Source organism: Nocardiopsis alkaliphila YIM 80379 (assembly GCF_000341005.1).
In the GTDB taxonomy this organism is placed as follows: Bacteria; Actinomycetota; Actinomycetes; order Streptosporangiales; family Streptosporangiaceae; genus Nocardiopsis; species Nocardiopsis alkaliphila.
The window spans coordinates 1-57671 of record NZ_ANBD01000162.1 but is presented as its reverse complement, the minus strand read 5'-3'; the positions used below and the strand labels follow the sequence as shown (position 1 = coordinate 57671).

The 57671-nt window shown below is 68.9% G+C and carries 48 protein-coding genes and 3 tRNA genes (1 of these 51 running past the window's edge); 33 read left to right on the top strand and 18 right to left on the bottom strand.

Annotation, left to right across the window (positions count from 1 at the left end; genetic code table 11):
• From D472_RS0122160 to D472_RS0122140, 5 genes are all read right to left on the bottom strand, one after another.
• Positions 1-508: the 5' portion of a cytochrome P450 gene (locus D472_RS0122160; protein ID WP_017606640.1), read on the bottom strand. Its footprint begins 773 nt before the window's first position; only the first 508 of its 1281 coding nucleotides appear in the window; the start codon lies at positions 506-508; the stop codon falls past the left edge of the window.
• Positions 505-1155 carry a GTP-binding protein gene (locus D472_RS0122155; protein WP_017606639.1) on the bottom strand — a complete coding sequence of 217 codons (651 nt, stop codon included), beginning with the start codon at positions 1153-1155 and terminating at the stop codon, positions 505-507. Before D472_RS0122155 ends, D472_RS0122160 begins: the two co-directional genes overlap by 4 nt.
• Complete coding sequence (locus D472_RS0122150) at positions 1136-1498, bottom strand: DUF742 domain-containing protein (protein WP_017606638.1); 363 nt, start codon at positions 1496-1498, stop codon at positions 1136-1138. The genes D472_RS0122155 and D472_RS0122150 overlap by 20 nt, the downstream gene beginning before the upstream one ends.
• Positions 1498-1914: a roadblock/LC7 domain-containing protein gene (locus tag D472_RS0122145; RefSeq protein ID WP_017606637.1), complete on the bottom strand. Its 417-nt coding sequence runs from the start codon at positions 1912-1914 to the stop codon at positions 1498-1500. The genes D472_RS0122150 and D472_RS0122145 overlap by 1 nt, the downstream gene beginning before the upstream one ends.
• A 97-nt stretch (positions 1915-2011) precedes the next feature.
• Positions 2012-3754 (bottom strand): sensor histidine kinase, encoded by a 1743-nt coding sequence (locus D472_RS0122140; protein ID WP_017606636.1) that lies wholly within the window; start codon positions 3752-3754, stop codon positions 2012-2014.
• 754 nt (positions 3755-4508) lie between these two features.
• Between D472_RS0122140 and D472_RS0122130 the strand changes: the two genes are divergently transcribed.
• Together D472_RS0122130 and D472_RS0122125 are read left to right on the top strand one after the other, a co-directional pair.
• A complete protein-coding gene (locus D472_RS0122130) occupies positions 4509-5018 on the top strand; it encodes a DUF7144 family membrane protein (RefSeq protein WP_017606634.1) in 510 nt (169 codons plus the stop codon).
• 156 nt (positions 5019-5174) lie between these two features.
• A complete protein-coding gene (locus tag D472_RS0122125) occupies positions 5175-6332 on the top strand; it encodes a hypothetical protein (RefSeq protein WP_017606633.1) in 1158 nt (385 codons plus the stop codon).
• A gap of 129 nt (positions 6333-6461) precedes the next feature.
• Here D472_RS0122125 and D472_RS0122120 read toward each other — a convergent pair whose 3' ends face one another.
• On the bottom strand, positions 6462-6908 hold the full coding sequence (locus D472_RS0122120) for a carboxymuconolactone decarboxylase family protein (protein WP_017606632.1): 447 nt from the start codon (positions 6906-6908) through the stop codon (positions 6462-6464).
• 94 nt (positions 6909-7002) lie between these two features.
• Here D472_RS0122120 and D472_RS0122115 point away from each other — a divergent pair, with 94 nt between their 5' ends.
• Positions 7003-8397, top strand: coding sequence for an MATE family efflux transporter (locus D472_RS0122115; protein WP_017606631.1), 1395 nt, complete (start codon positions 7003-7005; stop codon positions 8395-8397).
• Positions 8398-8521: 124 nt separating this feature from the next.
• Here D472_RS0122115 and D472_RS0122110 read toward each other — a convergent pair whose 3' ends face one another.
• A complete protein-coding gene (locus D472_RS0122110) occupies positions 8522-9181 on the bottom strand; it encodes a TetR/AcrR family transcriptional regulator (protein WP_017606630.1) in 660 nt (219 codons plus the stop codon).
• Positions 9182-9300: 119 nt separating this feature from the next.
• Here D472_RS0122110 and D472_RS0122105 point away from each other — a divergent pair, with 119 nt between their 5' ends.
• On the top strand, positions 9301-12534 hold the full coding sequence (locus tag D472_RS0122105) for a carboxyl transferase domain-containing protein (RefSeq protein WP_017606629.1): 3234 nt from the start codon (positions 9301-9303) through the stop codon (positions 12532-12534).
• Positions 12535-12596: 62 nt separating this feature from the next.
• Here D472_RS0122105 and D472_RS0122100 read toward each other — a convergent pair whose 3' ends face one another.
• Positions 12597-13256, bottom strand: coding sequence for a TetR/AcrR family transcriptional regulator (locus D472_RS0122100; protein ID WP_017606628.1), 660 nt, complete (start codon positions 13254-13256; stop codon positions 12597-12599).
• Positions 13257-13460: 204 nt separating this feature from the next.
• Here D472_RS0122100 and D472_RS0122095 point away from each other — a divergent pair, with 204 nt between their 5' ends.
• Positions 13461-14636 carry an acyl-CoA dehydrogenase family protein gene (locus tag D472_RS0122095; protein WP_017606627.1) on the top strand — a complete coding sequence of 392 codons (1176 nt, stop codon included), beginning with the start codon at positions 13461-13463 and terminating at the stop codon, positions 14634-14636.
• 136 nt (positions 14637-14772) lie between these two features.
• On the opposite strand, the gene D472_RS0122090 is transcribed toward D472_RS0122095, so the two are convergent.
• The 3 genes from D472_RS0122090 to D472_RS0122080 all read right to left on the bottom strand — a co-directional run bounded on the left by D472_RS0122090 (position 14773) and on the right by D472_RS0122080 (position 17354).
• On the bottom strand, positions 14773-15147 hold the full coding sequence (locus tag D472_RS0122090) for an FKBP-type peptidyl-prolyl cis-trans isomerase (protein WP_017606626.1): 375 nt from the start codon (positions 15145-15147) through the stop codon (positions 14773-14775).
• 76 nt (positions 15148-15223) lie between these two features.
• On the bottom strand, positions 15224-16408 hold the full coding sequence (manA, locus tag D472_RS0122085) for a mannose-6-phosphate isomerase, class I (protein WP_017606625.1): 1185 nt from the start codon (positions 16406-16408) through the stop codon (positions 15224-15226).
• 394 nt (positions 16409-16802) lie between these two features.
• The gene (locus D472_RS0122080; protein ID WP_017606624.1) at positions 16803-17354 is read right to left on the bottom strand and encodes a TetR/AcrR family transcriptional regulator; all 552 of its coding nucleotides are present in this window, start codon (positions 17352-17354) and stop codon (positions 16803-16805) included.
• Positions 17355-17538: 184 nt separating this feature from the next.
• Here D472_RS0122080 and D472_RS0122075 point away from each other — a divergent pair, with 184 nt between their 5' ends.
• A complete protein-coding gene (locus D472_RS0122075) occupies positions 17539-19209 on the top strand; it encodes an MFS transporter (protein WP_033304433.1) in 1671 nt (556 codons plus the stop codon).
• A 49-nt stretch (positions 19210-19258) separates the two neighbouring features.
• Here D472_RS0122075 and D472_RS0122070 read toward each other — a convergent pair whose 3' ends face one another.
• Positions 19259-20449, bottom strand: a complete 1191-nt coding sequence (locus tag D472_RS0122070; RefSeq protein ID WP_017606622.1) for a molybdopterin molybdotransferase MoeA — start codon at positions 20447-20449, stop codon at positions 19259-19261.
• A gap of 188 nt (positions 20450-20637) precedes the next feature.
• On the opposite strand from D472_RS0122070, the gene D472_RS0122065 reads away from it, so the two are divergent.
• The 3 genes from D472_RS0122065 to D472_RS0122055 all read left to right on the top strand — a co-directional run bounded on the left by D472_RS0122065 (position 20638) and on the right by D472_RS0122055 (position 20910).
• Positions 20638-20710, top strand: a tRNA-Gly gene (locus tag D472_RS0122065).
• A 42-nt stretch (positions 20711-20752) separates the two neighbouring features.
• Positions 20753-20823: transfer RNA gene (locus D472_RS0122060), tRNA-Cys, on the top strand.
• 13 nt (positions 20824-20836) lie between these two features.
• Positions 20837-20910, top strand: a tRNA-Val gene (locus D472_RS0122055).
• 311 nt (positions 20911-21221) lie between these two features.
• On the opposite strand, the gene D472_RS0122050 is transcribed toward D472_RS0122055, so the two are convergent.
• On the bottom strand, positions 21222-21965 hold the full coding sequence (locus tag D472_RS0122050; protein WP_026117964.1) for an NADPH-dependent F420 reductase: 744 nt from the start codon (positions 21963-21965) through the stop codon (positions 21222-21224).
• 144 nt (positions 21966-22109) lie between these two features.
• On the opposite strand from D472_RS0122050, the gene D472_RS0122045 reads away from it, so the two are divergent.
• From D472_RS0122045 to D472_RS0122005, 8 genes are all read left to right on the top strand, one after another.
• Positions 22110-22697 (top strand): acyl-CoA-like ligand-binding transcription factor, encoded by a 588-nt coding sequence (locus tag D472_RS0122045; RefSeq protein WP_017606620.1) that lies wholly within the window; start codon positions 22110-22112, stop codon positions 22695-22697.
• Between the two features lie 270 nt (positions 22698-22967).
• Positions 22968-23855, top strand: a complete 888-nt coding sequence (locus tag D472_RS0122040) for an MBL fold metallo-hydrolase (RefSeq protein ID WP_017606619.1) — start codon at positions 22968-22970, stop codon at positions 23853-23855.
• A gap of 80 nt (positions 23856-23935) precedes the next feature.
• A complete protein-coding gene (locus D472_RS0122035; RefSeq protein WP_017606618.1) occupies positions 23936-25318 on the top strand; it encodes an MATE family efflux transporter in 1383 nt (460 codons plus the stop codon).
• 169 nt (positions 25319-25487) lie between these two features.
• Positions 25488-26405: a universal stress protein gene (locus D472_RS0122030; protein WP_017606617.1), complete on the top strand. Its 918-nt coding sequence runs from the start codon at positions 25488-25490 to the stop codon at positions 26403-26405.
• 931 nt (positions 26406-27336) lie between these two features.
• Complete coding sequence (locus D472_RS0122020) at positions 27337-28890, top strand: pyridoxal phosphate-dependent decarboxylase family protein (RefSeq protein ID WP_017606615.1); 1554 nt, start codon at positions 27337-27339, stop codon at positions 28888-28890.
• On the top strand, positions 28887-30245 hold the full coding sequence (locus D472_RS0122015; protein ID WP_017606614.1) for a lysine N(6)-hydroxylase/L-ornithine N(5)-oxygenase family protein: 1359 nt from the start codon (positions 28887-28889) through the stop codon (positions 30243-30245). Before D472_RS0122020 ends, D472_RS0122015 begins: the two co-directional genes overlap by 4 nt.
• Positions 30242-30829, top strand: coding sequence for a GNAT family N-acetyltransferase (locus D472_RS0122010; RefSeq protein ID WP_017606613.1), 588 nt, complete (start codon positions 30242-30244; stop codon positions 30827-30829). The genes D472_RS0122015 and D472_RS0122010 overlap by 4 nt, the downstream gene beginning before the upstream one ends.
• Positions 30826-32694 (top strand): IucA/IucC family protein, encoded by a 1869-nt coding sequence (locus D472_RS0122005; protein WP_017606612.1) that lies wholly within the window; start codon positions 30826-30828, stop codon positions 32692-32694. Before D472_RS0122010 ends, D472_RS0122005 begins: the two co-directional genes overlap by 4 nt.
• A 34-nt stretch (positions 32695-32728) precedes the next feature.
• On the opposite strand, the gene D472_RS0122000 is transcribed toward D472_RS0122005, so the two are convergent.
• Positions 32729-33085 carry an ArsR/SmtB family transcription factor gene (locus D472_RS0122000; RefSeq protein ID WP_017606611.1) on the bottom strand — a complete coding sequence of 119 codons (357 nt, stop codon included), beginning with the start codon at positions 33083-33085 and terminating at the stop codon, positions 32729-32731.
• 131 nt (positions 33086-33216) lie between these two features.
• On the opposite strand from D472_RS0122000, the gene D472_RS0121995 reads away from it, so the two are divergent.
• Both D472_RS0121995 and D472_RS0121990 read left to right on the top strand, forming a co-directional pair.
• Entirely contained in the window at positions 33217-34320 is a 1104-nt protein-coding gene (locus D472_RS0121995; RefSeq protein ID WP_017606610.1) for an NADH:flavin oxidoreductase/NADH oxidase, read from the top strand.
• Positions 34321-34427: 107 nt separating this feature from the next.
• Positions 34428-35243: an alpha/beta fold hydrolase gene (locus tag D472_RS0121990; protein ID WP_017606609.1), complete on the top strand. Its 816-nt coding sequence runs from the start codon at positions 34428-34430 to the stop codon at positions 35241-35243.
• A gap of 201 nt (positions 35244-35444) precedes the next feature.
• Here the strand turns inward: D472_RS0121990 and D472_RS0121985 are convergent, their stop codons facing one another.
• Entirely contained in the window at positions 35445-36203 is a 759-nt protein-coding gene (locus D472_RS0121985) for an SDR family NAD(P)-dependent oxidoreductase (RefSeq protein WP_017606608.1), read from the bottom strand.
• A 198-nt stretch (positions 36204-36401) separates the two neighbouring features.
• Between D472_RS0121985 and D472_RS0121980 the strand changes: the two genes are divergently transcribed.
• The 8 genes from D472_RS0121980 (at position 36402) to D472_RS0121945 (ending at position 46718) form a co-directional block, all read left to right on the top strand.
• On the top strand, positions 36402-36995 hold the full coding sequence (locus tag D472_RS0121980; protein WP_017606607.1) for a TetR/AcrR family transcriptional regulator: 594 nt from the start codon (positions 36402-36404) through the stop codon (positions 36993-36995).
• Positions 36996-37028: 33 nt separating this feature from the next.
• Positions 37029-37973, top strand: coding sequence for an alpha/beta hydrolase (locus tag D472_RS0121975; protein WP_017606606.1), 945 nt, complete (start codon positions 37029-37031; stop codon positions 37971-37973).
• A gap of 133 nt (positions 37974-38106) precedes the next feature.
• Positions 38107-38904: an SAM-dependent methyltransferase gene (locus D472_RS0121970; protein WP_017606605.1), complete on the top strand. Its 798-nt coding sequence runs from the start codon at positions 38107-38109 to the stop codon at positions 38902-38904.
• Positions 38905-39202: 298 nt separating this feature from the next.
• On the top strand, positions 39203-42577 hold the full coding sequence (locus tag D472_RS0121965) for a pyruvate carboxylase (RefSeq protein WP_017606604.1): 3375 nt from the start codon (positions 39203-39205) through the stop codon (positions 42575-42577).
• Between the two features lie 193 nt (positions 42578-42770).
• The gene (locus D472_RS0121960) at positions 42771-43574 is read left to right on the top strand and encodes an SAM-dependent methyltransferase (RefSeq protein WP_017606603.1); all 804 of its coding nucleotides are present in this window, start codon (positions 42771-42773) and stop codon (positions 43572-43574) included.
• Between the two features lie 133 nt (positions 43575-43707).
• Positions 43708-44421 carry a PIG-L deacetylase family protein gene (locus D472_RS0121955; RefSeq protein WP_017606602.1) on the top strand — a complete coding sequence of 238 codons (714 nt, stop codon included), beginning with the start codon at positions 43708-43710 and terminating at the stop codon, positions 44419-44421.
• Between the two features lie 77 nt (positions 44422-44498).
• On the top strand, positions 44499-45344 hold the full coding sequence (locus tag D472_RS0121950) for an NAD-dependent protein deacetylase (RefSeq protein WP_017606601.1): 846 nt from the start codon (positions 44499-44501) through the stop codon (positions 45342-45344).
• A gap of 138 nt (positions 45345-45482) precedes the next feature.
• On the top strand, positions 45483-46718 hold the full coding sequence (locus tag D472_RS0121945; protein ID WP_017606600.1) for an FAD-dependent monooxygenase: 1236 nt from the start codon (positions 45483-45485) through the stop codon (positions 46716-46718).
• A 135-nt stretch (positions 46719-46853) separates the two neighbouring features.
• On the opposite strand, the gene D472_RS0121940 is transcribed toward D472_RS0121945, so the two are convergent.
• Positions 46854-47873: a LacI family DNA-binding transcriptional regulator gene (locus D472_RS0121940; RefSeq protein ID WP_026117961.1), complete on the bottom strand. Its 1020-nt coding sequence runs from the start codon at positions 47871-47873 to the stop codon at positions 46854-46856.
• 243 nt (positions 47874-48116) lie between these two features.
• Between D472_RS0121940 and D472_RS0121935 the strand changes: the two genes are divergently transcribed.
• The 4 genes from D472_RS0121935 (at position 48117) to D472_RS0121920 (ending at position 52941) form a co-directional block, all read left to right on the top strand.
• Positions 48117-49388 carry an extracellular solute-binding protein gene (locus tag D472_RS0121935; RefSeq protein WP_017606598.1) on the top strand — a complete coding sequence of 424 codons (1272 nt, stop codon included), beginning with the start codon at positions 48117-48119 and terminating at the stop codon, positions 49386-49388.
• Positions 49385-50272, top strand: coding sequence for a carbohydrate ABC transporter permease (locus D472_RS0121930; RefSeq protein WP_017606597.1), 888 nt, complete (start codon positions 49385-49387; stop codon positions 50270-50272). Before D472_RS0121935 ends, D472_RS0121930 begins: the two co-directional genes overlap by 4 nt.
• A gap of 1 nt (position 50273) precedes the next feature.
• The gene (locus tag D472_RS0121925) at positions 50274-51200 is read left to right on the top strand and encodes a carbohydrate ABC transporter permease (RefSeq protein ID WP_017606596.1); all 927 of its coding nucleotides are present in this window, start codon (positions 50274-50276) and stop codon (positions 51198-51200) included.
• 118 nt (positions 51201-51318) lie between these two features.
• On the top strand, positions 51319-52941 hold the full coding sequence (locus D472_RS0121920) for a glycoside hydrolase family 43 protein (RefSeq protein WP_017606595.1): 1623 nt from the start codon (positions 51319-51321) through the stop codon (positions 52939-52941).
• Between the two features lie 98 nt (positions 52942-53039).
• On the opposite strand, the gene D472_RS0121915 is transcribed toward D472_RS0121920, so the two are convergent.
• Positions 53040-53372, bottom strand: coding sequence for a type II toxin-antitoxin system PemK/MazF family toxin (locus D472_RS0121915; RefSeq protein ID WP_017606594.1), 333 nt, complete (start codon positions 53370-53372; stop codon positions 53040-53042).
• Between the two features lie 192 nt (positions 53373-53564).
• Here D472_RS0121915 and D472_RS0121910 point away from each other — a divergent pair, with 192 nt between their 5' ends.
• Positions 53565-54413 (top strand): LLM class F420-dependent oxidoreductase, encoded by an 849-nt coding sequence (locus D472_RS0121910; RefSeq protein ID WP_017606593.1) that lies wholly within the window; start codon positions 53565-53567, stop codon positions 54411-54413.
• Between the two features lie 122 nt (positions 54414-54535).
• On the opposite strand, the gene D472_RS0121905 is transcribed toward D472_RS0121910, so the two are convergent.
• Positions 54536-56350: an AMP-dependent synthetase/ligase gene (locus D472_RS0121905; RefSeq protein WP_017606592.1), complete on the bottom strand. Its 1815-nt coding sequence runs from the start codon at positions 56348-56350 to the stop codon at positions 54536-54538.
• Between the two features lie 578 nt (positions 56351-56928).
• Here D472_RS0121905 and D472_RS0121900 point away from each other — a divergent pair.
• On the top strand, positions 56929-57671 hold a 743-nt coding region (locus tag D472_RS0121900), incomplete at its 3' end, for an acyl-CoA dehydrogenase family protein (protein WP_017606591.1).

The following is a 57671-nucleotide window of genomic DNA, read 5'->3' as shown; positions in this document are numbered from 1 at the left end:
GGTGGGCGTACTGACTGATCAGGTCGGCACCACCGTCTTTGGCGAAACGGTCGATGAGCCCATCACCGACGCTGCGGCACAGGGCGTTCAGGTCGGCCCGTTCGGTGGCGGCGAGGGCGTCCCCGATCGCCCCGGCCCGCCGCCGGTGCTCGGCCCCCTCGGCGAACATCACCGAGGGGGTCCACATCACGTACGGCAGCAGCGGCCAGCCCTCATCGATGCGCTCCCACTGGTTCCAGCGGCGACAGTCCCGGGCGAACCATTCGGGGTGTCCGGTGACGTGGTGCAGTTCCCGGTAGCCCAGGACGAACCACGCGGGGACGTCCCCGTCCAACAGGATGGGTGCCACGGGCCCGAAGCGGCGGCGCATCTCCTCGTACAGCGACACCGGGTCGCGGGCGATGTCGGGCCCATAGAAGCGCATGGCGTGTTCGTGGTCGGGTGAGGGGGAGACGACGGACGCCCCTGTGGAGGCGGTGTGTCCCTGGGCCCCCGTGGTGTGGTTCACATGGAGTCCTTCGGAGCGAACCCGCCCCGCTCGCGCGAGGCCAGGTGGTGGACGAGGGTGACGAGGACGTCGCGGCTGGACTCACGACGACGGGCGTCGCATTCCAGTAGCGGGACGTCGTTGGACAGGTCCAGTGCGGCCCGCACCCGTTCCAGGTCGGGTCCGGGGCCGAATCGATTGACCGCGACCACGAAGGGCGTTCCGTGGTGTTCGAGGCGGTCGATGGCGTACCAGGAGTCCTCCATCCGTGCGGTGTCGACGAGGACGATCGCGCCGAGGCTGCCGATGAACAGCTGTCCCCACAGGAACCAGAAGCGTTTCTGTCCGGGTGCGCCGAAGAGGTAGAGGACACGGGTGCTGTCGATGGTGATCCGACCGAAGTCGAACGCGGCGGTGGTGGTGCGTTTGTCCCGGGTGCCGCGCAGGTCGTCGACCTCGGCACCGGCCTGGGTCATGATCTCCTCGGTGCTCAGCGGGCGCATCTCGCTGACCGATCCGACCATGGTCGTCTTGCCCACGCCGAAGCCGCCGACGATCACGATCTTCAGGGCGCTACTGACCGTGCCGGCGAGGGGGAAGCGGTCCGGAGCCGTTCGGGTGGTCGATCCCGGAGCCGTGATGAGCGGTTCAGAGGCGTTGGAGGGCAAGGAGCACCTGCTTCAGCGTGTCGGAGTCGTGCCGCGCCCCCTCCTGCGCGGTGGAGGGGGTGGTGTGGCGGGCGGTGACCGCCCCGGTGTCGAGGAGGTCGGCCAAGAGGATCCGGACGACGCTCACCGGAAGTTCGAGCTCGGCGGACAGTTCCACGACCGCGATCGGACGAGTGCACAGTCGCAGGATCGCGGTGTGCTCGGACTGCATGTCGGGGGAGGGTTCGGACTCGGCGACGATGAGGGCGACCGAGTCGAGGGTGGGCTCATCGGCGCCGCCACGCCCAGCGGTGACCGTGTACAGCCGATCCGGTGCCTCCTTGTCGACGGGTTCGGTGTTCATCAGGGCGACCCCGTCTCATGGGGCATCCTTCGAGGCGGGACCGTCAGGTGGTGGCCGATCCGGTCGACGAGTTCGTTCATGTGACGGGCGACCACTCCGACGTCGGCCTCGGGTCCGGTGATCACGGCCAAGTGGGCGCCCTCACCGGCTCCGACGATGAGCAGCAGACCACCGCCGTATTCGAGCATGGCCTGGCCCGCGCCAGTGGCGTCGCCGAACTCCACTGAGGCACTCAGGGACAGGCTCTGGACCCCGGCGGCGATGGCGGCGAGCTGGTCGGCCCGGTCCACGTCGAGCGCTCTGGTGTGGCACATCTTGAGTCCATCCCGGGAGAGCACCAGGACGTGGTGGACGCCGGGGGTCTTGGCGCACAGGTCTTCCAACATCCAGTCGAGACCGGCATCTGTCGTGGTCATCGGAGTATCGGGGCGTGTCCTGGGCATCGGGTGCCCAGGGGCCCCTCCCTCCCTTCCTCTTGGGTCGGTTTCCGGTGGTGGGTGGCCGGGGTCGTGCTCACGCGCCGCTCTCCGGAAGGTGGTCCTCGGTGTCGTCCGTTCCGGCGTCCCGGAAGGCGGAGAATCGACCGGGCAGCCCGCCACGTGTCTGCTTCTCGCCGCGGTCCGGACGGAAGGGGAAGAGCTGTTCGGGGTTCTCCCGCACGGCTTGGGCGAAGGTGAGCCCGCGGCGACGCCGGGGCAGCGAGTGCTCCGTGGTCGGGGCGGCCCGCTGTTCGGTGGTGCGTGCGCCGTTTCGGCGAGGCAGGGCCGGTCGGGAGCCGGTGGGCGTGGACGCCACGGACGAGGGCTCCACCGGGCGGGACTCGGCTGGGCGGGACTCCAGTGGCCGGGTCGGTTCGTTGTCGGAGACTTCCACGGAGACGGGCGCCGGGGCCGGAGGCACCTGTTCGGTCGAACGGGGCCGAGGGCGAGGCCGACGGGGTTCGGTCAAGAGGTTGGGCGGGATGAGCACGACCACACCGATGCCACCTCGGGCGGAGGGGCGCAGACTCACCTTCAAGCCGTACCTATGGGCCAGGTAACCCACCACGGCCAGCCCGATCCGGCTGCTGGGCAGTGTGGACAGGTCCCTGGGCCGGGACAGGAGACTCTCCGCGATCCGCCATTCGCGGTGGCGCATGCCCATGCCGCTGTCCTCGACCGTGATGGTGACCCCGGTGTCCTCTTCCGTTACGTAGACGTGTACGTCGGTGCCCTGGGCGGAGAAGTTCGCGGCGTTGTCCATGAGTTCGGCAAGCGCCTGCATGACGCCCTCGGCGGCGTAGCCGACCACGGCGATCTTGCTGGTGTAGTGCAGTCGGACCCGGCGGTAGGCGGTGATACGACCCATGGCTCCGCGCAGGATGCTCTCCATGATGATGGGGCGGGTCCACCGACGCCCCGAACGACCGTGGGCCAAGGTGACGAAGGCGTCGGCCAGACGCCCCGTCCGGGAGACGTTGTGGTCGACCTCCAACAGGTCGGAGAAGATGTCGGAGCGGTCGCCGTAGCGCTCCTCCAATTCGCGCAACTGGGCGAGCAGGGTGGTCAGATGCGCCTGGATACGCGCCCCGGAATCCGCGGCCGAGATCATCGCGGTGGCGGCGCGGCGGTCGCCGGCCAGGAGTTCGTCCAGGACACGTCGGCGCAGGTGCTCCACCGGCGGGTGGACCTCTTCGAGTTCCCCGGCGAGGACCTCCTCGGCCGTGAGACGGTCCTGCCGGATGCGCGAGAGCATGTGCGCGATGGTGGAGTCGGCCAGGGTGGTGACCTGCTCCTCGATCTCGGTCCGTACCCGTCGATCCCGACTCGCCCGTTGTTCGGACTCGGTGATCCGGGTGGTGATGGCCTGGGCGAGCCGGTCGGCCGTGGGATGGGTGGGTCGGGGATGTCCGGACGGGACGCTGCTCTGGGGCGTTTCCTCCGCGTGGACGTCGTGGGAGAGCGAGGGCGACAGGGTGTCCACGATCCACCCGACCTCTTCTTCCAGTGTGCGCGCCTGGGCCCCGACACGGATGGCGTGGGCGCGGGCGTTGCGCGCCACGGCGGCCTGGTGCGCGGCCGTGGACACGGCGGCGCAGAGCAGTAGCGCGGTGACGCCGCCGACCAGGGCGAGGGTGCTCCGGGCGCCATCGGGGCTCACGCTCACCGCCCAGGACCAGGCCGTGGCGGTGAGCGCGGAGGTGACCAGGAGTGCGACGAGTGCCTGTTGGCCGGGGCGCGGGTGAGAGCGTTTCCGGTCGGACAGGTGTGCTGCCATGAATGGGTTCCTCGCGGCGTGGGTGCGGGATGGAGGATTCGTGCTCGTTCCACCGCCCGAAATGGACGGAGAACATTATTGAGACCCCGGCCGAGGGATTCTCCGAGGTGTCTTTGGTTCACGGTAGACCACCGAGATCGGGTTCGAGGGCTTTCTCGCGATACCACTCCTCCGCCTGCGAGGAAAGCACTCCTTTGTTTCATGTGGAGACCGAAAGAGAAAACAACACCCCCCTTTTCTGGATTTTTTAGAAAAAGGGGTTGATATGGCTTTTGGTGGGTTTGTTATTTATCAGCCTCCGAGGGCCTTTCGGTCCTCGGCGCTACACTCCGCTCAGGTCGCGCCCTGGCAGCGGTGAGGTTCACCAACGGGGGCACCTGACGATCGGCGGGGATGACGTCATGGCCGCGCCGGCCAGTGGTGAGCCACCCGGCCGTGGCCGGTCGACCGACGTGGTGGTAGATCTGTCCGGTGGTACCGAATCCCTCCTGTTCCTTGAGGTCGACGAGACGTTCCTCGGTCGATCGTTCGCCCACGACTCCAGGCCACCGGGCATTACGTGATGACGTAGGAGCGAATTCCCTGGTCCGGATCGGCCCCGGTTTTACCCGATCCAGAAGGACCACTTCCGTCCCCCTTGCTCCCCATATCCCATGATGAAGGGGCGGTGTTCGGTGACCGCTCGATCGCCCATGCCCCAGAACCCGACCCCATCGGCCCCACGGCCCGTCGGACGACCCGGTAAGGAGCACCCATGCGCGCAGCCAACGGTCGGCGATACTTCGTCTGCACACTGCTCGTGGTCATCGGCCTCATCAACGTCCTTCAGGGCCTGACCGCGATCCTGTCCCCCGGCTTCTTCCTCGCCGCCGAATCACAGATGCTCCTGCTGGAGTACGAGGCCTGGGGCTTCCTGCTCTGCGCCTGGGGCGTGGTGATGGTCGTCGCCGGCGCGGCGGTCCTGTCCGGCACCACTTGGGCCAGGGCGTTCGGCGTCGTCTTGGCGTCGCTCAACGCACTCGTCCAACTCGTCTTCCTCATCGCCATGCCCCTGTGGTCCGCCATCGTCATCGCCATCGACGTCCTGGTCGTCTACGGACTCACCGCGGGCTGGCCGGCCCCGGTGGGCCAAGGGGCGAGGGACACTCGGGACACCCCCGGTTACCGGGCCGGGTACAGGGCCGCGCACGAAAAGCCCGCCGGCACGCCCCGCCCCACCCGCTCTCCGGAGCAGGACGGGTCCCGTCGGCGCGCCGCCGGCTGACCACGTATCGGGCTTTGGCACCCCACTTCAAAGGTTTCGACCACCGCCCCGTCCCACCGCTTCGGGCACGGGGCGGCCTCGTGTTCCACTCTGGCGATCGGGGCGAGAACCCGTGGACGATCCCCGAAGCGCCGCCCGAAAACCTAGGATCGGAACATGCCCTCCCCCCGCGACGGTGCCCGAGTGCCCGCACCCACCTTGTCCGCCACCGTGATGACCCACCCCGCCCGCGCCGCCCGCGCCGAGGACCTGGCGGCCAAGACCGGACTACCTCGATCCGGGGTGGCCCTGGATCCCGATCCCGACGGTCCGCCCACGGCCCTGCGCAGCGCCCGGGTGGCCTTCGGCTCCGCGGCCCTGCACGAGAACAGCCACCACCTGGTGCTTCAGGACGATGTCCGACTCGCCGAAGGTTTCGCCACCACCGCCACACGTGTCCTGGCCGCCCACCCCGAGGCCGCCGTGTCCTTGTTCGTCGAGTGGGGTTCGCGCACCGCCGTCCTGGCCCGGTGGGCGGTGTTCACCGGAGCCGGCGCGGTCCCGGTGATCAATCCCTACGTGCCCACGGTCGCGCTCGCGCTGCCACGGAAGGCCTCCGTGGAGCTGTCCCACTTCCTGGAGGAAACGGAGGACCTCGGCGAACCCGATGACCGGGCGGTGCTGCGCTTCGTTCGGCGCACGGGTCTGAGGTCACTGGTCGCGGTGCCCAATCCGGTGGAGCACGAGGACCGGCCCAGCCTGGTCGGCAACGACGAACACGGGGCCAGAAGATCGGTCTGCTTCGCCCCGCGTCCCAGCGGACCCCTCTCCACCACCGTCCTTCGGCCACCGCGTGCCCTGCCGTTCCTGCGCTGGAACCTCGGCACCCCGGTTCTGGTCGATTTGGCCCACGACGTCCCCGAAGCGCACCGGCCCCTGGTCGCGGTCCTGGCGGATTGGGGCGCCACGGAGGAGAACCTGGCCACGGCGTTGAAGACGCACGCGGAGGGCTTGACGGAGGTGTTGCCGAAGCCTCACCTGACCAACGTGTGGCACACCGCGGTGGCCAACGGCGCGGTGCTGGAGTCTTGGTGGCCGGGCGCGGTGGGTGGCCTGCGCTCCCGCCTGGCCGAGCCGACGGTGGAGGCTTCCCTGGCCTCCTTGGTCCCGGGCGCCCTGCGGACCTTCATCGACCTCGATGCCCTGGCCGAGCACCGAGCCCGGGTGGTCGAACTGACCCTGGCCGCTCTCGAGCACGGGGCCGAACACTGCCGGGTACCGACCCAAGAGCTCTCGGCGGAGCCATCGACTCCCCTTGACCGAGACCCTCGATGAGCCCACCGACCACGTCGAAGGGACGTAGGCATGTCCGGTGGTTCGGTGCTCGGGACCGGTGCGGAGCCCGGAGCAAGGGGCCCGTGCGCGTCCATGGTCGATCCGTCCGACCACGAACACGCGTCGTCCTCAGCGCTTCTTGGTGTGCAACCGGCTGGTCACGGCCAAGCGGTTGTACAGGTTGATCATCGCGATGGCCGACATCAGGGCGGAGAGTTCGGTCTCGTCGAAGTGTTCGGCCGCCTCCCCGTAGGTTTCGTCGGACACCCCGTGCTCGCCCATCCTGGTCATCTCGTCGGTGAGGGCCAAAGCGGCGCGCTCACGCGGGGTGAAGATGTCGCCGGCCTCGTACCAGGTGGACACCAGGAAGAGGCGCTGCTGCGTCTCCCCCTCCTCGAGGGCCTTGTGGGTGTGCAGGTCCACACAGTAGGCACAACCGTTGAGGACCGAGGAACGCAGCTTGACCAGTTCGAGCAAGGTGATGTCGAGGTGTTCGGCGATGACGCCGTCGATCTCGTCGAGCTTCTTGTAGACCTGAGGGACCTTCTTCGCCCAGACCACACGCTTTTCCGCCATGGGTACAGCCTCCTTGATCGTTCGAACCTCCGGTTGAAGCCGATGCTACGGCCCCAGGTCGTCGCCGAGCCATACGCCCCCCGTGGAGTCACGCATGTCGTCGAGTACCGATCCCGCCGCCTCCCCTGACGAAGGAGGGAATCGATCCACCACCTCGGGCGACCTGCCCGAGCGCCCGGGCACGATCGCCCGACGGGTGGGCGGCAAGGCCCTGCCGCTGTACCTGTCGATGCTCTCGACCGTGGCGGGGAACGCGGTGACCGCCGGGGTGATGGGCACCACCGGAACGGTGGAACTGGCCGCCTACGCGCTGGTGATCGCCGTCTTCACACCGACGCTCATGCTCGTGCAGGGAGCCCTGCGCGGGTCGATGCCCTTCGTGGCCCAGAACGAGGACTCGGCACGGTCCCTGGCCCCGGTCCTGCGCGACAGTCTGTGGCTCGCCCTGTTCATGGGCGGCGCCGGCGGGGCACTGATCGCCGCCGTTCCGGCCCTGTCCCGGCTGATCGGAGTGGCCGAACCGACCGTGGCCGCGCTCGGGACCTATCCGATCCTCATGGCCCTCTACACGCTGATCACTTCGACGAAGAACGCCATGATGACGCTTCTGGTGGGGCTGGGGCACACCCGCACGGTGATGGTGGTGAGCCTGTGCACGACCGGCGTGGCCCTGACCTTGACCCCGGCCCTCGTTCTCGGCCCGGGGCCCGTGCCCACACTGGGTCTGCCCGGCGCCGGAGTGGCGATGCTCTCGACCGGTGCCCTGACCATCCTGCCCACCTGGTGGGCGGTGAGGCGCACCACGGTCCTGCGCGGGCATCGGATCGGTCTGGGCCCACCCCGGTGGTCGGGGGTGGGCCGGATGGCCGCGGTGGGACTGCCTTCGGGATCCACCTTGCTGCTCAAATCGGGGACCGTCAGCGTTCTGACCGTGGTGGTGGCCCGGATCGGACCGGAGGAGGTGGCCGTCCACCAGTTGGTGGTGGTCCTGTTGGGGATGGCCTTCATTCCCGCCGTCGCGGTGGGGCAGGCCACGGTTCCCTTCACCGCCCGAGCGGCCAAGAGCGGGCGACGTGCGTTGGTCAGGCGTACCGTGTTGTCGAGCTACCTGGTGTCGCTGCCGGTGGTGCTGCTGGGTACCGCCGCGCTCTGGCTCTTCCCCACCCAGTTGCTCGGCCTCTTCAGCGATGACGTGACCGTGCGCGAGGGGGTGGCGGCACTGGTGCCGCTGCTGACCCTGGTGGTGGTGTTCGATGCCGTGCAGTCGGCTCCCAATCTGGGGCTGCTGGGGATCAAGGACACCCGCCCGGCGATGTACGCCTACGTGTTCTGTTACGGAGCGCTGGTTTCGTTGTCGGTTCCGCTCGCGGAACGGGCGGGGCTGGGCGGCCTGTGGACGGCCTACGCGGCGACCACCCTGGTGTTGGCCACGGTGCAGTGGGGGTCCTTCCTGGTGGTCTCACGCAAAGCCGTGGTCGCCCCCACCTGAGGGCTCGACCGGACCGTGTCCTGGCCTCCAGCACGGGACGGAACATCGGTGGCCCCGTCATGATCACGTCCGTCCGGCTCGGCCCTGACCGGCCTGCCTCGGTATCAGCTGGGTCGGTGTTCACTCACTCGGGCAGGCCCAGGAGCCGGACGTACATGGCGGTCAGTTCCCGGGCCGTCCGATCGCGTTCGTGTGGGGTCGTTGCCCCCTGACCGGCGAAGGCCGCGACCATGCCTCCGGCGGCGCGGGCGACCGCCTCCGGGGAGGCCGCAGGGGAGGCCATCCCCCGTTCGACCAGGCGCCGGGTGTAGTGGGCCGAGCGCCGCAGCGGTAGGCCGTGGATCTCCTCCCACAGCTCGCCCATCGCGGGGTCGGCCAGTGACTGGTGGCGCAGGACCGTGACCAGTGCGAGGTTCTCGTCGTAGGCCTCCAGGTAGGCGGTGATGGTCGCCTCGGCCACCGCGTGCGGGTCGTCGGCGTCGACGCCGTCGAGCTCCTGGCTCGCCACGAAGCGGTCCCGTACCTGCCGGGCCAGGACCGCGAACACCTCCTCCTTGTCGGCGAAGTAGACGTAGAAGGTGGCGCGGCCGACACCGGCCTCGGTGGTGATGCCCGCGACGGTGGTGCGGGCGTATCCCTTGTCCTCGAAGACGCGGCGCGCGGCCGTGAGCAGTACGGCCCGGGTGGCGCTGTCGACCCGGTCGTGTTCGACGCGGGTGGCCCACTCCTTCCTGCCGTCCTCCTGGCCCGTCTTGGCGGGCCCCCGGCCCGTGGGGTCGTCCATGCGGCCGAGTATTCCAGAGTCCTCTTTCCTCAGGAACCGGAACGACGTGCATTGACATGAGTGTCAACGCAACGGCAGACTCGGGCCCATCGCACCGGTCGAGGAAGGGAAGTCCTGCCGTGTCCCCAGCACCGCGCCTACTGGTCGCCAATCGTGGTGAGGTCGCCGTTCGTGTGCTGCGCGCCGCGGCCTCGTGGGGCCTGAACACCGTGGCCGTGTACTCCACCGAGGACTCCGACTCCGCCCACGTCCGGCTCGCGGACCAGGCCCGGCCCCTGGGCTCTTCCGGTCCGGCGGCCTACCTGGACGCCGAACGTCTGGTCGCCCTGGCCCGAGAGAGCGGTTGCGCGTTGGTGCACCCGGGCTATGGGTTCCTCAGCGAGGACGCCGACTTCGCCGAACTGTGCGCCAAGGCCGGGCTGACCTTCGTGGGTCCCACCCCGCGGACCCTCGCCCTCTTCGGTGACAAGACACGAGCGCGGGAACTGGCCCAGAGGCTGGGCATCGCGGTCATCCCGGGTACGACCGGCCCCACCACCCTGGAGGAGGCGCGTGCCTTCCTCACCGACCTCGGCCCCGACGCGGCGCTCATGGTCAAGGCGTCGGCCGGTGGTGGCGGTCGCGGGATGCGCGCGGTCACCGACCCCGCCGAACTGGACTTCGCCTACGAACGCTGCCGCTCGGAGGCCCGCTCCGCGTTCGGCCACGACCAGGTGTACGTCGAGCGGCTCCTCGAACACGCCCGCCACATCGAGGTCCAGGTCCTGGGCGAGGGCACTGGAGCCGTCACCCACCTGTGGGAACGCGAATGCAGTGTGCAGCGGCGCCACCAGAAGCTGGTGGAGGTCGCGCCCGCGCCCGGACTACCGCGGCGGGTGCGTTCGCGCCTGGTGGAGGCGGCCCTGGCGATGGCCCGGGAGGTCTCCTACCTGGGACTGGGCACCTTCGAGTTCCTCGTCGACGGCGCAGGGGAGGCCTACTTCATCGAGGCCAACCCGCGCCTACAGGTGGAGCACACCGTCACCGAACAGGTCACCGGGGTGGACCTGGTGGCCGCCCAGATCGGTGTGGCCCTGGGGCACACCCTGGCCGATCAAGGGCTCGAACAGGACTCGGTGCCCGAGCCCCTGGGTTGTGCGATTCAGGCACGGGTCAACCTGGAGACCGTAGCGCCCGACGGGTCCGCGCTCCCCTCCTCCGGCACCCTGACCACCTTCGCCCCACCCACGGGGCCGGGGGTGCGGGTGGACACCCACGGGCGAGTGGGCCACCTCGCCGGAGACGGGTTCGACCCGCTGCTGGCCAAGGTGGTCGCGCACACTCCACGCGGTGGGCCGGCACAGGCGGCCGACCTGGCCGAGCGCGCCCTGGCGGAGTTCGCGGTGGAGGGCGCCGACACCAACATCGCACTGCTGCGGTCCGTACTACGCCATCCGACCTTCCGCGCGGGTGAGGCCACCACCTCCTTCCTCACCGACCACCTCCACGAACTCCTCCCCACCTCGGCCGGGGCCCTCGAACCCGATGAAGCCCCCACCACCGCCCTGGTCGCCCCGTTCGCCGCCACGGTGGTCTCGGTGGAGGTGGCCCCGAGTGATCGGGTTCGAGCCGGGACTCCGCTGGTGGTCCTGGGCGCCATGAAGATGGAGCACGTGGTGAGCGCCCCGGTCTCCGGGACCGTCGAAGCGCTCTCGGTCGAGGTCGGTTCCACCGTCTCCGAGGGCGAGGCGCTCATCGCCGTGGTTCCCGACCAAGACGCCGACCGGACCGGTCCGGTCGAGGAGGAGTTCGACCTCGACCTGGTCCGCTCCGATCTGGCCGCGCTGCGTGAGCGTCGAGCCCGCGGCCTGGACGAGAACCGGCCCGAGGCCGTGGCCAAGCGACACCGGCTGGGGCGTCGTACCGCCCGCGAGAACATCGCCGACCTGTGCTCTGGCGGTTCCTTCACCGAGTACGGCGCGCTCGCGCTGGCCGCCCAGCGGGGGCGGCGTTCTCAGGAGGAGTTGATCGACCGCTCCCCCGCCGACGGCATGGTCACCGGGTTGGGCGAGGTCAACACCGAACGCCACCCCCAAGACTCCGACTGTGTGGTGATGTCCTACGACTACACCGTCATGGCCGGCACCCAGGGCGTGATCAACCACCGCAAGACCGACCGCATGTTGGAACTGGCCCACCGGCGACGGCTTCCGGTAGTGCTCTTCGCCGAGGGTGGCGGGGGACGCCCCGGGGACGTCGACCCCAACACCGCTTCGGCGTTGGGGGTCACCACCTTCGCCGCGATGGGGCGGCTCAGTGGGCACGTGCCCACGGTCGGGGTGGCCTCCGGGCGCTGTTTCGCCGGCAACGCGGCCCTGCTGGGTTGCTGCGACGTGGTCATCGCCACTCGGGAGGCCACCATCGGCATGGGTGGGCCGGCGATGATCGAGGGCGGGGGCCTTGGCACCTATGAACCCGAGCAGGTCGGACCCGTCGAGGTGCAGGAGGCCAATGGCGTCATCGACGTGCTGGTGGACGATGACGCGGCGGCGGTGCGCGCGGCCCGCGAGTACCTGTCCTACTTCCAGGGTCCGGTCAGCGACTGGGAGGCTCCCGATCAGCGTGTGCTTCGACACGTGGTCCCGCAGAACCGGCTGCGCGCCTACGACGTGCGCCGGGCCGTGCACGCGCTGGCCGACACCGGTTCGGTGTTGGAGCTGCGTCGTGGTTACGGCGGGGGCGTGATCACCGCGCTGGTCCGGGTGGAGGGGCGCCCGATGGGATTGATCGCCAACGACCCGACCCATCTGGGTGGGGCGATCGACGCCGAGGCCGCCGACAAGGCCGCCCGGTTCCTGCAACTGTGCGACGCCCATGGACTACCGGTGGTCTCGCTGTGCGACACCCCCGGTTTCATGGTGGGACCCGACGCCGAACGCACCGCCACCGTCCGTCGGTTCTCGCGCTTGTTCGTGGTGGGCGCGCAACTGCGGGTGCCCATGGTCGCCGTGGTGTTGCGCAAGGCCTACGGCTTGGGCGCCCAGGCGATGACCGGCGGCCACCTGCGAGCTCCCGTGGCGACCTTGGCCTGGCCGACCGGGGAACTGGGTCCGATGGGGCTGGAGGGTGCGGTGCGACTGGGTTTCCGCCGGGAACTGGAGGCGATCGCCGACCCGATCGAACGTCAGGCGGCCTTCGACTCCCTCCTGGGCGAGGCGCACCGACGAGCCCGTGCCACCAACGTGGCCGGGGTGTTCGAGCTGGACGACGTCATCGACCCGGCCGACACCCGTCATTGGATCAGCGCCGCCTTGGCCCAGGGCCGAGGCGGTGCCGGGCCCGAGGCACCCATCCGCTACGTCGACCCCTGGTGATCGGCGGGGACCTGCCGCCGGCCTCGAATCGAGGGGCGGACCCCGAACCGGCCTGGGAGCCCTCATTCCCCGGAGGGTTCGGCGTCTTCGACGGGGACCCGGACCCTCTCGAAGACGGGGGCCAGGCCGTCGAGGAAGGCGGTCAGCGCCAATTCGAAACCATCCTCGTCGATCTGCGCGGCGACCTCGGCCAACCGGTGGGCCTGGGAGAGATTGGGGTAACGGTCCTGGTAGACCCGAACGTCGTCGTCGAACCCACGCGCGAAGGATTGGGTGGCGGCACCCACCACCAGGTACTTGGTGGAGGCCCCGATCATCGTGGCGTACCGTGGCGGCCACCCGGCGCCCACCAGACCACCGTGGACCACGTCGGCGCGGCGCAGCGCCTCCTCCCGGCGCCCCGGGCCGGAAGCGATCACCGGCAGCAGGTTCGGATGCTCGGCAAGGGCGGCCCGGTAGGAACGGGCCCAGGTGGCCAGGCCCTCACGCCAGTCGCCGTCTTCGAACCTCGACACGTCGATGTGCGAAGTGACCTCGTTGGCCACGTCGCTGAGCAGCTCCTCCTTGGTGCGGTAGTGGCTGTACAGCGAGGCGGCCTGCACGTCCAACTCTTGGGCGAGCCTGCGCATGGAGAGCTTCTCCAGACCGTCCCGGTCGACGATCGCGAGCGCGGCCTCACGGATACCCGGTTTGCTCAGGATCGGGGTCTTGGGTCGGGCCACGGAACGGTTCTCCTTCTACGCTGCGCCGCACCGGTCCGATCGGTCGGCGTCCGCTGATCATCGCATGCCCCGGCCGAACGCGGCGCCTCGTGTCGGTTCGAGGAACAGTTTTACCTAACACTGTTCGGTTTCACTCTTGCGGGGAGGGCGGAGCACGCCTTACCCTCGAACAACCGAACAGCGTTAGGTTACTTGGGAGCAGCCGTGATCGATTTCTCATTGAGCGAAGAACAGCGCGCCGTCCAAAGCTGGGTGCGGACCTTCGTCGAGCGGGAGCTGATGCCGCTGGAGAACGAGGTCCTGCGGCGTGAACGCGAGGGCCATCCGCCCGGGCTGAACGCCGAGGAGGTGCGCGGGCTGCGCGCCCTGGCCCGCAAATCCGACTTCTGGGGCGTGGCCACCCCCGAGGAGTACGGCGGCATGGGCCTGGACGCGATCTCCGAGGCGCTCATCGAGATCGAACTCGGCCGCACCTTCTTGACCTTCAAGTTCGGCGGCGAGGCCGACAACATCCTCTACTACGCCAACGAGGAACAGAAGCAGCGCTACCTGCTGCCCACCATCGCCGGTGAGCGCAGGTCCTGCTTCGCCATCACCGAACCCGGCGCCGGTTCCGACGCCAAGGCCATTCGCGCCAAGGCCGTGCGCGACGGTGACGAGTGGATCATCAACGGTGAGAAGACCTTCATCACCGGTGGCAACGAGGCCGACTTCGCCATGGTGTTCGCGGTCACCGACCCGGAGAAGGGCGCCAACGGGGGCGTGACCTGCTTCCTCGTCGACCGCGACATGGGGTGGACCTCCGAGCCCATCGACACCATGGGCGAGCGCCGCCCCGCCGCACTCATCTTCCAGGACGTGCGGGTCCCGCACGCCAACATCCTGGGCGAGGAGGGTCAGGGCTTCAACCTGGCGATGAAGTGGATCGGCAAGGGGCGCTACCTGCTGCCGGCCCGCGCCCTGGGCGGCTGCGAACGCCTGCTCGACATGGCCATCGAATACTCCAAGACCCGTGAGACCTTCGGTGCCCCGATCGCCGACCGGCAGGCCATCCAGTGGATGATCGCCGACTCCCAGACCGAGATCGAGGCGTTGCGTCTGCTGGTCCTGCACGCCGCTTGGCAGGTCTCCCAGGGCAAGGACTCCCGGCACGCTCAGTCGATCGCGAAGCTGTTCGGCGGGGTCAAGGCCAACGAGATCGTCGACCGTGTCATGCAGATCCACGGCGGCATGGGGTACACCCGTGAGCTGCCCATCGAACGCTTCTACCGCGACGTCCGGCTGCTGCGCATCTTCGAGGGCACCGACGAGATCCAGCGCCGCACCATCGCCCGCGACCTGCTCAAGGGCCACGTGAAGGTGGGCGCAACCCTGGGGTAGGGCAAGCGGGAGCGAGAAAGGGGCCCGTGGCACGTGAAGAGCGTCGCCACGGGCCCTCCTCGTTCGCGAGGATCTCGTACCCACGGCCGAGCTCGAAGCCGAACATGACCACGGGTACGAGATCGCCGGAGGTTCGCTACTTCACGCCGACCAGGTCGACCACGAACACCAGGGTCTCCCCCGGCTTGATGACGCCGCCGGCACCACGGTCGCCGTAGGCCAGGTGCGGCGGGATGACCAGTTGACGGCGGCCACCGACACGCATGCCCATGACGCCCTGGTCCCAGCCGGAGATGACCTGGCCGGCACCCAGACGGAAGTTCAGCGGCTCGCCGCGGTTCCAACTGGCGTCGAACTCCTCACCGGTGGAGTGGGCCACACCCACGTACTGGACACTGACGGTGCTGCCGTGTCCGGCCTGCGTCCCCTCTCCGATCCGGATGTCGGTGATCTGCAGGTCCGCGGGCGGTGGGCCCTCGATGAAGTCGATCTCAGGACGCTCGAGCGCCATGACGTGTCCCCTCTCGTGGTGTGGTTCGAGGGGCCCAGGTTATCGGTGTCATCGGGTGTTCCCCGACGGAACGGGTTCAGTTCGCACCCACGGTCGCGGCGATCACGTGTCCATGACCCTCGACCTTGATCGGACCACTGTCGGCCTGTACGAACACCGACTCCCCCCGTCGCAGGTCGGTACCCTCGCCGACCTCGGCGACCAGTTCCACCTCTCCGTGCAGGACCAGGAGCACGGTGGGGCCGTCACCGGGCAGGTGGGCGGCGATCTGGCCGGGACCGATCTCGTGCAGCGCGAACTCGGGGGCCGGCGGGCGGAACTCACGGCGCCCGTCCACGAGGGTGGGCCGGGCGTAGGGGATGGGCAGGACGGAGAAATCCACCACGTCGAGCAATTCGGGGGCGTCCACGTGTTTGCCGGTCAAGCCGGCCCGGAGCACGTTGTCGGAACTGGCCATCACCTCGATGGCCGTGCCTTGGAGGTAGGCGTGCAGGTTTCCCGCCGGCAGGAAGAGGGCCTGCCCGGGCCACAGGGTGAGGCGGTTCAGTAGCAGGCAGGCAACGGCCCCGGGGTCGCCCGGGTAGCGGGCGGCCAGGTCCGTGACGATTTCGGCGTGATCACAGCCGCGGTCGCGTTCGGCCCACTCACCGACGAAGGCGTCGATCATCCGTCGTCGGTCGCTGTCGGGAAGGCTGAGCAGGCGGGTCAGGGCGGCGCGCAGGGCGGCGTGGGTGTCGGGGTTCGACAGGTCCCCACGCAGCCGGACGGCGAGTTCGGAGGTGAGTCCGCCAAGGTCGGCCAGGGTCGCGGCGGGTTCCCGAAAACCGCACAGGGCGTCGAAGGGCTCCAGTGCGAGCAGGAGTTCGGGTTTGTGGTGGGGGTCCCGATAGTTGCGATGCGGGGCGTCCACCGGGATCCCGGCGCGTTCCTCCGCCTGGTAGCCGGAGCGGGCGCGCTCGGCGTCGGGGTGGACCTGCAAGGACAGGGGTGCTTCGGCGGCCAGGTACTTGAGCAGGTAGGGGAGGCGGGCACCGAAACGTTCGGCGGTGCGATGACCGAGCATCCGGTCCGGGTCGGTGGCGATCAGCCCGGGCAGGGCCCTGGGCCCACCGTCGATCTGCACGGTACTGGGTGCGCCATGGTGGGCTCCCAGCCACAGCTCGGCCTGGGGGGTGCCGTCCGGTTCGACCCCCAACAGACGTGGGATGGCTTCGCGCGCCCCCCAGGCATACGGTCGTACCTGGTTGGTGAGCCGGTGCATCCACTCCCCACTTTCCCGTTCGTGTCTTCTCACCTCGTGGACACCTCCGCGAGGTGCGGACAGTCTCGCGAAAACAGGTTCCCTGGTCGACATGGCACGCCCCACTCTTCGAGGTAGTGCACACCTCACCTCACCAGGTGGGCGGGCTCCTGGCCGGCCTCTGGGAGGACGGCCGCGTCTACAAAGTTACTGGGAAGTAAATCATGATCCGGGACACGTGAACAGCACCACATGATCACCTTCCCACGACACCACCCCCGGGCCACGACCGAAGTGACCGAGGAAGACCCGGGCTGACATCATGCCCCCGATCATCCCCCTCATCCCCCAGGAGGCCCTCCACCGCGCCTACGTCGAGCAGGCGCCCTGGAGCGATCGGCGCCACGAAGTGGATTCAGCGGGGCCGCCGCACACGGTCCGCCTCCTCGACCAGTCGGTCGATCATCCGCTGGGTGAGTTCGGGGGCGGGTTGGGGCAGACCGGCGATCGCCGCCATGTACAGGCCGTCCCCCGCCCGAAGGATGATCTCGGCCAGGACCGGATCGGTGAGCTCGGCGTGCAGCAACTCCTGCCAGTGCGTGAACAGGTACCGCACGTGCCGGACCGCTTCCTCCCCCAGCTCCTCATGGCTGCGCAGGGCGGCGATGACCGACCAGTACAACTCCTTCTCCTCGGGACTCTGCGGCAGCGATGTGCGCAAAAAGACCCGGACCACGCCCTCCTCACTCTCCCGAGCCTCCTTGAACTCGGCCTCGGCCAGTTCGACCAGCCGCTCGACCAGCCCGTTCATCAACGCGGCCTTGGAGGGGAAGTGGTAGAGCAGTCCTCCCTTGGACACCCCCGCGTCGCGGGCGACGGCCTCCAGGGTCACCGCGGAATAACCCTCACCGACCAGGATCTCCTGCAGGGCGTCCAGGAGTCGGTCACGTGTGTTAGAAGTGCTCACGTTGACACTGTACCGGCCGGACGGTACTGTACCGTCTGGACGGTTGAAGAGTCCCTCTCGTGTGCTTCGAGCACACCCGGTCGACCAGACTTCCCGCCCGGTCCCGCCCACACCCGCAGCGGGCCACCCTTCGCGCCCTCACACGAGCCGCGCGACACCCTGTGACCCGATCAACGAGGCAATGATGAGCTCCGCCAAGACCGGCAATGACCCTGTCCGCGCGCATGGGGGCGACGGGGGACCGATCGCGCTCGCGGGCCCCCGCGAATGGGCCGCACTCGCCGTCCTGGTCCTACCCGTACTCCTGATCTCGGTCGACATGACCGTGCTCGGCTTCGCCGTTCCCGCCCTCAGTGAGGCCTTGGGCCCCACCTCGGGCCAACTGCTGTGGATCATCGACATCTACGGCTTCATCCTGGCCGGCCTGCTGATCACCATGGGTTCGCTCGGCGACCGGATCGGGCGGCGACGCCTGCTCATGATCGGGTCGGCCGCCTTCGGCACGGCCTCCCTGCTCGCCGCGTTCTCTCCCAACGCCGAGGTATTGATCGCCGCCCGGGCCCTGCTGGGCGTCGCGGGCGCCTCCCTGATGCCCTCGACCTTGTCCCTGCTGCGCAACATCTTCTTGGATCCCCGACAGCGACTGCTCGCCATCGCGATCTGGGCCTCGGGATTCTCCGGTGGTGCCGCTCTCGGTCCCGTCCTGGGCGGCTGGCTGTTGGAGCACTTCTTCTGGGGATCGGTGTTCCTGATCAACCTGCCGGTGATGGCGCTGATCCTCATCCTGGTCCCGCTGCTGGTGCGCGAGTCCCGCAACCCCGATTCCGGCCGTATCGACCTGGCCAGCGTGCTGCTGTCACTGGGCGCCATGCTGCCCGCCGTGTACGGGATCAAGAAACTGGCCACCGGCGGCCTCGACGCGGCGCCCATCGCCTTCCTCCTGGTCGGCCTGGCCCTGGGATACCTGTTCGTCCACAGGCAGAGGAGGCTCGCGGACCCGCTCATCGACGTCGACCTGTTCCGCTCACGCGTGTTCAGCGTCGCCGTGGCCACCAATCTGATGGTCGTGTTCTCGATGGTGGGGTCACTGTTCTTCCTCACCCAGTACCTGCAACTGGTGCTCGACGTCTCGCCCATGCGCGCCGGTCTGGTACTGGTACCGGGTCTGGTGGTGTCCATCGTCGCCGGCCTGGTCGCGGCCCGGGTCGCCCGACACCTGAGCCTGGCCACCGTGATCGGGGTGTCCCTGACCGTCACCGCGGGCGGGTTCGCCACCTTGGTGTTCACGCCCTCCGACGAGGTCACCCGAGGCGTGGTGCTGGTCGCCACGGCCTTCGTCCTGATCGCCTTGGGCACCGGTTTCGCCGAGACCCTGACCAACGGAGCCATCATGTCCGCCGCCCCGCCCGAACGGGCCGGCGCCGCCTCGGCGATCTCCGAGACCGCCTATGAGATGGGGGGCGCCCTCGGTGTGGCGGTGCTGGGCAGTGTGCTGACCGCGTACTACCGCGCCCATCTGCCCGAGGTGGACGAGGTGCCCGCCGAGGCCACCAGAGCGGCCCGAGAGACCCTGGGGGGTGCCGCCACCGCCGCCGAGCAGGTGGGGGGTTCAGCGGGAGCCGCGCTGCTGGACCACGCCCAGGTCGCGTTCACCGACGGTATGCACTTGACCTCGGCCATCGCCGTGGTGATCGTGCTGTTCGCCGCGGCTCAGGCCTGGTTCCTGCTACGTGGTCGGGGCAACCCCGCGGTGGAGGCCCCGGAACCGATCGTGACCCACCACCCCGCCCCGGAGAAGGAGGCCCCGGCCAAGGCCGACGAGACGGCCCCCTCCCCCGAGGGCACGCGAACCTGAAGCAACGGATCGGCCCCGGGAAGACGACCCTCGCCGGGGCCGATCCGGCTCACCAGGCCCCCGGCAGGGGCAACAGCTCCACGTCCTGGCCCGCCCATCCCGGCGGTACCACCGCATAGGCCTGGGCCAGGGCCGCGCCGCGCAGGCTCCCCGGACGGTCGTGTCCGACCGGCTCCGCTCGACCCCCGACCACGCGCACGGCCACCAGCCGAGTCTGGTCCGGTCTGGAGCGGACCTCTCCGAGCAGTGGCATCGGCCCCAGGGTGGACTCGGATCGACCCGCCATCCCACACAGCAACGGCACCAGCAACGTGAGGCAGGCCACCAGGGCGGCGTTCGGATTGCCCGGCAACCCCACGAACACGGTGTCATCGGCGTGCGCCAGCAACTGTGGATGCCCTGGACGGCAGGCCACCCCGTCCACCACCACCCGCACGCCCATTTCCTCCAGAACCGCGCGCAGATGGTCGGCGGGCCCCTTCGAAGAGGACCCGCACACCAGCACCACGTGAGCGTGGGCACCGGTCAACGCCTCCCGCAGGTCCTCGTAGCCATCACCCACAAGACGGCTCCGTTCCAAGCGGCCACCCGCCCAGGACACCACGCCCGGCAACAACGGTCCGATGGCGTCGCGCACCACGCCTTCACCCGGCAATCCGTTCGTGATGATCTCGTCCCCGGTGATCAACACCTCCACCCGTGGCCTACGCACCCGCAGCAGATCGTGGCCCAGACTCGCGGCCAACCCCAGCACCGCCGGAGTCACCTCGGTCCCCTTCCGCAGCACGACCTCTCCAGGGGCGGTCTCCTCACCGCTCCACCGCACGTGACGACCCGGCGCGACCTCCCCGACGACCTCCCCGACGACGTGCCCCTCGCTCACTCGCGCGAACTCATAGGGCAACACCGCGTCAGTGCCCTTCGGCGCCCGTGCGCCGGTGGCGATCTCCACCGCCTCACCCGGACCCAACGACGGTCCGGCCACCGGGACGCCCGCCAATTGGGAACCCACCAAGCGCCAAGGTCCCTCACCCGCCACCGCGTACCCGTCCATCGCCGAGGCGTCGAAGGCCGGTGAACCCACCAATGCCCTCAGGTCCTGGGCCAACAGCCCACCCAGGGCCTCCCCCAGTGGGGACTCATCGACCGGACATCCCCGACGTTCCCCCAGTTCGCGGGCCGACTCACGCGCCCGCCTCCAGGACGTGAAGCCCTGGTGGTCACCACACTGCTCCGCCACGGTCGAGTCCTCCTCGCTCCGGGGGCGCGCCCCTGTCCTACCCGGCCCCTTCAGAAGGACGCTACCGACCGCGTCTCGTCCCGTCACCGAGCCCCACCGAGCTTCGATTTGCCGTCTGACGAATCTCCGCTAAAGTCTTTACCAGCGGCAAGGCGGGATCGACGAGAGAAGGTCCGGCCCGAACGCAAGCGGACGTGGCTCAGCTGGTAGAGCATCACCTTGCCAAGGTGAGGGTCGCGGGTTCGAATCCCGTCGTCCGCTCGGAGGAGACGCTGGGGCGGCTTGATCGCTTCACGTGTACTCGGTGGAGTGGCCGAGAGGCGAGGCAGCGGCCTGCAAAGCCGTCTACACGGGTTCGAATCCCGTCTCCACCTCCCAGTTCCACTGGGGCGATTAGCTCAGTTGGCTAGAGCACTACCTCGACACGGTAGGGGTCACAGGTTCGAGTCCTGTATCGCCCACACACGGGCCCCTGCGGTCGATCGCTCAGCGATCGACCGCAGGGGCCTTCTCTTTGCGCGGATCACCCTCGCACACGGTCCTCGAAGAAGCCGGACGGCCATCGATGGATGCCGCGTACACCCGTTGGAGGGGTTTTCGGTCATCTGACCGGCGCTCAGGCCTGAGACGTCCCGTGGTGATGTCCGGGGACTCTCGAACAATCACGTCAGAGCACGAAGGGGATCGTCGAACACGTGTTCCCGCCCGGCGAGCACGGCGCCACGTCCAGCTCGACCCTCGACACCGACGTGGCCGGCGTACTTCCTCACGGTCAGACGTCGAAGAACACGTCCGCCCGTCCGCGTACGGCCTCGGCGGCCAACCGGGCGACCTGGGCGGCGGAGACCGGTCCCCCAGGGGTGCCGAGGAACCACTGGAGCACCTCGGAACCGTGGAGACCCTCGGGCATCTCCTCCCCGGCGTAGACCAAGGCGTACAGCGCCGTGTTGGGACCGAACCGCCAACTCTCCTCCAGGCCCCCGACGTCCACGGCATCGAACCCGAGGTCGTCCAGCAGGGCCTCGGCTTCCTTCTTGGCCCCCGTGTCATCGCCTGCGATGGGCAGGGCGGTGCGAGCCGTCACACCCTTGGGTCTGGGCAGCGCGGCCAGATGGTCGGTGGTGATGTTGTTGAAGGCTTTGACCACGCGGGAGTCGGCCAGATGACGCTGCACCATGCCGCTGGAGGTCAGTTCGTTGGAGTCCAGTTCCGGCAGGTGGCCGTCGCGTTCGACGGTGTAGTTCATGGTGTCGATGACGACCTTTCCCGCCAATTCGCGCTGGGGTAGTCGGGTGTGGGCGATCAACGGGGTCGCCGCCACGACGATGTCGCCCACGGCGGCCGCCTCGGTGGACGTCGCCGCCCGTGCTCTCGGGCCTAACCTCGCCACCTGGTCGGCGAGGCTCTGAGGGCCGCGTGAATTACTCAGCACGACCTGCCATCCGCCGAGGATGGCCAGACGGGCGACGGTCTGACCGACCGCCCCCGCACCGATGACGCCGAGGATTCGGGACATGTTGCTCTCCATGGATGTGTTCGGTTCGGGTGGCGGCATCGCCACCTTCAGACACCCGACACCTTATTTGATACTGAGTGTCAAAGTCGATACCTAGATTCCATCAAGACCACAAGTCCCAGCCATGGAGATAACCTGGACGGTATGAGCACCTCCCGAGCGAAAACCCGAGACATCGGACGCGGCGCCGTGCGAGAGGAGTTGGCGCGGACGGCCTTCCCCCTCTTCTGTGATCGGGGCTTCGACGAGGTCACCTTCGAGGAGCTGGCCGCCGTCTCCGGCGTCTCGCGCAGCACGTTCCTCCGCTACTTCGGCAGCAAGGAAGAAGTGGTCCTGTTCAGTTTCGACCCGCTGGGTCCACAGATGACCGAGGTGTTGCTGGGCCGTCCCGCCCACGAGAAGGACTGGCCTGCCCTGCGGCACGCCTTGGCCCCGGCCACGGCCTTCTTGAACCGCGATCCCTCCGAAGGGCTGGCGCTGCTAGGGCTGATCGGCCGCACCCCCGCGCTGTGTGCTCGCCTGCGCGAGAAACAGGCCGGCTGGCGCCCCGATCTGGCTCGGGCGTTGGCCGAACGCCCCGGCGCGCGACCGGGCCCCGACCTCCCCAGGCAAGCGTTGGCGGGTGCCGCACTGGAGTGCCTGACGGTATCCCTGGAGCACTGGGCCTCGACCGGAGGGGACACCGACATGGACGAGCTGATCGATGACGCCTTCAGCGCCTTCACCGACTGAACCGCCGTGCGGCGCGTTTCGATACCGCGCCGACCGGCGCCCACGCCCTCGGGTGCAGGGCGGCCACGTGATCACTCCGAACGCTAGGCGAGCGTCCCCGCCGAAGGCACATACCTGGGGTGGCTCATGCGGGAGCCACCCCTCCCGTGAACCGTCCCCTCGTGAGGGCGGGCCGTTCGGCAGAATGTACGAACAAGGCTCCCGAGCAGGAATCGAGGCACACCGATGAACATAGGCACCCGTGGACCGTCGAGGCTGCTCCGACCATCGATGCGCCCTTGGGTCGACCTACGCGAACCCGCCGCACCCACTGACGCGGCACGTGTGCGCGCGATGTTCCTGGGGGTGTCCACGGTCCTGCTCACCGACGGCGTCAACACGGTACTGACCGACGGTTTCTTCAGCCGCCCGCACAAGCTCCGGGTCGCGCTGGGCCGGCTCTCCCCCGACCACGCACGGGTACGGGCCGCGCTCGAACGCTTCCGTCTCACCGAACTGGACGCCGTGTTCGTAGTGCACTCCCATTACGACCACGCCTTGGACGCCCCCTTGGTGGCCGAACTGACCGGGGCGCGCCTGATCGGCTCGGAGTCCACCCGCAACATCGCCGCCGGCCAAGGACTGGCCCCGGATCGGTTCGACCCGGTGACCTTGGGCGCACCGATACGGATCGGCGCCTTCACGCTCACCGCGCTCCCCGCCGAGCACAGCCCGGGGGACATCGCCCCCGGCCGGATCGAGGAGCCGCTCGGCTCGGGAAGGACCACCGAGTTCAGAACCGGCGACTGCTACTCGCTGCACGTGGCCCATCCCGACGGGGAACTTCTCGTGCACGCCAGCGCCAACTGGGTCCCCGGTGCCCTCGACGGCCACCGCGCGGACACGGTCTATTTGGGGGTGGGAGCATTGGGGAAGCAGAGCGAGGACTTTCGCGACGAGTACTGGCACCACCTGGTGACCCGTACCAAGGCCCGGCGGGTCGTCCCGATCCACTGGGACGACTTCACCCTCTCGCTGGATCGATCCCCACGGCCACTACCCGGGGTCTTCGACGACTTCGCCACGACCATGGAATTCCTCTCCCGCCGTTCTCGAACCGACCGGGTGGAGTTGGTGTTGCCGGTCCTGGGGCGGCGTACCGACCCGTTCCGCCCCTGAGACGGAGAAAGCAAATCAAAACACCTGAGAAGGGACTGGTAGTTTGGCGCTGAATCAATAATTCATCAGCGAGCGGAATCATGTCCCTCGAAAACGAGAACAAATCCACCCCTCTCACATCCGTTTCGGAGGTCGCCCCTCCTCCACTTTTCTCCACCCTTCTGCGAAAAATCGCGGCGAAGACCTTTCCGCTGTACCTGTCCATGGTCGCCGGTGTCATGGGCACCCTGGTCACCGCGTCCGTGCTGGGCCACACCGGAACGGCCTCCTTGGCCGCCTACTCGATGACCGTCGCGGTGTTCAACCCGGCGGTCATGGTCGTCCAAGGCGCGTTGCGTGGTTCCGTGCCGTTCGTCGCCGAGAACGGTGAGGATCCTCAAGCGCTGGAGGGCACCTTTCGCGACGCGATGTGGCTGGCCTCGTGCGCCGGGCTCGTCGGTGCCCTGCTCGTNGCGGGGGTCCCCGCCCTGGCCGCTCTCATCGGTGCACCCGAGGCCACCGTCGCCGCCTTCGGTCTCTTCCCCCACCTCATGGCCCTGACCTTGGTGGCCACCTCATTCCAGGCATGCGCCACCACCCTGCTGATCGCCCTGGGCCGATCCAAGGAGGCCATGTGGGTCGGGTTCGGCAACACCGGGATGTCGGTCGTGCTCATCCCCCTGTTGGTGATGGGCCCCGGTCCGCTGCCCGCGTTGGGGATGACCGGCGCCGGCATCGCCATGTTCTGCAACGCCACCACCGCCCTGGTCATCGCCCACCTGCTGCTACGCCGCCGCACCGCTCTGGCCGGGCACAGGATCGGCCCGAAATCACCCCGATGGCGCTCGGTGTGGCGGATGGCCCGGGTGGGGTTGCCTCTGGGTTCCACCCTGCTCATCAAGTTCGGGGTGTTGGGCTTGTTGGCGATGGCCGCCGCCACCGTGGGCGTGAGCGACGCCGCCGCCCATCAGATCCTGGTCACGTTGCTCACGTTCGTCTTCCTCCCCGCAACCGCAGTGGGTCAGGCGACCGTGCCCTTCATGGCCCGCGCAGCCTCAAGTGCCCTCGAACACGGGTACGGCGAGGTGCGCCGTACCCTGCTGGCCGGGATCACCCTCGCCCTGCCGGTGGTGGCGTCGAGCATGGTGCTGGTCTTGCTCGTGGCCTGGCCGCTGACGGGTGTGTTCACCCCGGACCCGCAGGTGCGCTCGCTGGTGATCGCCGTGCTACCGGTGTTGTTCCTCGTGGTCGCGGCCGACGCGGTCCAGGTCCTGCCCGGCATGGGTCTGCTCGCCCTCAAACGCACCACCCCGACCATGTACACGTTCGCGGTGTGCTTCGGGCTCTTGGCCTTGGCGGCCTTCCCCGTGGCAGCGGCCGGCGGACTGGCCTGGTTGTGGACGGCCTACGCCGTGGCCTGCCTGGGTCTCGTCCTGGGTCAGTACGCGAGTTTCCTGCGCGCCACCGCGACACCTCGTTCCTGAATCACCCATGTTCCCAAGGCCCGCAGGACACCGTCTCCGGGCCTTACCGACCGATCGAGGTTTCCAACCCCGTACCGAGGACGTGCGCGCCGTTTGGGAGACTCTCGGGGAAGAGGGAACCGGTCCGCGTGCCCGACACGCGGCGTTCCAGATCGGGTGAGGAGCATCGATGGTCGCGAGTGAGACGGTCACACCGAAGGTGATCGTGGGGGTCGACGGATCGAAGACGGGCGAGCGCGCGCTCGCCTGGGCCGCGGGAGAGGCCGCCCGCCGGGGGTGGCCGCTTCTACTGGTCCACGCCTTGGACATGCCTTTGGTGATGTCGGTGTACGCGGGGCCCACCCGTTTTCCTCCGAGCGAGGAGATCACCGAACGGGGCCGGGACCTGTTGGAACGCGCCCAGGCTCGGGTTCGTGAACTCGAACCCGACCTGAGGGTGGAGACCGACCTGGCCTTGGAGGACCCGGCGAAGGCGCTGTTGAGGCGGAGCGCCCCTCAGGACCTGCTGGTGACGGGTTCGCGGGGACTGGGCGCGGCCCGTTCCGCCCTGGAGGCGTCGGTGAGCGTGCGTTTGGCGGCGCGCGCGGAGTGCCCGGTGGTCGTGGTGCCCGAGGGTGAGGACCCGGTGGGCGTGCCGCGTCGGATCGTGGTGGGGGTGGACGGCTCCGCCTACTCCCGTAGTGCTCTGGACTTCGCCCTGCACGAGGCCGCGCGGGTGGAGGGCGGATCGGTGGTCGTAGTGCACAGCTGGCAGGTGCCGCTGCCCTTCGACGCCGACTCGTTGGCCGGGAGCGGTTGGTCCCCGCCGGACGATCTGCTGGACCAGCGTTCGCAGGAGATGGTCTCGGACATGCTCACCCAGGTCCAGGACGAGCAGACCCAGCGCGTGGGGGTGAGCGTGATGCGTCTGGGCACGGACCCGGCCGACGCCTTGGTCGAGGCGGGCTCGAGCGCGGACATGATCGTGGTGGGTTCACGCGGCCGGGGCAGTGTGCGCGGATTGTTGCTGGGTTCGGTGAGTCAGGCGGTGCTGCACCAGGCGACCGTCCCGGTCACGGTGTTGCCTCGCGCGGTCCGCAGGCTCTGAGCCCTCGACGGACCTCGTGTCCGTAAAAGGGGAGGGGTGACATATGTTGTGCGCCCCGGGTGCGCCGGCTCCACCATTGCTGGAAAGGCGCACCCCCTTTCAGCCACCTGGGAAAAGGTGACCTCGTCACCTTCCCCTCACCCCTTGGGGCGACCATGATCGATGAATCCGAACCGGCATGGGCACGAAGGCAGCACAAAAGACGTTTCGGATATCTCACAATCCCCTTCCGGTCACGCCCATAACCGGGATCCGGGTCCGGGTCCGGGTCCGGCATCAATCGAGGGTGTCACCAGGACCATGTTCAGGCCTGAACATGGTCCTGGTGACACCCTCGACTTCCCACCCCTTCCCGACCGGGTGATCCAAATCGGTGGTGGGTGTGAGCCACAGGCCACAGCCCAAGGACCCGATTCCCGGGCACCCCACACTCGAAAACACGGTTACGCGCCACCCGCAACACCGGCACGAAATCGATCTTGCTTCCAGGGTCACGGAAAACGTTTTCCGTGACCCTGGAAGCAAGATCACGAACGAAACAGGCCCGACACAGGCCCGGGCCAAGCCCCAACCCCCAGCCCCCAACCCCCGGTCCCACCACCAGAGCACCCACAAGCGGACACCTCTCCAAAAACCACGAAAGTCGAGGGCGCCGAAATGGGCGCCCCGAGCAAGATCATCGCGAAAAGGGTGAAGGCATCCGACCGCCTCGCGGCCGGACGCGAGCGCCGAACCACCTCGTGGTTCGTGACCTTGGGTAGTTGAAACATCATTTTATGTAAGACTCATCACAGTGCGCCGGTTTCCAACTTAGGTTAGCCTCCCCTGAGTTGACCTCAACGACCGACCTGCCCCAGGCCGATCCACCCATCCCCCGCCGAAGTCCGTCCCACGGACCCCTTCGGCGTGCCCACCCCCAGGAGGACGATTCATGAGCTCTCCCGCGAGGTCCCTCGAGGACCCGCCCGGGCCCTTGGCCCTCGACCACCGGGACCAACTGTTCGACGCACGCAGCGCCGGACGTTACCGGGCCCTCAGCGAGGACGCCATCGGCCGGGTCGCCGACCGGATCGCCCGCGTCGACCGGCCCTGGACCGGGGCCACCGCCGAGGACCTGCGCCCCCAAGTCGAATCCGTGGACCTCGAACGTCCGCTGCGCGACCCCTCCGCCGCCCTGGACGAGTTGGAACGGCTCTACCTCGACGACGCCGTCTACTTCCACCACCCCCGCTACATGGGTCACCTCAACTGCCCGGTGGTCCTGCCCGCCCTGCTCGGTGAATCGGTGCTCTCTGCGGTCAACTCCTCCCTCGACACCTGGGACCAGAGCGCCGGCGGCACCCTCATCGAACAGCGGTTGATCCGCTGGACCACCGACCGCCTCGGCCTCGGAGAACGGGCCGACGGGGTCTTCACCAGCGGTGGCAGCCAGTCCAACCTCCAAGCCCTGCTCATGGCCCGCGACGAGACGCATCGACGTGAGGGTGGCCCTCTAGCCGAACTCCTGCCCCGGATGCGCGTACTGACCTCTCAGGTCGCACACTTCAGCGTCGCCAAGTCGGCCGCCCTGCTGGGGTTGGGACACGAGTCCGTCATCTCGGTGGCATGCGACGACCGCCGACGCATGCGACCGGACGCCCTGGCCGCCGAACTGCGCCGCTGCCGAAGCGAGGGGTTGCTGCCCATCGCGGTCGTGGCCACCGCCGGAACCACCGACTTCGGCAGTATCGACCCCCTGCCCCAGATCGCCGACCAGTGCGCCCGGCACGACCTGTGGATGCACGTGGACGCCGCCTACGGGTGCGGCCTGTTGGTCTCACGCCACCGCCACCTGCTCACCGGCGTCGAGCACGCCGACTCGGTCACCGTGGACTTCCACAAGTCCTACTTCCAACCGGTCAGCTCCAGCGCCGTGCTGGTGCGCGACTCCCGCTCGCTGCGCCACGTCACCTACCACGCCGACTACCTGAACTCTCGCTCCGATGGCAGCACCCCGCTGCTCTGCCCCAACCAGGTCGACAAGAGCCTGCAGACCACGCGCCGCTTCGACGCGCTCAAGCTCTGGTTGACCCTGCGGATCATGGGCGCCGACGGGGTGGGCGCACTCTTCGACCAGGTCTTGGAGCTGGCCGCCCAGGGTTGGGAGTTGCTGGACGCCGACCCGCGTTTCACCGTGCTCACCCGGCCCACCCTCAGCACCCTGGTGTTCCGTTGCGCGCTGCCCGGGGTCTCCCCAAAGGTCGCCGACGGCGCCAACCGGTACGCGCGTGAGGCCCTGCTGGCCTCGGGACTGGCCGTGGTGGCCCGTACCACCGTGGACGGCCGCCCGCACTTGAAGTTCACGCTGCTCAACCCGCGTGGTACCCGCCAGGACATCGCCGAGGTGCTCGACCTGATCGCCGCGCACGCCGAACGCTACGTCGCCGAACACGGATCGGTGGTCGAGGCCGCCCCCACACTCACCAACGCCGGGAGGACCCGTTGAGCACCACCGTCCACGACTTCGCCGCCATCGGCGTCGGTCCGTTCAACCTGGGATTGGCCTGCCTGAGCGATCCCATCACCGAACTCGACGGGGTCTTCCTGGACTCCAAGGCGGAGTTCGACTGGCACGGCGGCATGTTGCTGCGGGACGCCGAACTACAGACGCCGTTCATGTCGGACCTGGTCACCCTGGCCGACCCCACCTCCCCGTACTCCTTCCTCAACTACCTGAAGGAGACCGGGCGGCTCTATCCGTTCTACATCCGCGAGCGCTTCTATCCGCTGCGCGCCGAGTACAACGACTACTGCCGGTGGGCCGCCGCGAAGCTGGGCGAGAAGGTCCGCTTCGCCCAGCGCGTGGATCGGGTCGAATACGACGCCGAGCAGGCCCTCTACCTGCTGCACAGTATCGACACCGGGACCGGGGAGCGTGGGCTCGTTCGGGCCCGGCGGCTGGTCCTGGGCACCGGAACCCCGCCCTACGTCCCCGACGCCTGCCGGGACCTGCCCGGGGACGCGGTGCACAGCTCGGACTACCTGTTCGCGAAGAAGGCGCTCCAGGACAAGCGCAGCGTCACGGTGGTGGGCAGCGGGCAGAGCGCCGCGGAGATCTTCCACGACCTGCTCCAGGACGTGGACGCCCGCGGCTACGAGTTGAACTGGGTCACCCGGTCGCCGCGTTTCTTCCCGCTGGAGTACACCAAGCTCACCCTGGAGATGACCTCCCCCGAGTACGCCGACCACTTCTTCTCGCTTCCCTCCCAGACCCGGAAGCGGTTGGTCGGCTCACAGAAGAACCTGTACAAGGGCATCGACTCCGAGCTCATCAACGCGATCTACGACCTGCTGTACGCCAAGAGCGGACGCGGCCCGCTTCCGGTTCGGCTGATGACCAACACCGAGGTCACCGGGGCCGCGCGGGACGAAGGCACGGCCGGGTACCGACTGGCGCTGCGCAACTCCGACCAGGGGCGCGACTTCGCCCTGGACACCCAGGGCCTGGTCTTGGCCACCGGTTACCGGTACCGGGCCCCGGCGTTCTTGGAGTCGATCCGAGACCGACTGGCCTGGGAGGGACGGGACCGTTTCCGGGTGCGTCGCGACTACCGGGTCGACCTGGCCGCGCACGCCGACGGCGACGACGGGTCGCCGGCACCGGCGGGAGCGGTGTTCGTACAGAACGCGGAGCTGCACACACACGGTTTCGTCTCACCGGACCTGGGCATGGGCGCCTACCGCAACTCCTACATCCTGCGGGCACTGCTGGGCCGCGAACCCTACCCGGTGGAGCGTTCCATCGCCTTCCAGGAGTTCGGAGCCCCCCTCGGAGCCGAAGCGGAGGTGAGCGCTCGATGAATCGTGCCTTTCCCACCGGTCTGACCAGGGTCGATCCCGACCTGGGAACCTTCCGCCTCGCCCCCGTGGACGTCGAGGCCCACGTCGAACTCCTCCATGGCTGGCTGATCCATCCCAAATCGGCGTACTGGCTGATGACCGACGACTCGTTGGAGGACACCGCTCGCTACTTCCGGTCGGTACGCGACTCCGAGCACGAGAACGCCTATCTGGGCACGTGGGAGGGCGAGCCGTGCTTCCTCGCCGAGCTCTACGCCCCCGAACACGGGGAGTTGGCGCCGCACCACGACACGCTCCCGGGCGACGTGGGGATGCACTTCCTGGCGGCCCCCACCGACACCCCGATACACGGGTTCACCCTCGCCGTCATCACCACCGTGATGGAGCTGGCGTTCGCCGACCCCGCCATCGAGCGCGTGGTCGTGGAGCCCGACGTACGGAACGAGGCCGTGCACAGGCTCAACGAGGCCGTGGGGTTTCGGGTCGAGTCCACCATCCATCTGGCCCAGAGCGGCAAGGACGCCTACTTGAGCACCTGCACGCGCGAGGACTTTCGGGCCACCACGAGAGGAGTCGTGCGTTGAGCATCGACCGCACCGTCCCCCTACCCTCCACCGCCCCGGCCCGCCCACCACTTCGGGTGGTCGGTGCGTCGACCGACCCGCGTGGGCTCGTGGACCACCTGGAGCCCAAGGCGTGGGCGCGGGCCAATCGGCTGTTGGTCCGCAAGGCCTTGGCCGAGTTCGCCCATGAGCGGCTGATCACACCCGAGCTCGGCGATGACGGCCACTACACGGTCCACGCGCCCAACGGCGCCCGCTACCGGTTCACCGCCCACGTCATGGCCTTGGAGCACTGGCGGATCGACGTCGAGAGCATCGTTCGCCACCGCCCAGGGGGCGCGGCCACCGAGCTCGACGCCCTGGACCTGGTGTTGGACCTGCGTGAGGATCTCGGGTTGAACGAACAGGTCCTGCCGGTCTACCTGGAGGAGATCACCAGCACCCTGGCGAGCAGTGCGTTCCGCATGGGGAAGGGACGGTCCTCGGCCATGGAGCTGGCGCGCTCGGACTTCCAGGAGATCGAGGCGGGGATGACCGAAGGACACCCTTGCTTCGTCGCCAACAACGGGCGGTTGGGCTTCGACGCCGCCGAGTACCGCGCCTATGCCCCCGAGGCCGCCGAACCCGTGCGGTTGGTGTGGGTGGCGGCTCGGCGTTCGCGCACCGTCTTCTCCCACTCGGCCGACCTGGACCCGGAGGACTTCTTGCGCTCGGAGCTGGGCCCCGAGCCCTTGGCCTCGTTCCGGGCGCAGCTGGAGGATCTGGGGCTGGACGCGGCCGACTACCACCTCGTTCCGGTGCATCCGTGGCAGTGGTGGAACCGTCTGGCGGTCACCTTCGCCGCCGACCTTGCCCGCCGAGACCTGGTGTGCCTGGGGTACGGGCCGGACGAGTACCGGGCACAGCAGTCCATCCGGACCTTCTTCAACACCTCCGAGCCGAAGCGGCACTACGTCAAGACGGCTCTGTCGGTGCTGAACATGGGATTCCTGCGCGGGTTGTCGGCGGAGTACATGGAGGCCACCCCGGCCATCAACGACTGGCTCGCCGCGTTGATCGCCGAAGACGAGACGCTGCGGCGGACCGGGATGGAGGTGTTGCGGGAGCGAGCAGCGGTGGGGTATCGGGCCACGCACTACGCCGAGGCCGCCCCGAAGGGTTCGCCGTACCGGAAGATGATCGCCGGGCTGTGGCGGGAGAGCCCGGTACCACGCCTGGCCGAGGGTGAGCGGGTGGCGACGATGGCGTCGTTGCTGCACACCGACGCCGAAGGCGCCTCCTTCGTCGGGGCGCTCATCACCGAGTCGGGTCTGGCCCCGGCGCGGTGGTTGCGCCGCTACCTGGACGCCTACCTGGTGCCGCTGCTGCACTCTTTCTACGCGCACGAGTTGGTGTTCATGCCGCACGGTGAGAACGTCATCCTGGTGCTGCGCGAGGGGGTGCCCCAGCGGGTGCTGATGAAGGACATCGCCGAGGAGATCGCGGTGATGAGCGCCGACGCGCACCTGCCCGGGGAGGTGGAGCGCATCCGGGCCGAGGTGCCCGAGGACATGCGTCTGCTGTCGTTGTTCACCGACGTGTTCGACTGCTTCTTGAGGTTCCTCAACGGGATCCTCGCCGACGCGGGGATGCTGTCTCAGGAGGACTTTTGGCGGACGGTGGCCGAGTGCGCGGCCGATTATCAGGCCTCGGTGCCGCACCTGGCGGAGCGGTTCGAGCGCTACGACCTGTTCACGGATCGGTTCGCGCTGTCGTGTCTGAATCGGCTCCAGTTGCGGAACAACCGGCAGATGGTGGACCTGGAGGATCCGGCCGGGGGGTTGCGGCTGGTCGGAACCCTGGAGAATCCGATCGCCGTCTACCGTCCGAGGGCCGGGCGCGACTGATTCGGAGTCCGTGAAGGCGCGCGAAGCGGGCCCGTCAGGGGTGTTCTCCCCGGCGGGCCCGTTCGGCGTTCAGCACGGCGGGGAGCAGTCCGGGAAGGCGCTCCTCCAGGTCGGCGGTGCGCAGCCGGCTCTTTCGCGAGGTGCCTTCGTAGTACTGGTGGATGATTCCGGCCTCGCGTAGCACCCGGAAGTGATGGGTGGAGGTGGACTTGCTCACCGGGAGTTCGAAGGCGACGCAGGCCATGTCCTGATGTTCCCGGTCCAGTGCCAGCACGATGCTCAGCCGCACGGGGTCGGCCAGCGCGCTCAGGACGGTCTCCAGGCGGATCCGCGAGGTCTCGGGATGTTCCAGACGACGCCCGGACGCGGTGGCGGAAGCGGACTCGGACATGCTGTGGCCTCCCTTACCCCTTTCCACCCAAAAGTACGGTGACCTTCGTAGTTTGACAACCATCGTAGTACGAGGTTTATCGTACTAAATCTGTGATCCCCCAAGGCGGAACCCAAGCGAAGGAATCCGACGTGAGCTCGTTGTTCACCCCGTTGACCCTGCGTACCCTCACCATCCCCAACAGGGTGTGGATGGCCCCGATGTGCATGTACTCGGCCGCCGACGAAGGGCCGCTGACCGGCGCACCCACCGACTTCCACCTCACCCACCTGGCTTCCCGGGCCGCCGGGGGCGCGGGCCTGGTGATGGCCGAGGCCACCGCGGTGCGCGCCGATGGCCGAATCAGCCCGTGGGACCTGGGCCTGTGGAACGACGAACAACAATCCGCCTTCACCCGCCTCACCACCGCGATCCGCTCCCACGGCTCCGTGCCCGCGATCCAGCTCGCCCACGCCGGCCGCAAGGCCGCCACCGACCGCCCCTGGCTCGGCGGTGGGGCCCTGTCCGAGGCCGAGGGTGGTTGGGAAGCGGTGGCGCCCAGCGCGTGGGCCTTCGAGGGGCTACCGGTACCGCACGAGCTCACCGTCGCCGAGATCGACCGGCTGGTGACCGACTTCGCCGACTCCGCCCGACGCGCCCTGGCCGCCGGTTTCCAGGTCGTGGAGGTCCACGGCGCCCACGGATACCTGCTCAACTCGTTCCTGTCCCCGGCGGGCAATCGGCGCACCGACGCCTACGGCAGTGACATCGAGGGCCGCATGCGCTTGCCGCTACGGGTGGTCGAGGCCGTGCGCCAGGTGTGGCCCGAGGATCTACCGGTGTTCTTCCGGGTCTCGGCCACCGACTGGATCCAGGAGAACTCCGAGGACACCCGCACGGGTTGGGACGCGGACGACACCGTGCGCCTGGCCAAGGAACTCCAGGCCCGAGGGGTGGACCTGGTGGACGTGTCCACCGGTGGCATGGTCCACGACGCCCCCATCCCGACGGCTCCGGGTTACCAGCTGCCCTTCGCCACGCGGGTACGTGAGGAGGCCGGGGTGCCCACGGCCGCCGTGGGGCTCATCACCCAGGCCCGCCAAGCCGAGGAGATCATCGCTTCCGGTGCCGCCGACGCCACCATGCTCGGCCGTGAACTGCTGCGCGACCCCTACTGGGCGCACCACGCCGCCGTGGAACTGGACGCCTCCTCGCGGTGGCCGGTGCAGTACGGCTACGCCGTCGGCCGCCCCTGAGCACGGAGCGACGCCCCTGAGCGACGGAGCCGACCCCGGCCGCCCCTTCGCCGGCGGCGCTGCGCGAGGATGGGCCCGGCGCACCGCGAGGAAAGGGACGGGCGACGTTGGGTGACAGGAGTTTCGCGCTGGGGTCGGCCAGGGTCCACGTATGGGAGCCGGACGCGACGCCCCGGGCCCTGGTACAGCTCCAGCACGGTTTCGGCGAGTACGCCGAGCGCTACGTGCACGGATACCAGCGACTCATTCCACGCCTGCTGGGGCTGGGCTTCGAGGTGTGGGCGATGGACCTGGAGGGACACGGCCACGCGCCCGGCCGCCGGGGATCGGTGGACGTGGTGCGGGCCGTGGCCGACCACGCGGCCCTGCGTGGCCTCATGCTGGAGCGTGGGTCGCCGGTACTGCTGTTCGGCCATTCGCTCGGCGGGTTGGTGAGCGCGGCCAGTGTGCTCACCGCCCCCCAGGGGGTGCGAGGCGCGGTCCTGACCGGACCCGGGTTCCTGCCACCGGCCCCACCCGGGGTCTGTCTGACGGCGGGACTGGTCGCCTCGCTGTTCCCGCACCTTCCCGCTCCGCGCCCCAGGGCTCGACGAAGGCGACGCACACCGGGAAAACGGGTGAACGGGGACCCGATGCTGTTCACCGGTCGTGCGTCGATGCGGGTGGCGGCGGGGGTGCTGCGCACCTCGGAACGGATCTGGCAAGACTTGGACCAGTGGCGGACCCCGTGTCTGGTGGCGCATGGGACCGCGGACACCTTCACCGACCACGAACAGAGCGTCCGGTTCGCGCAACGGTCACCGTCCTCGGACATCACCCTGCACCTGGTGGAGGGTGGGCGCCATGAACTCCTGCATGAAAAGGCCGGTGACGAGGTGCTCGAGCTGGTCCTGGCCTGGTTGGAGGAGCACAGCCTGGACTGATCCGCGCCCTCTCCCCTACCCCAGGCTCCAGGCGTCCCGTCGAACGCGCGGCGGCCCCGTTCGGCCAAGAGCGTCTCCCCTTGAGAACCATCACCGTTCCGACGGGCTCGGTGTGAGGCCCCCGGTCCACGGACACTCAGGAGGCGTCCGTGGACCGGGGGCGCGAACGGGCCCCACCAGCGGTTTCGGAGCAAAGTACGCTCAAACGGCGGACCAGCCGCCGTCCACCGGCAGGATCACGCCGTTGACGTTGCTCGCGGCCTCGGAGGCCAGGAAGACGATGGCGGCGGCGAGTTCGGCGGATTCGGCGATCCGGCCCATGTTGCCCATGTAACGCCCCAAGGTGGTCGGGCCGTGGGCCCCGGGGTCGGCCTGGACACTGATCCCCGTGGCGACGCCGCCCGGGGCCACGGCGTTCACCCGGATCCCCTGATCCCGGTACATGACCGAGGTGGACTTGACCAGGCCGACCACACCGTGTTTGGAGGCGGTGTAGGCGGCCCCCGAGGCGCCGCCGCGCAGGGAGGCCTCCGAGGCGGTGAAGACGATGGAGCCCTTCTGCTGCGCGGTCATGTGCGGCAGGACCGCGCGGGTGAGCAGGAAGGGGGCGGTGAGGTTGATCCGCAGGACCCGCTCCCAGACCTCGTCGCTGACGTCGGCGGTGGCGGACATGTCGTCCATGATGCCCGCGTTGTTGATCAGGACGTCGATCCCGCCGAGACGGTCGACGGCGGTGGCGACGACTTCTTCCACCACCTTGGGGTCGCTGAGGTCGCCGACCACGCTCTGGACGGTGCCACCGGCGGCACGGACCTGTTCGACGGTCTGGCGGGTGGCGTCGGCGTCGAGGTCGGCGACCAGGATCCGGGCTCCCGCCTCGGCGAGTCTCAGGGCGGTGGCGCGGCCGATGCCGGAACCGCCCCCGGTGACGATGGCGTTCTTGTTCTCCAGACCCGTCATGAGGGTTACCTCTCCGTCGTGGACGGGTCCGGCGGTTCCGGGCCCGCTGATCTCTCTTCGTGTCACACTAAGATTTTTTGTCGCTTGCAGACAAATATTCTTCAGGCGAGATCCGGATCGATAAGGTGGAAACGCAGCCGGCGGGAGGTTTCCTTGACACACACCCGGGCCTCCTCCACGAATCGGGGACGGCCGCCCATGAGTGACCGCCGCAGGGAAGTCGTGCGCACGCAGATCGCCCACGTCGCGGTGGAACTGTTCACCGCCAAAGGCGTGTCCGCGACCACCGGTGAGGACATCGCCCGCGAGCTCGGCATCTCCGCCCGGACCCTGTGGCGCTACTTCCCGAGCAAGGAGAGCTGTGTGCGCCCCCTGCTCACCGGCGGACTCGACCTCATGGCGCGCCGGTTGCGTTCTTGGCCCCCGGAGCTGTCCCTGACCGAATACCTGGAGCGGTCCGAGGCCTTCGACGACATCGGGGAACAGCCGTTGGCGTCGATGCTCGACCTCATCCGGATGACCCGCACCGAACCCGGCCTCATGGCCGTGTGGTTGGAGGTCCACCACAGCGCGGAGGAGATCTTCGCCGAGGCCATCGCCGAACGTGCCGGGGCCGCCCCCGACGCGCTCTTCGTCCGAGTCCAGGCCGCCGCGATCAACGTGGCGCTACGGGTGGCCGCGGAACGGTTCGCCGCCCAGGAGGGCCAGAGCGAGGACATGGCCGACCTGGTGCGGGCCGCCCTGGGCACCGTCGACCACGGCCTGGGCCCCGTCACCGACGCGGGCGTTTGACCCGTTCTCCACCACCGGCACCCGAGGAACCCGATGCCCCAGCTGCACCCCGACCTGTCCCTCGCCCGATTCCTGCCTCCGCTTCCCTTGGGACCGCGCACCGTGCACCTGTTTCGGTGGGCGTCCGAACGCATGCGCCCGCGCCGCGCCCCGGCCGACATACGGATCGAGGAACACACCGTCCCCGGTTCCCGGGGCGCCCCGCCGGTCTCGGTGCGTCTGTACCGTCCCCGTTCGCGGCGAGGACCCACACCGGTACTGCTGTGGAACCACGGCGGCGGCTTCCTGTTCGGCAGTCCGATCCAGGACGAGGCCGGCAGCATCGGGTTCGCGCGCGAACTCGGCGTCACCGTGGTCGCCCCGCGCTACCGCAAGGCACCGCCGCACACCGCTCCGGCCCCGGTCGAGGACGCCCACGCCGTCCTGTCCTGGCTGGTGACCGGCGCCGAACGACTGGACGTGGATCCCGATCGGGTGGTGATCGGCGGTGCCAGCGCCGGCGGAGGCATCACCGCGGCACTGGCGTTGATGTGCCGTGATCGCGGTGGTCCCCGGCCACTGTTCCAACTGCTCGTCTACCCCATGTTGGACGACCGCACCACCCTGCGCACGGACCTGGACGCCCTTCCCACCCGTCTGTGGTCGGTGGCCGACAACCGCTTCGCGTGGCGGACCTACCTGAACCGATCCCCCGGCGGATCAGGGGTCTCCCCCTACGCCGCGCCCGCGAGAGGCGAGGACCTGTCCGGGTTGCCTCCGGCGTGGATCGGGGTGGGCACCTTGGACCTGTTCCACGACGAGGACCTGGCCTACGCCGAGCGGTTGCGCGCCGCCGGGGTGCCCTGCGAGGTCCACGTCGTGAAGGGAGCCTTCCACGGGTTCGAGGCGGTCTTTCCCACCGCGAAGGTGACCCGCGCGTTCCTGGGCGCACAGGTCACGGCGTTGCGCTCGGCCTTGAGTACTCCCCCACGCCCCTGAGCCCGCCCCCTCGAACCCCGCTCGGAGCAGAGCGTCCGGGGGCGATCGACTCCGCGCCCAAGGCCTGGAACCCCGCCCCCTTCGGGCCTCGGGCACGCCCTATGCTGTCGGCGCACGGCGAGGAGAGGACCTCATGACGAACACCCCCCAGGACACCCCGAACACCGACGTACCGCACTCGGCACGCGTCTACGACTACTGGCTCGGTGGCAAGGACAACTACCCCGCGGACCGGGCGATGGGCGACCGGATCCTATCCGTACTACCGATGATCGGGGACATGGCGGTACAGAACCGTGCCTTCCTCGAACGCACGATCCGTTTCCTGGCCCAAGAGCGCGGGATCCGCCAGTTCCTCGACATCGGCACCGGCCTGCCCACCGCGAACAACATCCACCAGGTGGCCCAATCGGTGGCCCCGGAGTCCCGGATCGTCTACGTCGACCACGATCCCCTGGTCCTGGCCCACGCGCGAGCCCTGCTGACCAGCGCGCCCGAGGGACGCACCGCCTACGTGGAGGCCGACCTGCGCGACCCCGAGACCATCCTGCGCGGTGCCGCGCAGACCCTGGACCTGTCCGAACCGGTGGGCCTTTCCCTGCTGGGCGTGCTCTTCCACATCACCGACGACACCGCCTACGACATCGTCCGGGAGTTGGTCTTGGCACTGCCCTCCGGTAGCCACGTGGTCCTCACCCACGCCACCGACGCCGCCACCGGGCCGGCCATGCGCGAGGCGGTGCGCCAGTGGAACCAGAGCGCCGACAACCCCATCGTGCTACGCGCCCCGGAGCGGATCGCCGCGTTCTTCGAGGGGTTGGAGTGGGTGGAGCCGGGGCTGGTGTCGATTCCCAGATGGCGACCGGACCCCACCGAGGTCGGTGAACCTCGACTGGTGGACGAGTTCGGCGCGGTGGCTCGCAAGCCCTGAACGGCCGGTGTCCAGTATGTGAAATCGAATAGACCACCAGAGGCCTTTCGACCGTGTTCCACAACACTCCGACCCAGAGAAGAAAGCGTTCTTTTCTCACATAAAGAACACCGTCTTTGTATTCTCCGAAGAACCGCTCCGCAAACGGGCCCCCAGGCGAAAACGCCGGCACCCAGGGTCGTTAGGGTTCCGCAGATGGCCCTGGCGGGGCGATTCGGGCCACGACGGCCCGTCCCCGCCGACCACCGGCGATGGGGCCGGCGAGGGCGGCGCCGCACGAATTCAGGAGGCATCGGACATGTTCCGAAAGATACTGGTGGCCAACCGCGGTGAGATCGCGATCCGCGCCCTACGCGCGGGGCACGAACTGGGCGCCAGGACCGTGGCGGTCTTCCCCTACGAGGACCGCAATTCCCTGCACCGGCTCAAGGCCGACCAGGCCTACCAGATCGGGGAACCGGGACACCCGGTCCGGGCCTACCTGTCGGTGGAGGAGATCGTCAGCGCCGCCGTCGAGGCCGGCGCGGACGCCGTCTACCCCGGGTACGGATTCCTTTCGGAGAACCCGGAACTGGCGCGGGCCTGCGCGGAGGCCGGTATCACCTTCGTCGGCCCGCCCGCCGAGGTACTGGAGCTGACCGGTAACAAGGCCACGGCGATCGACTCCGCGCGCCGGGCCGGCATCCCCGTCCTGGAGTCCTCCGAGCCCTCCACCGACCTGGAGGCCCTGATGGAGGCCTCCCGGACGGTCGGATTCCCCCTGTTCGTCAAGGCCGTGGCCGGCGGCGGTGGCCGAGGCATGCGCCGGGTGGACACCGCGGAGGAGCTGCGGGAAGCGATCGAGGCCGCCATGCGTGAGGCGGAGACGGCCTTCGGCGACCCCACAGTGTTCCTGGAACGGGCCGTGGTGGACCCCCGCCACATCGAGGTGCAGATCCTGGCCGATGGCCAGGGCGGCGTCATCCACCTGTACGAGCGCGACTGTTCGGTGCAACGACGCCACCAGAAGGTGGTGGAGCTGGCCCCCGCCCCGAACCTGGACCCCGACCTGCGCGATCGCATGTGCCGCGACGCGGTGCGCCTGGCCCAGGAGATCGGCTACCGCAACGCCGGCACCGTGGAGTTCCTGGTCGGTAAGGACGGCTCGCACGTGTTCATCGAGATGAACCCGCGCATCCAGGTGGAGCACACCGTCACCGAAGAGGTCACCGACGTCGACCTCGTGCAGTCCCAGATCCGTATCGCCGCCGGGGAGAGCCTGGCCGACCTGGGTCTGTCCCAGGACGACGTCGTCGTGCACGGCGCCGCGCTCCAATGCCGCATCACCACCGAGGACCCGGCCAACGGGTTCCGTCCCGACACCGGCACGATCAGTGCCTACCGCTCCCCCGGTGGTTCGGGGATCCGCCTGGACGGCGGTACCGCGGCCGCCGGTTCGGAGGTCAGCGCCTACTTCGACTCCCTGTTGGTCAAGCTCACCTGCCGTGGCCGGGACTTCGACACGGCGGTCCGGCGGGCCCGCCGCGCGGTCGCGGAGTTCCGTATCCGCGGTATCTCCACGAACATCCCCTTCCTGCAGGCGGTGTTGGAGGACGAGGACTTCCGGGCCGGTCGCGCCACCACCTCGTTCATCGAGGAACGCCCCCAGCTGCTCACCGCCCGTCCCTCCGCCGACCGTGGCACCCGTCTGCTCACCTACCTGGCCGACGTGACGGTGAACAAGCCGCACGGGGAACGCCCCCAGCTGCTCGATCCCGCCGAGAAGCTGCCCCACGTGCCCCAGGAGGCACCGCCGGCCGGTTCCAAGCAGCGCCTGGACGAGCTGGGCCCCGAGGGGTTCGCCCGTTGGCTGCGTGAGTCCCCGAACCTGGGCGTCACCGACACCACCTTCCGGGACGCCCACCAGTCACTGCTGGCCACCCGGGTACGCACCCGCGACCTGCTGGCCGCCGCCCCGGCGGTCGCCCACACCATGCCCGAACTGCTCTCCCTGGAGGCCTGGGGCGGCGCCACCTACGACGTGGCACTGCGCTTCTTGGCCGAGGACCCCTGGGACCGGTTGGCGGCGCTGCGCGAGGCCGTGCCCAACATCTGCCTGCAGATGCTGCTGCGCGGTCGCAACACCGTCGGCTACACCCCCTACCCCACCGAGGTGACCGACGCGTTCGTGCGTGAGGCCGCCAAGACCGGGGTGGACGTGTTCCGCGTCTTCGACGCCCTCAACGACGTCGACCAGATGCGCCCGGCCATCGACGCCGTCCGTGAGACCGGTACCGGTGTGGCCGAGGTGGCGCTGTGCTACACCGCCGACCTTTCGGACCCGGCGGAGAAGCTCTACACCCTCGACTACTACCTGAAGCTGGCCGAGCGGATCGTGGAGGCGGGCGCGCACGTGCTCGCGATCAAGGACATGGCCGGTCTGTTGCGCGCCCCGGCGGCCAAGCGTTTGGTCACCGCCCTGCGCAGCGAGTTCGACCTGCCCGTCCACGTGCACACCCATGACCCCGCCGGTGGCCAGCTGGCGACCTACCTGGCCGCCGTGCAGGCGGGCGCCGACGCCGTGGACGGCGCGGCGGCGTCGATGTCGGGCACCACGTCGCAGCCGTCGCTGTCGGCGATCGTGGCCGCCTTCGACCATTCCGAGACGCCCACCGGGCTGTCCTTGGACGCCGTCAACGAGTTGGAGCCCTACTGGGAGTCGGTGCGCCGGGTCTACGCGCCCTTCGAGGCGGGCCTGGCCTCCCCGACCGGGCGGGTGTACCACCACGAGATCCCCGGCGGCCAGCTGTCCAATCTGCGCACCCAGGCGATCGCACTGGGGTTGGGCGACCGCTTCGAGGACATCGAGGCGATGTACGCGGCCGCCGACCGCATGCTGGGCCGCTTGGTGAAGGTGACCCCCTCCTCCAAGGTCGTCGGTGACCTGGCCCTGCACCTGGTGGGCGCGGGCGTGTCTCCGGACGAGTTCGAAAAGGACCCGGACCGCTTCGACGTGCCCGACTCGGTGGTGGGCTTCCTGCGCGGTGAACTGGGGGTGCCTCCGGGCGAGTGGCCCGAGCCCTTCCGCACCAAGGCGCTGCGCGGTCGTGGTGAGCCGCGCGCGGCGGTGGAACTGAGCCCGGTGGACCGCGCCGGTCTGGCCGAGGAGCCTCGGGCGACCCTGAACCGACTGCTGTTCGCCGGCCCCACCAAGGAGTTCGAGTCGCACCGGGCGGCCTACGGCGACACCAGCCTGCTGGACAGCCAGGACTTCTTCTACGGGCTACGCGAGGGCGAGGAGCACGTGGTCGACCTGGAGCCGGGCGTGCGTTTGCTCATCAAGCTACAGGCGGTGAGCGAGCCGGACGAGCGTGGTATGCGCACCGTGATGACCACGCTCAACGACCAGCTGCGTCCGCTGCACATCCGAGACCGTTCGCTGGCCTCGGCGGTGAACGAGGCGGAGAAGGCCGACCGGGACGATCCCGCCCAGGTCGCGGCCCCGTTCGCCGGTGTGGTCACCCCCGTGGTGGCCAAGGGCGACAAGGTCGAGGCCGGTGACACGGTGGCCACCATCGAGGCGATGAAGATGGAGGCCTCGATCACCGCCCCACAGGATGGCGTGGTCGCCCGTGTGGCGGTCGACGGCGCCCAGCGGGTCGAGGGTGGCGACCTGATCGTCCACCTGAGCTGACCGGTGCTCCGGGCGGTCCTCGCGCAGGGCCGCCCGGAGCCGGCGGGCGACCGGGGTCTGCGGACGTGCGGAGCCCTTCGGAGACGAAAAAGCCCGCTTCGACGGGTGATCCGTGCCTAGGAGGGGTTCCCGAGCCGGACCCGGGTCGGCCACACTGGTCCCACTCCCCTCTCCTGGCTCGGATCGGACCCCCATGAACGACACCCCCGCCGTCCCCCAAGGCGTCGACACCTCCGCCCCGCACTCCGCACGCGTGTGGAACTACTGGCTCGGTGGCAAGGACAACTACCCCGTCGACCGCGAACTCGGCGACCAGATCCTACGGATCCACCCCAAGATCGCCGTCGACGCCCGCGCGGGCCGGGCCTTCCTGGTCCGCACCATCACCCACCTGACCGCTGAGGAGGGCGTGCGCCAGTTCTTGGACATCGGGACGGGACTTCCCACCCACCAGAACACCCACGAGATCGCCCAGGCCCTCGCCCTCGAGTCGCGGGTGGTCTACGTCGACAACGATCCCATGGTGCTCGCGCACGCCCGTGCCCTGCTGACCGGAACCTCGCAGGGCGCCACCGAGTTCGTCGACTCCGACCTGCGCGACCCCGCCCGGGTCCTGGAGCGGGCCGGAGAACTCCTCGACCTGGAGCGACCGGTCGGAGTGTCGATCATCGGCACGCTCGGGCACGTGCCCACCATGGAGGAAGCACTGGACCTCGTCCGCGCCTACGTGGACCCGCTGCCCTCGGGCAGCTTCCTGATCGTGGCCGACGCCGTCCTGCCCGAGGAGGGCACCGCCACCGAAGCCCTACAGGAATGGAACAAGGAGGCGGCCCTGGCCTACCGAGGACATACACGGGCCGAGTTCGCCTCCTACTTCGACGGCCTGGACCTACTCGACCCCGGCATCGGCCCCAGCCCGCTCTGGCGTCCCGAGCCCGTGGAGGTCGGCCTGGCCCCGGACACCGACATGTACGGCGGTGTGGGCCGCAAGCCCTGACCCACCCGGCGCGTCATGAACGACGTCCTTCGGTGGTGCCTTTCCGTCACCGGAGCGGCGTCGCCCGAGCGTGGTCCGTACCATGGGGGCGTCCCCGAGCACGCGGCACCGGCCGCGACGAAGAGGAGCTCCCGTGGTCGACGTCCCCGAACGCGCCCTGGTCGTGATGGCCCATCCCGACGACGCCGACTTCGCCTGTGCGGGCACCGTCGCGTCGTGGACCGCCGCCGGAACCGAGGTGGTCTACCTGATGGTCACCGATGGTGAAGCCGGTGGGGACGAACTCACCCTGGACAGCGCGGAGATCGGGGCGATGCGCCGAGGTGAGCAGCGGCGAGCCGCCGCCGAGGTCGGGGTCAAGGACGTGCGTTTCCTCGGTCACCCGGACGGCCGCGTGGTCCCCTCACTGGAACTGCGTCGTGACATCGCCCGGGTGATCCGCCAGGTACGCCCCCAGCGCGTGATCATCCCCAGCCCCGAACGCGACTGGGACAACATCCACGCCGCCCACCCCGACCACATGGCCACCGGTGAGGCGGCGATCAACGCGGTGTTCCCCGACGCCCGGAATCCGCACGCGCACCGGGAACTGCTCGCCGAGGAGGGGCTGGTCCCCTGGATCGTCCCCCAGGTGTGGGTCGCGGGCGGCCCACGACCGCACCACCACTCGGACATCACCGGCGTCTTCGAGCGCAAGCTCGCGGCGCTGGCCGCGCACGAGAGCCAGATCCGCGACATCGACGAACTCGAACCCATGCTGCGGGCGTGGATGGGCGACAACGCGGTCAAGGGCGGCCTGCCCGAAGGCTCCCTGGCGGAGGTCTTCCGAATCGTCCACACCACCTGAGCAGCGGGCGGCGGCACGACACGGACCAAGGCGGAGCGCCAAGGCGAACACCAGGGGATACGACGTATCCTCGAGGCGTGACCGAAACGCTCCACGCGCGCACCGCCGAGGAGGCCGCCGACCGGATCCACGAGGTCCTCGGCGCCGGGCCGATGGCCGTATTGACCGGGGCGGGGATCTCGACCGACTCGGGTATCCCCGACTACCGAGGCCCGGACTCGCCCCCGCGCAAACCCATGACCTACCAGGAGTTCATCGGCGACGGGGCCTTTCGCCGCCACTATTGGGCACGCAACCACGTGGGATGGCGGCACGTGGAACGGACCCGTCCCAACGAGGGGCACCGGTCCCTGGCCACGCTCGAACGGGTCGGCGTGGTCGGCGGGATCATCACCCAGAACGTGGACACCCTGCACGGGGTGGCCGGCAGTCGCCGCGTCATCGACCTGCACGGCCGATACGACCGGGTGATCTGCCTCCAATGCCGCTCGGTGACCGCCCGTGCGGAGTTGGCGGTGCGCCTGAACGCGCTCAACCCGGACTTCATCGAGGACGTGGCCGACGTGGAGGTCGCCCCGGACGCCGACGCCGTCCTGGCCCGTACCGAGGGCTTTCGGGTGGCGGACTGTTCCGACTGCGGCGGGACCCTCAAACCGGACATCGTGTACTTCGGTGAGAACGTGCCCAAACCACGGGTCATGCGCGCCTATGGGAGGGTCGACGCCGCTCAGGGCCTACTGGTGGTAGGTTCATCGCTGACCGTCTTCTCCGGCCGACGGTTCGTCAAACACGCCGTCGGCCAGGGCAAACCCGTGGTCATCCTCAACCGCGGAACGACCCGTTGCGACGCCATGGCGACGCTGACCATCGACCACGGCTGCTCTCCGGTCCTGCGCGCTCTCGCCGACTCCCACCGCGTCTGAGGGGCGATCCCCGCCCCGGCGCGTTGGGCGTGTGCGTCGCACCCCCACGGGGGATGCTCGTGATGGATCCCCCGACCCCTCTCTACCCCTTTTTCCGAACCGGGCGGGACCCCGACCGACACGTACACGGAGGATCGCGTGCCGATCAACAACACGAACATCCTCATCTCAGGAGGCGGGGTGGCCGGATCGGCGCTCGCCCTCTGGCTGGCCCGGAAGGGTTTCACACCCACCGTCGTCGACGCGGCCCCGGGGCCGCGTTCCGAGGGCGACCACGTGGAGGTCTCCCGGCGTGGCCTGGAACTCCTGGACCGCATGGGCTTGGGCGGACGGGTCCGGGCCCTGGGGTCGCACCACACCCAACTCCGGACCCACATCAGTGGACGCACCGAGCCCGTGCTCATGCCCCTCGAACCCGATTCCCTGCTGATCCGGCACGAGTCGCTGGTCCGGGTCCTATGGGAGGAGATCGACCGGCTCGACCAGGCGCGGGTGGAGCGTGTGGACGGCGACACCGTCACCGGCCTGGCCCAGGACCGCACCGGAGTGGACGTCACCTTCGCGCACGCCGAACCCCGGCGCTTCGACCTGGTGGTGGGCGCGGACGGTCTCTACTCCCCCGTGCGTCGCCTGGCCTTCGCGGAGTCGGATGAGAACCGGCTGCGCCCCCTGGAGATCAATGTGGCGACCTTCGAGGCGCCCAACATGCTCGGTACCCGTAACGCCCTGTCCTGGCACGTGTGGCCCTATCGGGGCTGTGTGGCCGCCACCCTGCCCGGCGACGAGCGGTTGTTCGTGACCTTACTGATGCGTGACCGCTTCCCGGTGCGTCCGGGCTCCCTCGACCAAGGAGCGTTGCGGCGCATGGTGGAGGAGACCTTCGGCGCGGACGGGTGGCGAATGCCGGAGTTGTTGGCGGCCATGCGCCAGGCCACGGTGCACGTCGCTCCGGAGACCCAGGTGCGCATGGACGTGTGGTCACGGGACCGAGTGGTCCTGATCGGTGACGCCGCCACCTGTTCGGGGCAACTGAGCGGGCAGGGCGCGGGGGTGGCCCTGCTGGGCGCCCTGGCCTTGGCGGGTGAGCTGGCCTACTCGGACGGTGAGCACGGACCGGCGTACTTCTCCTACGAGGCGGCGATGCGTGCCACGGCCCGAGAGGCCCGTGCGGTGGCCCCCCAGGTGGCGGACACCGGTGCCCCGGAGGTCGAGCCGTACGAGATGTGGGTACGTGAGCGCGCCGACGCGGTCCTGTCCCGTGCCACCAGGCTCATGAACAAACTGGGCCTTCGCACCGCCAGGGACCCGGTGGGCCGGGACTTCGCCTTGGAGCGTTACGCCAAGATGTTCGACGCCCCGGAAGGCGACGGCTGAGTCCGACCAGGGTCGACCCCTCCGCCGACCGGGTCTCCTTCCCGGCCGGCGGGTCCGGTGGCCCGGTACCCGAAAGTCCGCCGCTGATGGTCGATCTCTCTCCGAACACCGCTCCCATGGCGCTCGACGGTGGGTTCAGGCCTCCTTGGGCGGCGCCGTACTGTTGCGTTCCACCAAGCGGGTGGCCAGGTCGATCCGGGTGGTCTCGGGTACGTCGCCCCGGACCAGGTCGATGAGCATCCGGGTGGCCATCTGCGCCATGTCCCGCAGGGGTTGGCGAACCGTGGTCAGTGGCGGAATCGCCCACCGTGCCTCGGGCAGATCGTCGAAACCCACCAGCGAGACGTCGTCGGGGACTCGCAGACCACGTTCGTACAGGGCCTCGTAGGCGCCTCGGGCCATCTGGTCGGAACCGGCGAAGATCGCCGTGGGGGGTTCGGGCAGTTCGAGCAGGGCCTCGGTGAGCTCCTTTCCGGTACCGGCCATGAAGTCGCCATGGCTGACGTAGCCCTCCGGGACGGGCAGACCCGCGTTGCGCATGGCGCTGCGATAGCCGTCCACGCGCCCGCGGCTGCACATCACGTGGGCGGGACCGGCGATGGTGGCGATACGCCGATGCCCCAAGGCGATGAGGTGTTCGGTCGCGCTGAGCCCGCCGTCCCAGTTGGCTGCGCCCACGGCCGGGACCCCGCGTGCCGGATCCCCTATGGGGTCGATGAGCACCACGGGGATTCCCAGGGCGTCGAGCTGGGCCTGTTGCTGGGAGGACAGTTCGGACAGTACCAGGACCACCCCGTCGGAGTGACGGGCCTGGATGTTGTCCAGCCACTTACGGCCGGGGCGTCTGCGCTTGCGATCGTGCACCGCCGAGACGACGATACCGAAACCCGCGTCGTGGGTGACCTCTTCCACCCCGGTGAGGATCTCCATGGCCCACGGACTGCCCAAGTCGAGGAAGACCAGGTCGAGCAGGCCCACCGTCCGCCGCCCCCGATGCCTGCGGGGTTGATAACGATGTTGTTCCAGGAGCCGCTCCACCTGGCGTCGCGTCTCGGCGGCGACATCGATGTGCCCGTTGATCACCTTGGAGACCGTGGACACCGACACCCCCGCTTCACCTGCGATTTCCGCCAAAGTGGGTCTTTGCTTCGCCATGCGCCTCCTCAACGTCGAGGGATCGAAATCCCTTGGTCCGGTGAGCGGATTGTAGCCCGAAAGTTTTCGATGACCCACACCGTAACCTCCTCGAAACCAGCCATCCCCTTGACGTCGCCAAGTGGACGACTTAGCGTCAAGCATCCCGAAAGCTATCGGAAACATTTCGGAGACTTTCGGATCTCCCCCTAGTCCGACCCAAGGAACGGTGTCCACGCCATGAGTCGCACCCACCGAACAAGCGTGCTCGGTAGTACCGCCCTGGCCCTGGCCCTAGTGGCCACGGGCTGCGGATCCTCCGGTCCCGGAACCTCGGAGGACACCCTCCAGGTCTGGGCGTTGGAGGAGGCGGCCGTCAACGACGTCCTCGAAGCCAGCATGGAGTCCTACAACGAGGGCTCCGAACTCGAGAGCGAACTCGTCACCTTCGTCAACGACGCCTACAAGCAGCGCTTGCAGGTCGCCCTGGGCTCCCCCAACGCCCCCGACGTCTTCTTCAACTGGGGCGGCGGCAACCTCGCCGAATACGTCAACCAGGGCCAGGTGTTCAACATGACCACCGCCTTGGACGAGAACCCCGACTTCCGGGACTCGTTCCTGCCCAGTGTCCTGGACGTCGCCAAGATCGAGGACGGCTACTACGGCGTGCCGATGCTCGGCATGCAGCCGGTGGTCCTGTTCACCAACAACGCCGTCCTGGCCGAGTCCGGTCTGGAGGCCCCCGAGACTTACGACGACCTCCTCCACGCCGTCGACGTCCTCCAGGAGGACGGGGTCACCCCGATCGTCCTGCCCGGCGCCCAGGGCTGGACCCAGCTGATGTGGCTGTCCTACCTGACCGAACGCATCGGCGGCCCCGAGGTCTTCCAGGCCGTGGTCGACGGCGAGCCGGGTGCCTGGGAACACCCCGCCATGATCGAGGCCATGGAGAAGTGCCAGGAACTGGTCGAGGCCGGAGCCTTCGGCCCCAACTTCGCCTCCATCGACTACGACGGTGGCGGCGCCTCGGCCCTGCTCGCCAATGGTGACGCCGCGATGTTCCTGATGGGCAGCTGGGACCTGTCCCAGCAGCAGGAGAACGCCCCCGACTTCGTCGACAGCGGCGACCTGGGCTACGTCCCCTTCCCCATGGTGGAGGGCGGCGAAGGCGAGGAAGGCGCCGTCGTCGGTAACCCCAGCAACTACTTCTCCATCAACAACGACAGCGTCAACCACGACGCCGCCGTCGACTTCCTGGTGGAGACCGTCACCTCCGACGAGTACGTGAGCGGCCTGATCGACGCCGGTCAGGTGCCGGCCGTCGAGGGCATCGAGGACCAGCTCGCCGAAAGCCAGTACTCCGACTTCGCGGTCTTCACCCACGGCATGGTCTCCGACGCCCCCAGCTTCACCCAGTCCTGGGACCAGGCCATCCCGCCGGCCGCCGCCGACGCCCTCTTGACCAACCTGCAATTGCTCTTCCTGGGTGAGACCACTCCGGAAGACTTCGCCGCCGACATGGAGTCCTACCTGTGAGGTCCTCCTCCGCCACGGAGCGGCCCGGATTCATCTGGGTCGCTCCGGCCCTGCTGTTCTTCGGCCTGTTCGGCCTGGGACCGGTGTTGATCGTGCTGTACCTGAGCCTGACCTCCTGGAGCGGGCTCGGCGTCCCCGAGTGGGTGGGCATGGACAACTGGGTCCGCTTGGGCAACGACGAACAGGTGCGGTCCAGCCTGGGCATCACGCTGTTCCTGACCGTTCTGTGCTGGGCCACCCAGACCCCGATGGCGTTGGCCTTCGGAACCTGGGCCGCCGGCACCCAGAAGTCCCGAGCCGTGGTGAGCTCGATCTTCTTCCTGCCACTGCTGCTGTCCACCGCGGCCATCGCTCTGCTCTGGAAGGCCATCCTCGAACCCCACTACGGATTGCCCGGCCAGATCGGCCCCCTGATCGGCTTCAGCGGCAACGTCTTGGGAGACTCGACCCTGGCGCTGTACGCGATCGCGCTCATCGTGCTGTGGCAGTTCCTGCCGTTCCACATGCTGCTCTACCAAGCGGCGGCCCGGCAGGTCCCCAAGTCGCTCTACGAGGCGGCCGAACTGGACGGGGCCTCCCCCATCCAGCGTTTCCTGAGGATCACCGTCCCCCAGCTTCGCCACACCATCATCGCCTCGTCCGTGCTGATGATCGTGGGGTCGATGACCTACTTCGAGACGGTGCTGCTGTTGACCAACGGCGGCCCGGGCAACGCCACCCGGATCCTGCCGCTGTACATGTACACCCAGGGCTTCGTCGCCTTCGAGATGGGTTACGCGAGCGCGATCGCGGTCGTGCTGGTGATTCTGGGTGCCGGGCTTTCGCTCCTGGTGGTGCGTGCGACCGGATACTCCCGTATGACCAGCCAGAGGGAGGGCATCTGACATGGCCACCGACACACACGCCCGCAGGCGCGACCCCGCCGGGAACGCCCCCGGCGCGCCCCCGACCAAGAGCGTCAAGGACAAGGTGACCTCCCGGCTGCGTGGTAGGCCCGGCAGACGCCCCGCCTACTGGGCCGGACTCGGCGCCGCCCTTTGGCTCGTCGTCGTCGCCATCCCGCTGTACTTCCTGTTGGCCACCAGCTTTCGCGGGTCCGGCGACTACATGTCCCAGGGGCCGCTGGCCATCCCCGAGACCCTCACCTTCGACAACTACGTCAACGTGTTCGAAGTGGGGTTCCTGGGCTTCTTGGCCAACAGCCTCATCGTGGCGCTCGGGGCGGTCGGTCTGGTCCTGCTCGTGGCGGTTCCCGCGGCGTTCGGAATCGTGCGTAGTCGCAGCCGCGCCGTGGCCACGACCTTCTCACTGTTCCTGCTGGGCCTGGCCGTCCCCGCCCAGGCGGTGATCATCCCGGTCTATCTGCTCATCACCAGGATGAACCTGTACGACACCCTCATCGCCGTCATCCTGCCCACCGCGGCGTTCAGCCTGCCCATCTCCATCCTGGTGCTCACCAGTTCGCTGCGTGACGTCCCCGGGTCGCTGTACGAGGCGATGGCGCTGGACGGTGCCACCACCTGGCAGGTCTTCCTGCGACTGGTGCTGCCACTGTCGCGGCCGGGCGTGATGACGGTGGCGATCTTCGTCGGACTCAACGCCTGGAACAACTTCATCTTCCCGCTGGTACTGACCCAGACCGAGTCCACCCGGGTCCTGCCACTGGGCCTGTGGGCGTTCCAGAGCCAGTACGGGACGGACGTGCCCGGGCTGATGGCCGCGGTGGTGCTGTCCTCGCTGCCCATCCTCGCCCTGTACCTGTTCGGCCGTAGACAACTGCTCGGCGGACTGGCCGCCGGTTTCGGTAAGTGACACCCGCCAACGCCCCGGGTGCGCGGCGCGGTCTCCCCTTCCCCTTTCCGCTCCGACTCCCCGTCCCGGGGCGTTCGCCCACCTTCCGCCGGTCGACCGGCCCCGACGAAAGGCCACGATGACCACCACCTCCACCGGCGTCTTCGCCGGAACGATCATCAACCCGGTCCTGCCCGGTTTCCACCCCGACCCCTCCATCCTGCGGGTCGGTGAGGACTACTACATGGCCACCTCCACCTTCGAGTGGAGCCCCGGGGTACTGCTGCACCACTCCCGGGACCTGGTCCACTGGCGGCCCCTGGGCGGCGTCCTGAACGAGGACCGCCTCTTGGACCTGACCGGTCACCGGGACGGGGCCGGTGTGTGGGCGCCCTGCCTGTCGTACCGGAACGGGGTCTTCCACCTGATCTTCACCGACGTGGAGAACTACGCCGAGGGATTTTGGGACACCCCCAACTACGTGACCAGCGCCCCCTCCATCGAGGGCCCTTGGAGCGACCCGGCGCCGATCCACTCCATGGGATTCGACCCGTCCCTGTTCCACGACGAGGACGGGCGCAGCTGGGTGGTGAGCAGCCTCAGCGACTGGCGTCCGGGCCGACACGCCTTCGCCGGAATCGTCCTCCAAGAGCTGGACCTGGACACGATGCGCCCCATCGGTGAACCCCGGGTGATCTTCGAGGGCACCGAGGCGCGAGTGACCGAGGCCCCTCACCTGTACCGCGAGAACGGCTGGTACTACCTGGTCACCGCCGAAGGCGGCACCCAGTGGGACCACCAGACCACGGTGGCGCGTTCGCGCGACATCGACGGTCCCTACGAGGTGGACCCGGCCGGGCCCATGCTGTCCTCCCGCGAACATCCGTCGCTGCCGCTCCAAAAGGCCGGACACGGCAGTCTGGTGCGCACCCCGGACGGTGAGTGGTTCCTGGCCCACCTGACCGGACGGCCGCTGACCGAACGCGGTCGGTGCGTGCTGGGCCGAGAAAGCGCCATCCAACGGGTGGAATGGGTGGACGGGTGGCCCCGTATCGAGGGTGCGATCCCGCACGTACGGGTCCAAGGGCCCGCTCTGCCCCCGCACCCTTGGCCCGAGGCCCCCGAGACCGACGACTTCGACGCCCCCGTCCTGCGTCCCCAATGGAGCACGCTGCGCAGGCACGCCCACCAGAGCTGGGTGTCGTTGACCGAACGCCCCGGTCACCTGCGTATTCGGGGCGGACAGTCACCATCCGGGACGCGCACCCCCAGCCTGGTCGCCCGCCGGGTCCAGCACCACGAGTGCTCGATGGAGACGGTGATGGAGTTCTCCACCGACACCTTCCAGCGAATGGCGGGGCTGACCGCGTACTACAACATGCGTCAGTGGTACTACCTGCGCGTTGGCTTCGACGAGAACGAGGGCCTGTTCGCCGGGGTGCTCGGTTCCGATCGCGGCAAGGTCCGTGAGCTGGGGGAGCGCGTGGACGTGCGCGGATGGGACAGGTTCCACCTACGGGTGGAGATCGACCGGGAGCGGCTGCGGTTCTTCCTCTCCCAGGACGGCCGCGAATGGGCGCCCGTCGGTGGTGTGCTGGACGCGAGCATCCTGTCGGACGAGTACGCCGAGGAGCGGGCGCCCGATGGTGAGACGACCACCCTCTGGGGGTTCACCGGCGCCTTCCTGGGCCTGTGGGCACACGACCTGACCGGGTTGGGAAGCCACGCCGACTTCGACCACGTCACCTACCGGGGATCGTAGGTCCACCGAGCCGAGGGGGCGCTCCGTTCATGGGGTCCTGGGCGCGCCCCCTCACCTTTCTTCACCGGCGTGGTCCCTCACCCACTCGCCTGTGCTTCCTACAGGGCCAACGCGGTCTTGAGGCCCTTGCCCACAGCGGTCATCGTCACATGGCTCAACGCCCCCGGGTCCTCCAGCAGCTCGTCGTCGAACACATGGGTGATCTCGTCGCACGAGACGAAGCCGCGCGGTGGCGGATCGGCCGGTCCAAGCGGGACACGTGTGGTCCTCGGTTCCCTGCGAGTCGGCCTCAGACGTACGGCCGGGCAGTCACCGAGGTCGGCGTTGCGCTGGTTGTTGGAGACCACCAGGAAAGGCTTTCGCTCGTCCTGTTCTCCGGTGTCCGAGTAGACCCGGTGGACACGGCCACGTACCGGGGTCGACGCATTCATTCGGCGGCTCGGGGGGACACACTCGAATGCCGCCTCCAAGGGGCGAAGGGCGCCGTACGGGCGACGGGGCCGGGCTCGCGGAATACCGCGTCGCGGCCTTGTCGACGCCGGGCTCGCGGGGCGCTCCGGGCGGTTCGGCCCTTGCCCCCTTAGGTTGGTCTCGGCACGGTGACGACGATGACGGGAGGATCCATGGGATCGGATGCGACACCGGTGGCCTTGGGCCGGCACGGTGTGTGGCTACCCCACCAGGAGATCGACGAGGACGTGGCCGCCGAGGTGGAACGGCTGGGTTATGGCACCCTGTGGGTGGGTGGTTCGCCCTCCTCGGACCTGGAGCCGGTCGCGACCGCGCTGGCGGCCACGTCACGGTTGTCGGTGGCGACCGGGATCGTCAACATCTGGGCCGCTCCCGCCGAAGAGGTCGCCGACGCCTACCGCAGGTTGGAGGCGGCCTACCCGGGCCGATTCCTGCTGGGGATCGGAGCCGGGCATCGGGAGGCGAACGGCCCCGAGGCGATCAAACCCCTCCAGGGCATGCGGGAGTACCTGGACGTCTTGGACCGGGAGGGGGTACCACGGGATCGCCGGGTGTTGGCGGCGCTGGGACCGAAGATGTTGAGGCTGAGCGCCGAACGCGCCGCGGGAGCCCACCCGTACCTGGTCAACGCGGCCCACACCCGTAGCGCCCGGAGCGAGTTGGGCGAGGGTCCACTGCTCGCCGTGGAGCACAAGGTGGTGCTGGGGCAGGACCTGGCCCGGACGCGACGGGACGCGCGCGCGGGGATGTCCTTCTACCTGAAGTTGCGCAACTACGTCGCCAACCTGGAGCGACTCGGGTTCACCGAACAGGACTTCGCCGACGGCGGCAGCGACACCCTGATCGACGACCTCGTGGCCCAAGGGTCGGCGGAGAACGCGGCCACCGTGCTCGACATGCACCTGAGCGCGGGGGCCGATCACGTGGTGGTCCAGCCACTGCCGGGTGAGTGCGACCGGCTCGGCACCCTGGCCCGCCTGGCCCCGCCCCTGACCGGATGAGTCCATCCTCGATGAAGGGCGCGCACATCTGACCACCCCGTTCACGTCGAGGGCCCACGCGAAGGGCTCGGCCGGGACGCGGACGTCCCGGCCGAGCCCCCGGTCAGCCCCGATGAGCCCGATCAGTCCTGGTAGAGGGCGTCCAGCTCCGAGCCGTAGCGGTCCACCACGACGCGACGGCGCAACTTCAGCGAGGGCGTCAACTCGCCGGTGTCCGGTCCCCACTCCCTGCTCAGCACTCGGTATCGCTTGATCCGTTCGGCACGGTTGAGACGTTCGTTGGCCGCTTGGACGGCGCCGTCGATCTCGGCGAGGACCTCCGGGTGGGCGGCCAACTCCTCCCCCGTGGCGTCGATCCCCTTGGACGCGGCCCACAGCGGGGTCAACTCGGGGTCGAGCACGATGAGCGCCACCAGGTAGGGACGGCCGTCGCCGTGCGCGAAGGCCTGCCCCACCAGCGGATGCTCCTTGAGGGTGTTCTCCACCAGCGCCGGTGAGACGTTCTTACCGCCGGAGGTGATGATGAGTTCCTTCTTGCGGTCGGTGATCCATAGGAAGCCGTCCTCGTCGATCCGACCGACGTCACCGGTGGCGAACCAGCCGTCGGCGTCGGTGTCGGGTCGGACCGAACCGTCCTGTCGCAGGTAGCCCTCGAAGAGGGAATCACCGCGTAGGAACACCTCGCCGTCCTCGCCCAGCCGCACCTCGACGCCGTCGATGGGGCGGCCCACCGATCCGAGCCGGAAGCTTCCGGCACCGGGTCGGTTCATGGTGGCCACGCCCACCGATTCGGTGAGTCCCCAGGCGTCCATGATCACGACGCCGAGGGAGGCCCAAAAGCGCACCACCTCCGGCGGCATGGGCGCCGAGGCGCTGGAGGGCAGGATCACCTGGTCCAGTCCCATCTTGGCCAGGAGGGGTTCGAGGACGGTGGAACGAGCCCTTTGGTAGCGCTCCCGAAGTTCGACGGGAATCTCGCCGTCGCGTTCGAGGTGTTCGGTGTATTCGGTGGCCACCGCCCGAGCCTGGTCGATGACGGCCTTGCGTTCCTCGGGGAGGGTGGACAGGATCGCCTGCACCGCGCCGGCGAACTTCTCCCACACCCGAGGCACCCCGAGGAAGTGCGGGGGACGCACGTGCGGCAGGACGCCGACCACCGCGGTGGGGTCGGCGCACATGTACACGTGGGAGACCCGTACCAGCGGCATGTACAGACCCAGGAGACGTTCGGCGATGTGCGCCAGTGGGAGGTAGCAGACGTGGGTGGGGTACTCGGGGACTTCGAGGGCCTTGTTCAGGGCGCTGGTCTGGGCCAGGACCCGCCGGTGGGAGATCGCCACGCCCTTGGGGTCTCCGGTGGTCCCGGAGGTGTAGACGACGGTGGCGAGGTCGTCGGGGGTGAGGTCGCGCCACCGGTCCACGGCTCCGGTCGGGGCGGCCTCGGTGAGGGTCGCGTAGGGAGTGTGGCCGCGTTCGAGGACGGCTCCCTCCACCACGACGAGCCGTTCCAAGGGCGTGTCGGGGTCCTTGAGGAGGGTCTCCCAGTGGGCGGCCACCTCGGCGTTCTCGACCACGGCGACGCGAGCGCGACTGTGTCGGGCGATGTGGGTGATCTGTTCGGGGGCGGAGGTGGAGTAGACGGTGCTGGGGATGGCTCCGGTCTGGAGCAGGGCGAGGTCGCAGAGCCAGTGTTCGGGTCGGTTGCCCATCATGATGAGGGCGTGGTCGCCGGGGCGGACCCCGAGGGAGGCGTACCCCTCGGCGAGCGCGGTGACGGTGTCATGCGTCCGGGCCCAGGTGAGGGTGGTCCAATCGGTGGATCCCGGTTCGCGCCAAGAGAGGGCCGGCCGGTCGGGATGGTTGCGCGCGTTGTGTAGGAGGAGTTCGCAAAGGGTGCGGTTCGTGGGGTCGTCCGCGGTGCCGGGAACGGAGGTCATGTGTACTCCTGGGCATCTTCCTCGGGGTGTGACCTAAGACACACATGAGCCTAGCCCTTTCGGATTCCAAGGGAAAGTGTCCGATTCCCCGAGCCACCGAAAAGGAGCCGAACGCCCTTTCGGCCCTACTCCGGGCGGCCACATGAGGCACCCCCGAAAAGGCTCCAGGGCCTCGAAGGACACCAAGCACCCAGGACCATTCCACCGGCCGGCGGCATCGACCCCGCCAGGCCGGACGCGGCCGACGATCCCGGCCCACCCCGGTGTTCGCCTCGGGTCGAGAACCCATGGCCGTGCACGCCCTACTCGACCCTTGAGGTATTTCACACCCGGCGTCGCAGATATCCCATTTCCCATACTTCCGCACACCTTCATGCGGCCACGCTTTTCCTGGGCGAATCGAGGGAATCAATAAGGCACCCCCACCCGAACACTCGCGCCTCCAGGGCCCTAAGCCCCGACATCGCGCACCGAGAACCCCACCCTCTGGACAATTCGGAAACCCAAGTGCTACTGATGGGTAACATGTCTGCGTAACCGCCGGTAACACCCCCGCCGACCCTCAAGGAGTCATCCCCATGTCCCAGTTCTCCCTCCAACTCCCCGAAGAGATCCGTGACGTCCGGGACTGGACGCACGGGTTCGCCAAGGACGTCATCCGTCCCGCCGGAGCCGAGTGGGACGAGCGCGAGGAGACCCCCTGGCCGATCATCCAGGAGGCCGCCAAGATCGGCCTGTACTCCTTGGACTTCTTCGCCGCCCAGGCCTTCGAGGAAAGCGGACTGGGCATGGTCGTGGCCATCGAGGAACTGTTCTGGGGTGACTCGGGCATCGGCCTGTCCATCATGGGCACCGGTCTGGCCGCCGCCTCCCTGAGCGCCACCGGTACCCCCGAACAGATCGGTGAGTGGGCACCGCAGATGTTCGGTACCCCCGACGACGTCAAGCTCGCCGCGTTCTGCGCCTCCGAGCCCAACGCCGGCTCCGACGTCTCGGCCATCAAGACCCGCGCCGTCTACGACCAGGCCAAGGACGAGTGGGTCCTCAACGGCGTCAAGACCTGGGCCACCAACGGCGGCATCGCCAACGTCCACGTCGTCATCGCCTCGGTCGAGCCCGAACTCGGCTCGCGCGGGCAGGCCTCCTTCATCATCCCCCCGAACACCCCGGGCCTGTCCCAGGGCCAAAAGTTCCAAAAGCACGGCATCCGCGCCTCGCACACCGCCGAGGTCGTCCTGGACGACGTGCGCGTCCCCGGCTCCTGCCTGGTCGGTGGCAAGGACAGGCTCGACGAACGCCTCGCCCGCGCCAAGGAGGGCAA

Excerpts from the sequence above, each read along its gene's own strand:
- D472_RS0122140 (WP_017606636.1), bottom strand. The coding sequence starts at position 3,754 with ATGGCAGCACACCTGTCCGACCGGAAACGCTCTCACCCGCGCCCCGGC.
- D472_RS0121940 (WP_026117961.1), bottom strand. The coding sequence starts at position 47,873 with ATGGCGAAGCAAAGACCCACTTTGGCGGAAATCGCAGGTGAAGCGGGG.
- D472_RS0121915 (WP_017606594.1), bottom strand. The coding sequence starts at position 53,372 with ATGAATGCGTCGACCCCGGTACGTGGCCGTGTCCACCGGGTCTACTCG.
- D472_RS0121925 (WP_017606596.1), top strand. The coding sequence starts at position 50,274 with ATGGCCACCGACACACACGCCCGCAGGCGCGACCCCGCCGGGAACGCC.
- D472_RS0122010 (WP_017606613.1), top strand. The coding sequence starts at position 30,242 with ATGAATCGTGCCTTTCCCACCGGTCTGACCAGGGTCGATCCCGACCTG.
- D472_RS0121980 (WP_017606607.1), top strand. The coding sequence starts at position 36,402 with ATGAGTGACCGCCGCAGGGAAGTCGTGCGCACGCAGATCGCCCACGTC.
- D472_RS0122120 (WP_017606632.1), bottom strand. The coding sequence starts at position 6,908 with ATGGCGGAAAAGCGTGTGGTCTGGGCGAAGAAGGTCCCTCAGGTCTAC.
- D472_RS0121970 (WP_017606605.1), top strand. The coding sequence starts at position 38,107 with ATGACGAACACCCCCCAGGACACCCCGAACACCGACGTACCGCACTCG.
- D472_RS0121905 (WP_017606592.1), bottom strand. The coding sequence starts at position 56,350 with ATGACCTCCGTTCCCGGCACCGCGGACGACCCCACGAACCGCACCCTT.
- D472_RS0121960 (WP_017606603.1), top strand. The coding sequence starts at position 42,771 with ATGAACGACACCCCCGCCGTCCCCCAAGGCGTCGACACCTCCGCCCCG.
- D472_RS0122050 (WP_026117964.1), bottom strand. The coding sequence starts at position 21,965 with ATGTCCCGAATCCTCGGCGTCATCGGTGCGGGGGCGGTCGGTCAGACC.
- D472_RS0122150 (WP_017606638.1), bottom strand. The coding sequence starts at position 1,498 with ATGAACACCGAACCCGTCGACAAGGAGGCACCGGATCGGCTGTACACG.
- D472_RS0122110 (WP_017606630.1), bottom strand. The coding sequence starts at position 9,181 with ATGGACGACCCCACGGGCCGGGGGCCCGCCAAGACGGGCCAGGAGGAC.
- D472_RS0121975 (WP_017606606.1), top strand. The coding sequence starts at position 37,029 with ATGCCCCAGCTGCACCCCGACCTGTCCCTCGCCCGATTCCTGCCTCCG.
- D472_RS0122130 (WP_017606634.1), top strand. The coding sequence starts at position 4,509 with ATGCGCGCAGCCAACGGTCGGCGATACTTCGTCTGCACACTGCTCGTG.
- D472_RS0122030 (WP_017606617.1), top strand. The coding sequence starts at position 25,488 with ATGGTCGCGAGTGAGACGGTCACACCGAAGGTGATCGTGGGGGTCGAC.
- D472_RS0122045 (WP_017606620.1), top strand. The coding sequence starts at position 22,110 with ATGAGCACCTCCCGAGCGAAAACCCGAGACATCGGACGCGGCGCCGTG.
- manA (WP_017606625.1), bottom strand. The coding sequence starts at position 16,408 with ATGCACCGGCTCACCAACCAGGTACGACCGTATGCCTGGGGGGCGCGC.
- D472_RS0122075 (WP_033304433.1), top strand. The coding sequence starts at position 17,539 with ATGAGCTCCGCCAAGACCGGCAATGACCCTGTCCGCGCGCATGGGGGC.
- D472_RS0122090 (WP_017606626.1), bottom strand. The coding sequence starts at position 15,147 with ATGGCGCTCGAGCGTCCTGAGATCGACTTCATCGAGGGCCCACCGCCC.
- D472_RS0122115 (WP_017606631.1), top strand. The coding sequence starts at position 7,003 with ATGTCGTCGAGTACCGATCCCGCCGCCTCCCCTGACGAAGGAGGGAAT.
- D472_RS0122020 (WP_017606615.1), top strand. The coding sequence starts at position 27,337 with ATGAGCTCTCCCGCGAGGTCCCTCGAGGACCCGCCCGGGCCCTTGGCC.
- D472_RS0122125 (WP_017606633.1), top strand. The coding sequence starts at position 5,175 with ATGCCCTCCCCCCGCGACGGTGCCCGAGTGCCCGCACCCACCTTGTCC.
- D472_RS0122040 (WP_017606619.1), top strand. The coding sequence starts at position 22,968 with ATGCGCCCTTGGGTCGACCTACGCGAACCCGCCGCACCCACTGACGCG.
- D472_RS0121985 (WP_017606608.1), bottom strand. The coding sequence starts at position 36,203 with ATGACGGGTCTGGAGAACAAGAACGCCATCGTCACCGGGGGCGGTTCC.
- D472_RS0122145 (WP_017606637.1), bottom strand. The coding sequence starts at position 1,914 with ATGACCACGACAGATGCCGGTCTCGACTGGATGTTGGAAGACCTGTGC.
- D472_RS0121910 (WP_017606593.1), top strand. The coding sequence starts at position 53,565 with ATGGGATCGGATGCGACACCGGTGGCCTTGGGCCGGCACGGTGTGTGG.
- D472_RS0122000 (WP_017606611.1), bottom strand. The coding sequence starts at position 33,085 with ATGTCCGAGTCCGCTTCCGCCACCGCGTCCGGGCGTCGTCTGGAACAT.
- D472_RS0121965 (WP_017606604.1), top strand. The coding sequence starts at position 39,203 with ATGTTCCGAAAGATACTGGTGGCCAACCGCGGTGAGATCGCGATCCGC.
- D472_RS0121920 (WP_017606595.1), top strand. The coding sequence starts at position 51,319 with ATGACCACCACCTCCACCGGCGTCTTCGCCGGAACGATCATCAACCCG.